This is a genomic window from Photobacterium carnosum (genome assembly GCF_002849605.1).
GTDB lineage: Bacteria > Pseudomonadota > Gammaproteobacteria > Enterobacterales > Vibrionaceae > Photobacterium > Photobacterium carnosum.
The window spans coordinates 1-57,671 of the sequence record NZ_NPIB01000021.1 but is presented as its reverse complement, the minus strand read 5'-3'; the positions used below and the strand labels follow the sequence as shown (position 1 = coordinate 57,671).

General features: G+C 36.6%; 52 protein-coding genes (1 of these 52 running past the window's edge). 39 read left to right on the top strand and 13 right to left on the bottom strand.

Annotation, left to right across the window (positions count from 1 at the left end; genetic code table 11):
* Positions 1 to 136: the 3' end of a hypothetical protein gene (locus CIK00_RS15480; RefSeq protein ID WP_156731364.1), read on the top strand. 332 nt of this gene lie to the left of the window's left edge; the window shows 136 of its 468 coding nt (coding positions 333-468); the start codon falls outside the window, past its left edge; it ends in the stop codon at positions 134 to 136.
* Positions 137 to 217: 81 nt separating this feature from the next.
* On the opposite strand, the gene CIK00_RS15475 is transcribed toward CIK00_RS15480, so the two are convergent.
* Complete coding sequence (locus tag CIK00_RS15475) at positions 218 to 1,735, bottom strand: YdgA family protein (RefSeq protein WP_065207990.1); 1,518 nt, start codon at positions 1,733 to 1,735, stop codon at positions 218 to 220.
* Positions 1,736 to 1,750: 15 nt separating this feature from the next.
* On the opposite strand from CIK00_RS15475, the gene CIK00_RS15470 reads away from it, so the two are divergent.
* From CIK00_RS15470 to CIK00_RS15450, 5 genes are all read left to right on the top strand, one after another.
* The gene (locus CIK00_RS15470; RefSeq protein WP_065207991.1) at positions 1,751 to 2,470 is read left to right on the top strand and encodes a hypothetical protein; all 720 of its coding nucleotides are present in this window, start codon (positions 1,751 to 1,753) and stop codon (positions 2,468 to 2,470) included.
* Between the two features lie 311 nt (positions 2,471 to 2,781).
* Positions 2,782 to 3,528, top strand: a complete 747-nt coding sequence (locus CIK00_RS15465) for a hypothetical protein (protein WP_144043176.1) — start codon at positions 2,782 to 2,784, stop codon at positions 3,526 to 3,528.
* 287 nt (positions 3,529 to 3,815) lie between these two features.
* A complete protein-coding gene (locus CIK00_RS15460) occupies positions 3,816 to 4,790 on the top strand; it encodes a hypothetical protein (RefSeq protein WP_065207993.1) in 975 nt (324 codons plus the stop codon).
* Positions 4,791 to 4,901: 111 nt separating this feature from the next.
* Entirely contained in the window at positions 4,902 to 5,432 is a 531-nt protein-coding gene (locus CIK00_RS15455; RefSeq protein ID WP_065207994.1) for a hypothetical protein, read from the top strand.
* Positions 5,433 to 5,509: 77 nt separating this feature from the next.
* On the top strand, positions 5,510 to 5,890 hold the full coding sequence (locus CIK00_RS15450; protein WP_065207995.1) for a hypothetical protein: 381 nt from the start codon (positions 5,510 to 5,512) through the stop codon (positions 5,888 to 5,890).
* 406 nt (positions 5,891 to 6,296) lie between these two features.
* Here CIK00_RS15450 and CIK00_RS15445 read toward each other — a convergent pair whose 3' ends face one another.
* The gene (locus CIK00_RS15445; RefSeq protein WP_065207996.1) at positions 6,297 to 8,081 is read right to left on the bottom strand and encodes a DUF4209 domain-containing protein; all 1,785 of its coding nucleotides are present in this window, start codon (positions 8,079 to 8,081) and stop codon (positions 6,297 to 6,299) included.
* A 282-nt stretch (positions 8,082 to 8,363) separates the two neighbouring features.
* Between CIK00_RS15445 and CIK00_RS15440 the strand changes: the two genes are divergently transcribed.
* On the top strand, positions 8,364 to 8,960 hold the full coding sequence (locus CIK00_RS15440) for a tyrosine-type recombinase/integrase (RefSeq protein WP_065207997.1): 597 nt from the start codon (positions 8,364 to 8,366) through the stop codon (positions 8,958 to 8,960).
* 369 nt (positions 8,961 to 9,329) lie between these two features.
* On the opposite strand, the gene CIK00_RS15435 is transcribed toward CIK00_RS15440, so the two are convergent.
* Both CIK00_RS15435 and CIK00_RS15430 read right to left on the bottom strand, forming a co-directional pair.
* Positions 9,330 to 12,644 (bottom strand): VPA1262 family protein, encoded by a 3,315-nt coding sequence (locus tag CIK00_RS15435; RefSeq protein WP_065207998.1) that lies wholly within the window; start codon positions 12,642 to 12,644, stop codon positions 9,330 to 9,332.
* Positions 12,645 to 13,372: 728 nt separating this feature from the next.
* The gene (locus CIK00_RS15430) at positions 13,373 to 14,380 is read right to left on the bottom strand and encodes a hypothetical protein (RefSeq protein ID WP_101769597.1); all 1,008 of its coding nucleotides are present in this window, start codon (positions 14,378 to 14,380) and stop codon (positions 13,373 to 13,375) included.
* A gap of 777 nt (positions 14,381 to 15,157) precedes the next feature.
* Between CIK00_RS15430 and CIK00_RS15425 the strand changes: the two genes are divergently transcribed.
* The 16 genes from CIK00_RS15425 (at position 15,158) to CIK00_RS15350 (ending at position 31,903) form a co-directional block, all read left to right on the top strand.
* The gene (locus CIK00_RS15425; protein WP_065208000.1) at positions 15,158 to 15,505 is read left to right on the top strand and encodes a hypothetical protein; all 348 of its coding nucleotides are present in this window, start codon (positions 15,158 to 15,160) and stop codon (positions 15,503 to 15,505) included.
* A gap of 133 nt (positions 15,506 to 15,638) precedes the next feature.
* Positions 15,639 to 15,938 carry a type II toxin-antitoxin system HigB family toxin gene (locus CIK00_RS15420; RefSeq protein WP_065190187.1) on the top strand — a complete coding sequence of 100 codons (300 nt, stop codon included), beginning with the start codon at positions 15,639 to 15,641 and terminating at the stop codon, positions 15,936 to 15,938.
* 11 nt (positions 15,939 to 15,949) lie between these two features.
* Entirely contained in the window at positions 15,950 to 16,318 is a 369-nt protein-coding gene (locus tag CIK00_RS15415) for a helix-turn-helix domain-containing protein (protein ID WP_065190186.1), read from the top strand.
* A gap of 113 nt (positions 16,319 to 16,431) precedes the next feature.
* Positions 16,432 to 17,124, top strand: a complete 693-nt coding sequence (locus CIK00_RS15410) for a hypothetical protein (protein ID WP_065208001.1) — start codon at positions 16,432 to 16,434, stop codon at positions 17,122 to 17,124.
* Positions 17,125 to 17,216: 92 nt separating this feature from the next.
* A complete protein-coding gene (locus tag CIK00_RS15405; RefSeq protein WP_065208002.1) occupies positions 17,217 to 18,557 on the top strand; it encodes a hypothetical protein in 1,341 nt (446 codons plus the stop codon).
* 330 nt (positions 18,558 to 18,887) lie between these two features.
* Positions 18,888 to 19,217, top strand: coding sequence for a hypothetical protein (locus CIK00_RS15400; RefSeq protein ID WP_144043175.1), 330 nt, complete (start codon positions 18,888 to 18,890; stop codon positions 19,215 to 19,217).
* 13 nt (positions 19,218 to 19,230) lie between these two features.
* Complete coding sequence (locus CIK00_RS15395) at positions 19,231 to 20,145, top strand: hypothetical protein (protein WP_065208004.1); 915 nt, start codon at positions 19,231 to 19,233, stop codon at positions 20,143 to 20,145.
* Positions 20,145 to 21,110, top strand: coding sequence for a hypothetical protein (locus CIK00_RS15390; RefSeq protein ID WP_065208005.1), 966 nt, complete (start codon positions 20,145 to 20,147; stop codon positions 21,108 to 21,110). Before CIK00_RS15395 ends, CIK00_RS15390 begins: the two co-directional genes overlap by 1 nt.
* A 4-nt stretch (positions 21,111 to 21,114) precedes the next feature.
* Positions 21,115 to 22,080: a hypothetical protein gene (locus CIK00_RS15385; protein WP_065208006.1), complete on the top strand. Its 966-nt coding sequence runs from the start codon at positions 21,115 to 21,117 to the stop codon at positions 22,078 to 22,080.
* A gap of 189 nt (positions 22,081 to 22,269) precedes the next feature.
* Positions 22,270 to 23,334 (top strand): YqaJ viral recombinase family nuclease, encoded by a 1,065-nt coding sequence (locus tag CIK00_RS15380; protein ID WP_065208007.1) that lies wholly within the window; start codon positions 22,270 to 22,272, stop codon positions 23,332 to 23,334.
* Positions 23,335 to 23,369: 35 nt separating this feature from the next.
* The gene (locus tag CIK00_RS15375) at positions 23,370 to 24,506 is read left to right on the top strand and encodes an AAA family ATPase (protein WP_065208008.1); all 1,137 of its coding nucleotides are present in this window, start codon (positions 23,370 to 23,372) and stop codon (positions 24,504 to 24,506) included.
* Between the two features lie 135 nt (positions 24,507 to 24,641).
* Positions 24,642 to 25,673 (top strand): DUF3150 domain-containing protein, encoded by a 1,032-nt coding sequence (locus CIK00_RS15370; RefSeq protein WP_065208009.1) that lies wholly within the window; start codon positions 24,642 to 24,644, stop codon positions 25,671 to 25,673.
* Positions 25,674 to 25,745: 72 nt separating this feature from the next.
* A complete protein-coding gene (locus CIK00_RS15365) occupies positions 25,746 to 27,713 on the top strand; it encodes a vWA domain-containing protein (protein ID WP_101769596.1) in 1,968 nt (655 codons plus the stop codon).
* Between the two features lie 242 nt (positions 27,714 to 27,955).
* The gene (locus CIK00_RS15360) at positions 27,956 to 29,272 is read left to right on the top strand and encodes a DUF7146 domain-containing protein (RefSeq protein ID WP_065208012.1); all 1,317 of its coding nucleotides are present in this window, start codon (positions 27,956 to 27,958) and stop codon (positions 29,270 to 29,272) included.
* 176 nt (positions 29,273 to 29,448) lie between these two features.
* The gene (locus CIK00_RS15355; protein ID WP_065208013.1) at positions 29,449 to 31,128 is read left to right on the top strand and encodes a hypothetical protein; all 1,680 of its coding nucleotides are present in this window, start codon (positions 29,449 to 29,451) and stop codon (positions 31,126 to 31,128) included.
* Positions 31,129 to 31,210: 82 nt separating this feature from the next.
* Entirely contained in the window at positions 31,211 to 31,903 is a 693-nt protein-coding gene (locus CIK00_RS15350) for a DNA sulfur modification protein DndB (protein WP_065208014.1), read from the top strand.
* A 345-nt stretch (positions 31,904 to 32,248) separates the two neighbouring features.
* On the opposite strand, the gene CIK00_RS15345 is transcribed toward CIK00_RS15350, so the two are convergent.
* Together CIK00_RS15345 and CIK00_RS15340 are read right to left on the bottom strand one after the other, a co-directional pair.
* Positions 32,249 to 32,644 carry a hypothetical protein gene (locus CIK00_RS15345; RefSeq protein WP_065208015.1) on the bottom strand — a complete coding sequence of 132 codons (396 nt, stop codon included), beginning with the start codon at positions 32,642 to 32,644 and terminating at the stop codon, positions 32,249 to 32,251.
* Positions 32,645 to 32,952: 308 nt separating this feature from the next.
* A complete protein-coding gene (locus CIK00_RS15340; protein WP_101769595.1) occupies positions 32,953 to 33,381 on the bottom strand; it encodes a hypothetical protein in 429 nt (142 codons plus the stop codon).
* A gap of 1,283 nt (positions 33,382 to 34,664) precedes the next feature.
* Here CIK00_RS15340 and CIK00_RS15335 point away from each other — a divergent pair.
* Both CIK00_RS15335 and CIK00_RS15330 read left to right on the top strand, forming a co-directional pair.
* Positions 34,665 to 35,393: a hypothetical protein gene (locus tag CIK00_RS15335; protein WP_065208017.1), complete on the top strand. Its 729-nt coding sequence runs from the start codon at positions 34,665 to 34,667 to the stop codon at positions 35,391 to 35,393.
* A gap of 177 nt (positions 35,394 to 35,570) precedes the next feature.
* On the top strand, positions 35,571 to 36,656 hold the full coding sequence (locus CIK00_RS15330; protein WP_167388569.1) for a tyrosine-type recombinase/integrase: 1,086 nt from the start codon (positions 35,571 to 35,573) through the stop codon (positions 36,654 to 36,656).
* A gap of 48 nt (positions 36,657 to 36,704) precedes the next feature.
* Here the strand turns inward: CIK00_RS15330 and CIK00_RS15325 are convergent, their stop codons facing one another.
* Genes CIK00_RS15325 through CIK00_RS15315 form a run of 3 tightly spaced genes read right to left on the bottom strand, consistent with a single transcriptional unit; the run spans position 36,705 to position 38,427 of the window.
* Positions 36,705 to 37,082, bottom strand: coding sequence for an H-NS family histone-like protein (locus CIK00_RS15325; RefSeq protein WP_065208019.1), 378 nt, complete (start codon positions 37,080 to 37,082; stop codon positions 36,705 to 36,707).
* Positions 37,079 to 37,651 carry a hypothetical protein gene (locus tag CIK00_RS15320; RefSeq protein WP_065208020.1) on the bottom strand — a complete coding sequence of 191 codons (573 nt, stop codon included), beginning with the start codon at positions 37,649 to 37,651 and terminating at the stop codon, positions 37,079 to 37,081. Before CIK00_RS15320 ends, CIK00_RS15325 begins: the two co-directional genes overlap by 4 nt.
* Before the next feature lie 56 nt (positions 37,652 to 37,707).
* Complete coding sequence (locus CIK00_RS15315) at positions 37,708 to 38,427, bottom strand: ParA family protein (protein ID WP_065208021.1); 720 nt, start codon at positions 38,425 to 38,427, stop codon at positions 37,708 to 37,710.
* A 322-nt stretch (positions 38,428 to 38,749) separates the two neighbouring features.
* On the opposite strand from CIK00_RS15315, the gene mobH reads away from it, so the two are divergent.
* The 7 genes from mobH to CIK00_RS15280 all read left to right on the top strand — a co-directional run bounded on the left by mobH (position 38,750) and on the right by CIK00_RS15280 (position 46,123).
* Positions 38,750 to 41,020 carry a MobH family relaxase gene (gene mobH / locus CIK00_RS15310; RefSeq protein WP_065208022.1) on the top strand — a complete coding sequence of 757 codons (2,271 nt, stop codon included), beginning with the start codon at positions 38,750 to 38,752 and terminating at the stop codon, positions 41,018 to 41,020.
* Positions 41,021 to 41,305: 285 nt separating this feature from the next.
* Positions 41,306 to 42,379: a hypothetical protein gene (locus CIK00_RS15305; RefSeq protein WP_065208023.1), complete on the top strand. Its 1,074-nt coding sequence runs from the start codon at positions 41,306 to 41,308 to the stop codon at positions 42,377 to 42,379.
* Between the two features lie 48 nt (positions 42,380 to 42,427).
* Positions 42,428 to 42,886 (top strand): hypothetical protein, encoded by a 459-nt coding sequence (locus tag CIK00_RS15300; RefSeq protein WP_065208024.1) that lies wholly within the window; start codon positions 42,428 to 42,430, stop codon positions 42,884 to 42,886.
* Positions 42,887 to 43,164: 278 nt separating this feature from the next.
* Positions 43,165 to 44,112 carry a hypothetical protein gene (locus tag CIK00_RS15295; RefSeq protein ID WP_065190159.1) on the top strand — a complete coding sequence of 316 codons (948 nt, stop codon included), beginning with the start codon at positions 43,165 to 43,167 and terminating at the stop codon, positions 44,110 to 44,112.
* 18 nt (positions 44,113 to 44,130) lie between these two features.
* Complete coding sequence (locus CIK00_RS15290; protein ID WP_065190158.1) at positions 44,131 to 44,406, top strand: hypothetical protein; 276 nt, start codon at positions 44,131 to 44,133, stop codon at positions 44,404 to 44,406.
* Between the two features lie 23 nt (positions 44,407 to 44,429).
* On the top strand, positions 44,430 to 45,203 hold the full coding sequence (locus CIK00_RS15285) for a hypothetical protein (protein WP_065208025.1): 774 nt from the start codon (positions 44,430 to 44,432) through the stop codon (positions 45,201 to 45,203).
* Between the two features lie 86 nt (positions 45,204 to 45,289).
* On the top strand, positions 45,290 to 46,123 hold the full coding sequence (locus CIK00_RS15280; protein WP_065208026.1) for an AcaB family transcriptional regulator: 834 nt from the start codon (positions 45,290 to 45,292) through the stop codon (positions 46,121 to 46,123).
* A 511-nt stretch (positions 46,124 to 46,634) separates the two neighbouring features.
* On the opposite strand, the gene CIK00_RS15275 is transcribed toward CIK00_RS15280, so the two are convergent.
* The 3 genes from CIK00_RS15275 to CIK00_RS15265 all read right to left on the bottom strand — a co-directional run bounded on the left by CIK00_RS15275 (position 46,635) and on the right by CIK00_RS15265 (position 49,001).
* Positions 46,635 to 47,039, bottom strand: coding sequence for a hypothetical protein (locus CIK00_RS15275; protein WP_065208027.1), 405 nt, complete (start codon positions 47,037 to 47,039; stop codon positions 46,635 to 46,637).
* Positions 47,040 to 47,090: 51 nt separating this feature from the next.
* Complete coding sequence (locus tag CIK00_RS15270) at positions 47,091 to 47,963, bottom strand: NYN domain-containing protein (protein ID WP_065208028.1); 873 nt, start codon at positions 47,961 to 47,963, stop codon at positions 47,091 to 47,093.
* Between the two features lie 168 nt (positions 47,964 to 48,131).
* Complete coding sequence (locus CIK00_RS15265) at positions 48,132 to 49,001, bottom strand: helix-turn-helix domain-containing protein (RefSeq protein ID WP_065208029.1); 870 nt, start codon at positions 48,999 to 49,001, stop codon at positions 48,132 to 48,134.
* Positions 49,002 to 50,197: 1,196 nt separating this feature from the next.
* Between CIK00_RS15265 and CIK00_RS15260 the strand changes: the two genes are divergently transcribed.
* Positions 50,198 to 50,641 (top strand): hypothetical protein, encoded by a 444-nt coding sequence (locus CIK00_RS15260; RefSeq protein WP_065208030.1) that lies wholly within the window; start codon positions 50,198 to 50,200, stop codon positions 50,639 to 50,641.
* Between the two features lie 59 nt (positions 50,642 to 50,700).
* Here CIK00_RS15260 and CIK00_RS15255 read toward each other — a convergent pair whose 3' ends face one another.
* Positions 50,701 to 51,492: an HNH endonuclease gene (locus CIK00_RS15255; protein ID WP_065208031.1), complete on the bottom strand. Its 792-nt coding sequence runs from the start codon at positions 51,490 to 51,492 to the stop codon at positions 50,701 to 50,703.
* A 196-nt stretch (positions 51,493 to 51,688) separates the two neighbouring features.
* Here CIK00_RS15255 and CIK00_RS15250 point away from each other — a divergent pair, with 196 nt between their 5' ends.
* From CIK00_RS15250 to CIK00_RS15225, 6 genes are all read left to right on the top strand, one after another.
* Positions 51,689 to 52,510 carry a PDDEXK family nuclease gene (locus CIK00_RS15250; RefSeq protein ID WP_065208032.1) on the top strand — a complete coding sequence of 274 codons (822 nt, stop codon included), beginning with the start codon at positions 51,689 to 51,691 and terminating at the stop codon, positions 52,508 to 52,510.
* Positions 52,511 to 53,023: 513 nt separating this feature from the next.
* Positions 53,024 to 53,386: a hypothetical protein gene (locus CIK00_RS15245; RefSeq protein WP_144043174.1), complete on the top strand. Its 363-nt coding sequence runs from the start codon at positions 53,024 to 53,026 to the stop codon at positions 53,384 to 53,386.
* A gap of 1,992 nt (positions 53,387 to 55,378) precedes the next feature.
* Complete coding sequence (locus tag CIK00_RS15240; RefSeq protein WP_065208034.1) at positions 55,379 to 56,050, top strand: hypothetical protein; 672 nt, start codon at positions 55,379 to 55,381, stop codon at positions 56,048 to 56,050.
* Between the two features lie 12 nt (positions 56,051 to 56,062).
* The gene (locus tag CIK00_RS15235; protein WP_065208035.1) at positions 56,063 to 56,812 is read left to right on the top strand and encodes a hypothetical protein; all 750 of its coding nucleotides are present in this window, start codon (positions 56,063 to 56,065) and stop codon (positions 56,810 to 56,812) included.
* Positions 56,813 to 56,977: 165 nt separating this feature from the next.
* A complete protein-coding gene (locus CIK00_RS15230) occupies positions 56,978 to 57,169 on the top strand; it encodes a hypothetical protein (protein ID WP_065189939.1) in 192 nt (63 codons plus the stop codon).
* Positions 57,162 to 57,539: a hypothetical protein gene (locus CIK00_RS15225; protein WP_065208036.1), complete on the top strand. Its 378-nt coding sequence runs from the start codon at positions 57,162 to 57,164 to the stop codon at positions 57,537 to 57,539. The genes CIK00_RS15230 and CIK00_RS15225 overlap by 8 nt, the downstream gene beginning before the upstream one ends.
* Positions 57,540 to 57,671 lie beyond the last annotated feature (132 nt).

The window sequence follows — 57,671 nt, the reverse complement described above, 5'->3', positions numbered from 1 at the left end:
CTCTGAATTGTCCGAATTTGATCGCTCAAATGAAGATAATCACATAGTAAAGAATAAAGAAAATGTGTCAGAAACACACAAAGAATTATTAACTACACTTTTAACTATTCCAGCAGTGGTTGGTTTGTTTTGTTAAAAGCTATCTAACTTTTCTATCATGTAGGGGCATTACTGCCCCTATATGAACTCAGTTATTAGCTTTTAATAAAGCGAATCGTTACTCGATATTTCTAATCGTGGTTTTACCATCTTTATATTGAATAGTGGTATCTACGTAACCATCTTTAATTATAATTTCTTTGTTTTTTACTTGTTGTTTACGTTTGTTTGCACCAACATATTTACTGTACAACTCTAAAGGTGCATTAATTGTCATTGTTGAACTTAATGCTTTCTGTAATGTTAAAAAGTCTTTCATTGCAATATTTTCATAGTTTTTATCTACGTCAGCATTCCAATGCAGATTTGCATTTTTACCGTATATATTTGCTTGTATTACGGCATCAAACTTCAAACCATTGAGGATAGGTTCATTCGATTCATTGAATGGTGAAACCTTAGAGAAATTATCAAAAGGGTTTGTCGAGCCATAGTTTCTTCTATTACCCTTTGATAAGTATTCCCACATTTGAGAAAAGGTCTTCTTGTCCAAGTGATCAAAAGAAATAGTCATAGATAATTTATCAACACTATCAATACCAAATGGTGCAGCAGGAACATAGGCGTTATCTATATCCATCGTTGTACTTGCGAACATAGTTGGCTCATTATTATCTAATAACGTATCAGTATTCAGCATTAAACCATTTATATCAGCACGGAACATATGTTGACCTAGTACGGATAAATCTATGGATAACTTTGATCCATTTATGCATGTGGATTTTGCTACCTCGTTACCTTTATTGCTATGTTCTTGCTTGAACGTTAAGTTTTCAATTTCAGCAATCTTTGATCCGTTCGCGGTGGCAATTAATGAGGGTAAAGTAAACTTGTAAACTGCTGATTTATCATCTTTCATTTCGATTAACAAGTTAGATTCAGATGAACGTAGATGCGCATTAATAGATCCATTTCCTACAATTTCAATAGCAGCCAACTCAGTATCAATTAAGTTGGTAAAAGAAAATAGATTTGAAGTGGCATTGGTATCAATCGTTATTGGTAATTGGATTGTGTCATATCCCTGGACTGTGTTTAGCACTTGCCCATTTTTCTTAAATACTATTTTCCCTGATCTTATGTTTTGAATGATACTTTTTAGCTGTGCGCCTTTAAGTGTTAATGTTGTATTGGACTTAATATGTAAAAATGATGATTTAACGGTCGTGTTAAGCGTCAATAAAAGACGAGACTGTGGTGCAGATGGATTGCCACCAGCTCCAATACTTGGGTCAATTTCAAACTCAGACACCATATCTGATTTAGTCAATCCATAGTTGGTATTGGTCGAGATTAGATGAAAACCAAGGACGTTATTTAGCTCCGAAGTGTAATTAGAATAAGCAATAGATACTGCTATTTTCTGTGCATTATAAACACCGTAAAAACTACCGCCAGCGACCAAAATTGCAATAATCGCTATGGCTGCTTTCTTTTTTTTACCAAGTATTTTTATTTCTTTTTTTTTGTTAGCCACGTTTTTATTTTCCATTTTTATAAGCTGCCCGTTACAGTTATTAGCGGATAATCTATCACCCAACAATAATCCAACCTTTTTTAGTACGTCCAACATAAAACGAATCTAATAATGACTAATCCAATAGAAGAGCAGAATAAATATCGACACGTAACTCTCGCTGTAAAGATGCAGAAACGGTATTCAAATCGTCCTGCCAATTACATCGTTTTTTGTATGATTGATAACGGAGGTAGACTTTTAAATAGTCAATCAACTAGAGGTTATATTTCCAATTTTTTAATCCCTGATATAAAGCCAAAAAGCAAACGTAGGCGCATTGGTATTGAAATAGCTAGTGACTTTGTTTCTGACCTAAATCATTTGGGATTAAAGCATGGAAAGAAACTTTGGTTAACTCAAATAACGTCAGTTAGAGCAAGTGCCGGAACTCAATATATATTTCAACCAAGCTCTAATGAAATGACAGCTATATATCCTTACTTTGGCAAAGATGATGCAGACGATTACAAAATGATTAATGCATTATCAACCACAATTACAGACCATAAACCATACCGTTATAACAACTTTGGTGATGAACATGGAGCGAATGCGCCATTTGAAATTAATGTGAATATAGGTGAATTACAAAATAAGAATCTTATATCAAATGCAGTCTATGATGCTGTTAAACATAGTCAGTTAGGTGAGCTCAATTCACTACAGATCGCGATCTGGGTGAATGGTGAACTTGTCCAAAGCGAAATAAACGACTTTAAGGTATTTAATGCCGATGAATTAGCTTCGCTACTTAATTTCAATGCCGTTACTGGTTTTACCTTTCATTAGTTTTTGTAAACAACATAATCAAACCACCAATCATGGAATTATCTAACAATGAGAACCTCTTTATCTACTTTTGGGCTTAGTCCATATCATTCCTGTAATAAATTATCGTTCCATGAACGTAAACGTGAGCGAACCGAATATTTCTTTAAGCATGTTTTTCGTAACAAGCTAATCGAATGTGGCGCATGTAGTGGCTACTGTTATTACTGCGGAAACAAGTGTAGTTTTTGTCATGGTAATGGTGTCCAAAGAGAGAGGTATCATTACTGGTAATCAACCTAAATCTACCAACCTAATTTTGAGATCAAATCATGGAATTATCTAATATGTACCGTTCTACTACTGGCATTGTTATTGAGAAAATATATAACCTTGAGGGTGATGTTGGTTTTTACATTACTCCGTTATTCACGGTAAATGGCAAGCTAACCACCAATGCTGAAACTCGTAAATATTTTTCATCTATTCGAGTTGAAAGTAAGGCATCAAATACAGACGCACACCACACAAAGCAAGCGGATCGCGTAAAGACCATAGTGAAAGAGCTTGGCTATCTTCAATCTCACGTTGAAGATGATTTTAGAGGTATAACTGAGGTTATCTATCGAGCAAATGAACATGATCAGGGGATGCTATCTAATAGTAGCGATCAAAGTCCTATACCGATCATTCCTCACTTTGATGAAGATGTTATTAGTAACAGCTACTTTTATAATTATTACGTATTAGATCCAAGAGATATGCCCAATACAATTTCCAATGCGTATCTACCTAATTCACAAAGTAGAGTAGGTTTATACGACCATGTTGATACTGACATTTCTCATAACGTTCAAAGCGATCTTGAGGATGCTGCTTTTGATGTTTTGGATGAATTTACTAAGAGTTATTGTGACCATGCTAAAGAGAAAGTCGCTAATCATCTTTATGAATCTGCAATGTTGATTAACGGTAAGCTATTTTATAATGAGATACGTGGTTTTAGTTTGGATGATTTAGTAACACCAATATCAGACTTACTCAACATTCAGCCAGTTTCTGGTTCAATTTGGCAATAAACTTATCTAATTTACCCAACGCTAGTAATAGCTAATAACGAGGACTACCAAATCGGTAGTCCTTTTTTTTACTTTTTTTTCTGAAAATAAGAGTGTTATTTCTCACAAGCTATAAAAAAGATTTTGAAAATTGTAATTAGCAACATTAATAAATCGCTAAGTTGTTGTAATTACTTAATAATATAAGTAATTTTGCAAGCTGCAAAAATGAGAAAAACCTTTTTATTTCATTGGCTTATGATAAACTTTTTTGCAGTCGAATTGAGGTTTAACGGAATTATCTAAAGATGAACAACACTAAAAATATTGGCGTTAATGAACTTACCGCAGCGCGTTACGCCCAAATAAATTTTATTGCTAATCACCTGGCACAAAAACAACCTTTACTGCACAAAACTGGCCGTTTTTCTGGCTTATCTAAAGCCATTGTACGTAGTGAAATTGCTCATTATGTTGTTAGTGCCTTATTTAACGTTCGTAATCAATCAGAAATAAAGCAATCTATTGCCAATACTGACTTCATTCAATCAACTAATAATACAGCGATTCTTTTAGATACAAGTGAAGCGCACGTTACCAAGCTAAAATCATTGTTAGTTGAGTCTCTATTTTCCCCAACAAAAACAAATAAGCGTTCAAGAGTTGTTTCGGTTGATGGTAAGGCGATTAGTGCAGTTGAAGCGTCTAGCATTGATGCGTTTTCGTTTATTGATGAACTAATTACTTTATCTGTGATCACTGGTTATGCTGAGGCTGGTTATTCAACATTCCGTAGGCATTCTTCTATTGAGCCGTTGTGGAAGTTAATGCCAAGTGCCGGTGATTTACGCATTGCTGACGATTTAACAAAAGAAGAATCGGCTATGACAGATTTCATTATCAAAAATGGTTCTGACTACCATTTCTGTATTAATTTCTTCTACCCAAATGATGATGCTCGTCATAACACTAAACAAGAAGTGCTAATCGTCACAAATGAAGAATTGAACACACCACTAGCTGATTTAAGTAAGCGTATTGAGAATGTACGTAAGTATGAACGCTTTAAAAATTGCCGCGTGTTTGTAGTCAACCTTAATAATGTTCAGCGTCCAGTATGCAATGCACCTTTATCTGCTTTTGAGTTAACAGGCACATTAGAAGAAAGATCGTTAGATGATGTTGAGATCTGTTCTGTAATTGATTTTGTCGAAATTAGAGATCTGGTCGGATATAAGTTTGGCCTAGATACGTCTGATAAGGGCGCAATTAACAAGAAGTAACACCAACTACCATATAATGAGAGAGGGGTGATTTATTCTTATCGCCCCGTTAACTGGCTCACCAAGTAAAAAATTTTCATCATATTACAGCAAATGTTGTAAGGGTTAATTATGCCTATAAGTCGCTACGAATTAATCACAAGCCTTAATGATAAAGAAATTGGCTTTGAAATTTTGAATATGGATTCTTGTTTTAAAGTTATTTTAAACAAAAGCCATAAATCCAGAATTACGAACAAGCCATTTCAATTAGCTGGTGGCGATATTCTTGAGGTGGGCGATAAGTTTACAGCAATTAATACAAAGGGTAGTGCTGGTTGCCCACCTATAGTTTTATCAAAACCGTGGTATCAGCAATATGAGGGGCGGATAAGAATACCTAACTATACATCGTATGGTCGGCATTTATTGTGTAATGGCCAACAGCATTCAGAATTAGCATTGTTCTCTGCACATAACCCAATAACAAATGAAAAAATGTTTAGTCCAACCAAGAAAAATATTCAGCAAAGCTATAAAGATACAGATGATGGTTATTACATCGGCTATCTAATTTTTGGCAAAGAAGAAGATCAACTTTTTTATTGTTGTAAGTCAGGTTCAAGTCGCGTGATCTCATGTAAGACGCTAAAGCGATATTAGCCTAACGTACTATTAAAATCGTTAACAGCATTTAGCTGTAAAGTATCACTCGTAACTGATTGAATGGAATTATTGAAATGCCCTGTAATAAATTTAACAACCTTGAGCGATTAACTGTTTCAATGACGAACTTCACCTTAGTTATTAAGGAAACGTCACTAGCACTGTTATTTAAAGTTATTAACAATGATGATTGCAACTATAAGTCTATCGACTTCGATTCATTTATTAGCGACCTTTTATCTGAACGCTCAGTAGGTGGTGTAAAAGCTTTTTCTGTAACAAATCCGATTAATGGCCACATTGTTGCTTTCTATACCGATTGCAATGTGGTGATGCCAATCAACCTAGAGGCTTATGATTCATTTATTTGCAGCATTGCTGGCTTCAATACATTGGGTGAATTACGAGTTTTAGAGTTAATGACTAATGAAAATAGCTTAATGACCCTCAATTAAACAACTAAAGAATCAGTAACAATCTTTTATAACATTGGCAGGAGTATCATGCTTTACCATAGTATTCTCTAATCTAAAATTGCCACTTCTAAAGTAATCAGTATAACTAATTTATGCCCCTTTTCAATTTAGAGTAAAAAGTCATTCACGCCTTGTTATTGCGAATTTTCACTACGAAAACTTATCCGAAGAGGTATGGTTCGCATAGTGAAAAATTACGTCTCATTTAACCGTTTAACCCTTCAATACATTGGGTTCTGCCACTATAAACAAGAACTTGAGCTTCAACATCATTAACAATAAAGATACGATGAACTTTGAGAATATTATTAATGCGAAGTGATGCTGGAAGAGTATCTCACCGCTTAGACTAAAAACGGGAGCTATTTGCCTCCCGCTGAATCGTTTATTCCTGCATTTTTTTCTTGTAGTGCTCTTTCCATTGTTTAGCATATGGAATCATCACTATGTGTAACACCAACCACCACAGAAACTTAGGAGCTGTTCCCCAATAAGTTGATGCTGGTACATGCCCGTGAGATAACTGATTTCTCAAGTCACCATAAACTTTATCAAGTAGGACTACCTGTAAGTTGGTGGTTAAATCAGACCCCAAAGTATCAATGATCGCTTGGTGCCCAAGCAGAGCTTTAATACCATTACGTTCTTGTGACCCGTCACCATGTAACGAAGAAGGCTCCTCTCCTTTCTGACGTGCAAGATAGCGTAGAGAGTTCTCAATTTGCGGCACTAGCAAATGACAAGCAGTCATGAAGTCTCGATTGAAACCCGCCAATAGACCTTTCACAAAATATTCTTCATGACCGTTTGGTATGAATGGATGATTTGAACAGATTTGCTTAATTGCTTCTTCTGTAACAACGTATTTGGTGGTGACTTCATTCAGAGCTGGCATAATCTGGCCTTGCACACCTAACTGGTGCTCAATACCAATGTTGCGCATCATAATGCTCCAGCACCGTAGGCCATTATCGTCACCTTCAATACCAAGGCCAGCAGGAATTACTGCTGTTGTCATACCTTCATGATCTAGATGAGTCGTGCCGAACATCCATGAGATACTATTTTGCATCTGCTCAACTGCATGCTCTCTTAACTGCTCTATGTTCGATGGTCTTGTGATAGTACCCAAGCGGAAAATAGCATCGAAAAAGTCAACACTCTGCACGTTGGCAATAGCAGTATTAACAAGCTGACTAATATCTTGTCCGTCAGTAACGATAAGACCAAGGTCGTGCAACGATTCAATTTGCTGATCTCTCATTTCTTCATATAGAGCCAGTCTTTGTTCTTTAGTCCCAGGTACTTTAGCCAAAGCATCAATTGCTTTGAGCAAGCGTCCAGCGGCAATCATACCTTGCTGATAATGTTCAGCCGCTTTGACATGACATTCAGAAATAGACTGCCAAGTAGCAATCTGTTTTTCTTTGTCTCGCATAGATATTGCTGCATCTAAAGCTATTTCGTTTGCATTAATGGATGAGTCGTAATCGCCTCTTTCAAACTTCAATATCGCTAGCTCTAGAGCTTGTTCGTAAATCCAATCGGCCTCTTTGATATCAAACTCAAGGCAAAGAGTTAACAAGCGTATTGCGAAAAAGCACTTCTCAGATTCTTTATGTACTTCGAATAGTTCAAGAAGGAACTGAGATACGTTTTCGAACAAATCAGGACGTTGATTATCCCGTCTGAACATGTAACTCAGGCGTAGGGCACGCTCAATTCGTTCACATGGCAGAACCCACGAATCAGATTTATCAGCAAGTTGCTTAGCTGACTCTAAATACGCTTCTATCGCCATATAAGCATGCTCGATAGTCCCAGACTTCGTAATCCATGCAATATCGGCTAATCGAGCTCGTAGTTCATGGTTTTCAACTTCTGGGCAGAAGTTTTTCAGTGCCGAAAGTGACTCTTCGCTGAAGTCACTAGCTATCAAGCCTCTACGATCTTCCAATACAAATTTGGGCTTGAAAGGAGCCTTGGGGTCTCGTGGGGTAAAGTGCATTGAACATGCAGCGGCTAACAATCGGGCAGGGACGCTTTCTTGTTGCGCTGCGAAAGCAGATTCGATGTAGTGGTATGAGTGTTCTTCTACTTCAGACAAGATATTTGCTAGATTTAGTCCCTGTAACTCCTCTAGAGTTACAACTGTTTCATGTAGTGACATAGACACCTCATTAATCGCCACCACAAAGCTTTATTTCCTAAAACTCTCGATGTGCTCTTGGTTGCATTAAAATCATGACATTACAACTTACGTCCAAACCTAACAACTTCTTTTTGTCATACTTGAATTTATTTATAGGTTACAGATAGTTAATTTTCGATAACACGTTTCTGTCCATGGGCGTTATTGCACGTCCTGAACGACAGTAATCGAAACTGCTACAACTGTTGTAGTCAATAACCAGACTTTATGTTGACCAATAACACCTAAGAGGAGGTCAACATGAGAAAGTTATCATCAGGAAAATGCAGCGGGATAAAAAGACCATTCAAGTTGGAAGAGATTTGGCGAATCAGAACTAGGCTAGAGCTTGAAAACGACCTAATGCAACTTGCACTATTGAACCTAGCCATTGATAGCAAGTTGAGGGCGAGTGATCTACTAAAGCTGCACGTATATGATGTTTCTTCGCAAGGAGTGATCTATGAGAGGGTTCAATGCACCCAGCAAAAAACAGGTACAGATGTACACTATGAGATTACTCCGAGAACACAACAGAGTATTAGTCGGTGGGTTTACTCTGCTTCCCTAGATACAAGTAGCTTTTTATTTCCAAGTTGTCGCCGCAAAGGGCAACCTATCAGCTACTCATTCTATCGCTCAATTATCAGAAACTGGGCTGAAAAACTGGGATTGAATGCTGACTATTACGGCACTTATTCCATGCGTCGTACTAAAGCCACTTTAATCTATGCTAGAACGAAAAACATCAGGGCTGTACAGATCTTACTTGGACATTCGAAGCTAGATAACACAATTCGATACCTTGGCGTTGAGCTAGAAGACGCTCTGAGGTTATCTGAGAAAACAGACTGCTGACAGGCGGGATCTGCTACAGGCTTTTCCTCTGAAAAGCCTGTGCCCCATTCCTTGTTAACGCTATTACTCAGTAGCGAATCGTGCCATGGGAATAGCAGTACTTGTACTCATGGTTGGTAGTGCAGGAGGATGAAAGGAATCTCCCAAAAAAGTTCAAAAACGGTGTTCTCAACGAGTCATTTTCGTGTGCATAGTTATGCGAAACCACAGAAAAGCATACCTAAAAACTAGATAATTTTACGTTAGAAGCAAAACAACAGACCTTCTACACGGATAAGAAAAATGTGGGAAGCCTTTATATCGCGATCATTTTAGGGTGGCCACTACAATCAACTCAAGTGGCCCAATTTACTACTTAACAAACAGGAGTTAGTGCGTGGTGAGTGTGTTCTTAATAATTTGGTGAAGGTTATGTGACCTAATATGTTTGGGATCATCCATTGCGTAAATAGAGAGTTTGTTGATTGAAAAACTGTCCCAAGTAGATGGGGAAATTCGTTCTATAATTTCTTTGCTTTCCAACAAAAGCTCATTCAAAGGTGATGGCTTATCAGGTAGCAACTCTGCCATCCTATTAGCGAATGCATAGAGCCATAGGTTAACTTGATGCGCATTACTGTATGAGTTCCAGCTTATTTGAGCGCTCATCGGTCTCCTGATAGTTCGAGCCAGCGTATTAAAAACCTTCTGGAGTTTGCTGAAAATTTTCTCTCGAACGTCAGGGCTTATGTATTTGGTCAACACAGCCAGCTCATCTGTGAACGCACCGTCTGTTTCAAGCATGAAATCGAGGCGGTTATTCTTGAGCGCCGTTTGCCATTGGTTAATCAGCTCTGTCAACCACTGATGAGCAACTTGAGTAATGTCTATTATTCTTTGTTCCAGCATAGGAACAAGCATGGATTCAAGAATCCATGGTTTGAAATGGTGCAGTCTGCCATTGTGATTACGAACGGGCAGAAGAATATCCTTGAGCTCATTGTCTTTGAGAGGTGCCTCCAACGATTGAGTTAACGAAGCGATGAGTTGTGGTTTAATATCCGAATTGAAGTAGTTAGCTTCGTTGATCAGCCAACACTGGATGGTACGTCGAACAGCGGAAGGTGTGATATGCTCAATTTTCGAGAGTGCTTCAATCCCCCAATCGCCTCCATTAATGTTTTTTGCAAGTGCATGAAGTCCTATCCAGGTTATGACACTCACATTACTCTGCAACAGTGCATCAATTTGCTCTTGATGCTTGTCGAAGCTAACAACCAAACAAATATGCTTAAGGGCTTCAACCACAAGCGCATGGGAGCGAGGTTGCTTGATTGGTTTAGAGAGTATTGTATTTAACCAAGATACAAACTGCTTTGGAGCTTCCGACCATAGGAGCTGTATAGAGAAGTAGTCGCTATATGAGGTATCTACGGGTGAGTATGTGAATGTACTAAACTGGTCACATTTTGAAAGCAACAGTTCTATAAGTCCCTGAGAACGGTAGTGTTCAATATCAAGTTGTTTATTTGTGAGGCGTGGTTGCAGCGCGTTTGCTCTGGAGGGGGAGATGTGCTCCAACAGTGCAAGCTTCACTTGTTCGGATAATACCGACTGCTCCTTATTGTAGAGGCTACCGGAATAGCGACTAGCTGGGGAGTTTGCTATCACACAACCAAGGGCATCCCAGGCTGAGTGGAAATCTGCCATTGGTAGCCCTTCCTTCCAGAATTTGGCCGGAAGAGCGTCAAAGTGCTCAGGATCTAGTTGTCCATCCTTAACGTATCCTTTAGCACTCATCTTCTCCATGAGTTCGGAACCGGAAAAATCTGAGAGCTGTTCGTCGTCGAGCCACCAAGCTATAACACTACCGGCGCATTGTGGTTCAGCGAATGAAGAATTGTGGCTCAACCCTTTGGGCTTTTCTTCATCACGTGGCTTAATATCGGTAGAATTGAAAATTATCCTTGCTGGAGGCGGCGTCTTATCGTCTCTATGGAGTGTGTTTTGGATAATCTGATCAACATACTCAAATACATGTGGAACCACGTCCAGAGGAATTGGGGTCACTAGCAGAGGGTGGTTTTCGCTGGCCCTCTGAACTGAATTTGAAAGATGATACCCTGATAAAGGCTGACCATTGGCGGAGCGAATAAGGATCATGCGATCATGGAGTTTACTCTCTGGCACTGCGAGTACCTTGAGATGAACGCTTCCAAAATAGCCATTGTTCCAGCCCGAACATCTTGCCAGAAGATTGTCAACTCGGGTGGGCTGGCCGGATTCTTTTGTACTATCATCATTAGACGTTTTCTCCGTCGTAATGATCAAGTAATCAGCGCTAGCTGTACCCAACCTGTTGAGAAGCTCAATACCGACGTCCTCCATATACGGATCGATCCAAGCGATTTTCGCGTCGTGATATTGTTCGAAGATGCTCTTGAGCCAGTCCTTTAACTCAAGACGGCTCATACCGTTGCTATTGTTGAGAGTGGGAAAGAACCGACCGTCGGATTTATTGGGGCATAGCTGCCTGACTCTATCTTGGATGAGCCGATTAAGTGGAACCCATGGATCAGCTGTATAATCGCTCATCTGTGATCGAGAGGGGCGAATAGCACGCCCAACCTGCTTGGCTGCTTCCAATTTGACCTTTTCTCTTTTCGGTACTTCCTTGTCCAACCATGAGAATTGCTCGTATGCCCTGATGGGTTCAACTAGCTGTAAATTGCAATTCATTTGGCGCATGAAATGGTTGCCCGTTTGAAGCAGGAGGGATGAATGTTCTCCGTTAGGTCCAAGTGCATAGATTTCCATTGTATAAGCTGTGCTAGATTGGTTTTGAAACACTTTAAGTTCAAACTGGTGATGGAGTGGGTAAGAAGAGCTCTTGCTGAGGTTGGTAATGTAAGAGGACTGAATGCTACCCTCACTGTAAGCTTTGATAATAACTAATAAATCCGAGGGTTCTCGAGTTAATGATTCGAATAGTGTCAGAGACGACTGCTTGCCTTTCAAGGATATATCATACTTACACCGCTCTGCGGCATTTAGTCCTGGAGCGCAAATGAACTCGAAGTCACTAATTCTCCAGGAATCCGTTTTGGAGAAATCTAAGCCAGTATCAGCATCTAATGCTTGGCACGCAGCTTCGGCAATCATCATGTCACATCCCTCAGGGACACTGAATATCTTTGGTTTGTCCTCTGGAGAAATTGCGCCGCTGTCAACACTACAATAACTAGTTGGGCTTAACCGACTGGTCTGGAATTGATAATAATCGCGTGTCGGCAGATGCATTACAGAGCGAATGAGGGGACTCTCACCAAATGTATTCACACCTACTGTATTGGCTAATTTGTCGCTGATATTGACTTCGGCGAGTTGGCTGGCTTTCTGGAGCGGTGCTCCGTTGATGAAGTGTTCAAGGAAAGCTTTTAATTTCTTGGTAGAGGTATGAAGTGTCAAGGTATGAGTCTTGACTGAGCAATTATCATAGAGTTGTGTTTTGGTACTAACGCTACCTTGCCAAGTGTCCGATTGATAGGTACTTGGTAGTGTTCGAGCATATAGGAAGCGCAGCTCGCTCGAACTTTCCCTTTCGATCTCCAACACCCATAGTTGGGTTACGGTGAAATTGTCATCATCCCCAAAAAGGCTATACAACCTGAAATCTGCAAACAACGTATTGAGATAGTTAATCATAGAATTTCCTTTTGTCTCAAGGTGATATGGTTATAGTTTGATAATATCATGGTATCATACATTTTAAATTCATTTAAAATACAGCGCCTTATGAGTTCCGACTAATTCTCTTGAGCAACCAAAGGACATCTCAATACGAGTTACCACGTTACCGCATTAAAACCCATTTGGGTGGTCTACTAGCTTTATGGCCCGAAATCGACTCAATCCACTATTTGCTTAAGTGACGACTCAAAACTCTTCAATATTTGGTTTAGATTATGTTGGTTGAAGATCTTGTTACTAACCGAAGGAGTTTCCCACTTTAAGCAATTTGGGGGCAAATGTGTTCCAGGGATAAACCATGCTTTGCATGTTCTTCGTAAAAATCTGCATAAAGTGAATCTGACATCGTAATTCGGGGGATGCAGCTTATGTCCAATTCCTTGCAAATTGACCACCTCCATTAACGGTGGTCTCTTTGTCATTTTGGGATTCGAGAAGTTATCTGAAAGCGGGACTATAGGGTATCTACTCTAAGTCGTTATTGTCCAACAACGAGCTAGCTATCGTGGCTAGCAAAGTGTGATCACCAAGCGATTCTATCGTATCGTAATTACAAAGCAGCTCTGATTTATAAATTGCCAAGAATAAGGTCTTTATTCGATTTATTAGTTCTGAATGGTTAAATTCAGAACTAATATTTAGGTATATGTGTTTTTTAAAATTATCTTAAATGATGTTATATATTATTTATCTCTAAGGTTTTTTCTTTTGCATCGGATAATAGGGGCAGTTATAAAAAAAAATATTGCAGAAATAAATGACAGCAAAGAAATACAAAACTTTTCAAAAAATTCACTATTTATATTTAGTAGTAAACAAAAAGATATTATAAATAATATGACAAGGAATATGTATAATTTAACAAAAGATAATAATCTGTAATTGGTATCCAATTCGATATAATTACAATTAATATAAGCCTCACTTCTCTCATAAGTATCTTTTTTTTGTTTTTTCTTCTTTTGTATATCATTCAAGTCAATGGAGTGTGAGTTAGAAATTTTACTCTGAATCGTATTTGTTGAATATGCAATCAACTCGATAATATCGGGAAAATGCTCTGGCCATCTATCTGTAATTTTAACTCCATAAGCTCTAAGTAATGGTAAAGCATAAGAGAAATAGTTGATTTTTTGAGCGTATTGTTCATCAATAACAGCCCAAACATCTTGTTGTCCTGCAAATTCTAACGTATGAACTGTAATCCTTTCTGGAGCTGGATAATGCTCTAAAGCAACCCTCGCTGGAATATATTCAATGTTGTGAAATCGAAAAAAATTAACTCTATTTTTTCCCTCATGAGCAATAAATAAATTTAATTCAGGGATGTGAGTGTAATGTGTTTGTTTAATTTCAACGTCAGAACAGAGTCTTTCTAGAATATTTGTTTTATCTTCTTCAGAAATATTAGGGTCAGGCCAAATCCTCCAACTAGATCCCATTGTTTGTAAAGTAGGAACATTCATAACATTAATTGATTTTTTAGATGATTCTAAATATTCATAAAAAGGGATAATGTTATGCAAAAAACCATCTCCAAATAATGGTCCATACTCTCCTCCAGAACAAGGACCATGCAAATCACTTGGTATATCAGAAGGCGAGGTTCGTCCTTTTTCATCTATTTGTAACTTTAAACTTACAAGATCTTTTGCAGCTTGAAGCGTATTTCTATTGGTTCCACTAAACATGTTAACCCTATAGCTATTAATTTAAATCGAAACAAAAGCAACATCGTCAATGGGATAATGCTACGTTTTTTATATTTGAACAATGAAGTTGGCCTATAAGTTTGAAACCATGACAAAAAAGACTACAGCGATGACATTAAAAATTGAAACTTATCTATGGTTGTATGTTCCCTTTGACATGTAAGAAAAACCACGCTCCATCTAAAGTAAATTATGCAAACTTGGATACAAGTTGTAGTGAGTAAAATCCAGTGTTTTTGGCTGGCGCTAGTAGTTTTGGTCACTTAGAGTCTATTGACTGTACTGTATTGTCGCTACTTTTCACTACAATAGCGTGTTTGACTCCGTATCCAAGTGTCGACACTATTGTTTTCAACCATTTTATTTCTAACTTCGCTACACAAGCATGTATGGTTAAAGGTGTCGATAAGCAGATGGGTTGGTTAATCGTAGAATCAGTCCATTAAGTAATTAGTCCCGTTAGATCGCAATTAGCGATCTGGCGAGGCTTTTTATGTTTCTGAAATTACTGTGGTCTGACAAATGATTTGATATATATAAACCAAATGATTATTCTAGCTATTCTACAAAAGCCGACACGCTGTGAAAGGTTCAGCAATCAATCTTAGCATCAAGCTAACTCACGCAATCAAATCCATTTTTTTATCAATTTTTTGTACACCTAGCTGTGCAAATCCCACTATTTATCAAAGAAAAAGTAATCCTGTAGTTCTCAAAATTACTGGATCGCTTCGTCATATCTAAGGAATTATCTATATGTTAAATATCATTGAAGTATCTACCGTTAACGAAACCGAAGCATACGAAGCTATTAATGCTGCATTATTAGCTGCCGAGTTTGAGTTTAAGAATGAAGTGCGAACAGAACATAAGGAATCATTACTTAATGATGATTATGAGTATGAAGACCACCAAAAAGCTAAAAACTTGATTGAAGAAAACCTGATTTTATTGATGGGTGAGGTTGCTGCAAAGCATGGCTTCTTTAACTTTTCCATCTTTGATGGTTGTGAGCAATCATGGTCTATCGTATGTGATCATGCTGAGTTCGGTAAAACATTCATTATTATCAATGACCAGATTGAATATGACTTTAGTTTTTAAAGTCCACCAGCCTATCTAACTTTAGCCCGTATGTTTACGGGTTTTATTCAATTCACAACACAAGTTTTCCCAAAATGGGAAAACTTGGTTGACTAACATCTAATCATTTCTAATAATGGAATAAGGGAATAGTATGCGAATATTATCACGTTCAACTTTGCGTGAGTTTTGGGAACAGCCTAATCATACCGGTGCAGAACAACCGCTTCTTGCATGGTATGCAGAAGTTAAGAAAGCAAACTGGCAAACGCCAAATGACATTAAAACAAAGTATCGAAATGCGTCTTTTGTTGGTAATAATCGTGTTGTGTTCAATATACATGGCAATAAATACCGATTAATTACCGCGATTAATTACAATGTTTCAAATGTTTACGTTCGCTTTATAGGTACTCATGCCGATTATGACAAAGTAGACGCTGCGACCATTTAAAAGAGGCATATATGAACATTAAACCAATCAAAACAGCAGAAGATAATCGTGCGGCTTTAGCTCGTATCGAGCAGCTTTGGGATGCTGAACCAAATACAGCAGAGTTTGATGAATTAGAAGTGCTCTCGACTCTTGTAGAAGCGTTTGAGGAAGCTAATTATCCGTTCTCTCCGCCTGATCCAATTGAGGCTATCCGCTTTCGCATGGAGCAGTTAGGGTTAGAAGATAAAGACTTAGTGCCATACTTAGGGACACGTAGCCGCGTGTCTGAGGTATTGAAACGTAAGCGTGGTTTAACACTCACCATGATTCGTAATTTGAATAAAGGGCTTAAAATTTCACTTGATAGCCTTGTAAAAGAATATCAACTAGTGAATTAGAGTTAACTTATCAATTGTGCAAACTCGCTAACTTAGCTTTAGTTTGTACTCCTGCCTATCTAATCTTAGCCCGTGAATACGGGCTTTTTTACATCTAATCCCCAGGAAGACGAATGCTTTCTAACTTCTTACCCGACCTGAAAAAACAGACTTTAAGTTTTATTGCTGAACTCATTACTGACGATGGAAAACATAGAGAGTTATTGTTTTTCCCTACTATCAACCTAAACGGTAATCACTGCTTTGATCGCTGGACAGTTGGTAACTTTTTCGGAATTGTAGATCTAATTGAATCTGGCTTTACGACTAGAAGCGCACTAAAGCTTGCGCGTAGCATGGCGTATGTAACTAATCATTTCTCAATGATTGCTGAGTATGAGTCCGATGTTAATCGTGCTTATAACCGAGTAATGAGGATAGGTAATACTGCTTTGTTTCCTATTTGTGGAAATGATTTTGAGCAAGAACTATCGTCTGAGACAATGTACAAACTTGGAGTTGAATCGTTCTCACTGAAAAGTAGTGACGCTAAATCATGGTATGAGCCTGACGGTTTTGCATTTAAGTACCCAAGGATTAACAATCCAGAAAGTGAAAATGCAATTAGCGATTTAGAAACATACATTAAATCGTACTTATCAGAGCAATACTGCCCATATACGAAAGCAGAAGAATGGAATATTTCAATTGTTGTAGGCGGTAAATTAGCTCATAACGATATTGATGAAATCGACCATTTTTTGAGTGAAGAAAATCAACGAAACTCATTACTCAATATCTGCGGTATAACGGGCATCTGTTTCTAATTTACTGATTAAAGAGACAATCAAACCAATAAAATAGATAACTAGTCGCTGTCTGTTTTTCTATATCCAACCTCCCAATAAGGAATAATCTAATGCGCCTATCGAAACTTAATGTTGTGTACCGCAAAAACAACGCTGATTACCTAATTACATTATTAGATAACGATGATGTTGCTTTCTTTAATGACAAAACACGCGAAGTATTTGAACCGTTCGATGTGACTGGTTTTGATCTTGTTGAATTAAAGATGGTAATGGCCGATCTGAATTACATTGCTAATAAGATAAACATATATAAAACAGCCTCTTGTTCGACCTATATGTTTGCTATTGCGAAAGATAACAATGGACGTAACATCTTTCCATTATTAGAAGATTCAATCGAGTTAGATAAAACACAATACAATGAAAGTGCAAACTTTCCTGTTAGCGCAATAACAATAATTGATTGTGAATATCTAAACGATGCTTGGCATAAGCAGATGTATAATGCCAACAATCGACCTGTAATATCTGCTAAGACATTATCTTATGAATGGATAGATACTCGAAGCAAGAAAACTCATGCGAATGCTGAGATTTTATTAGAATCAGTGAAACTTAGTGATCCTGAATACCTGAGAGAAATAATCGAAGATGTTGAGTCCGGTATTGATTCTGGCAATGATGGTTTTGCTGTTTTTATTGATGGGATATGTAAACACTCAACGCTGGATGAATACAAAGTTGAGTTTGGCCGTACTGCACAACTGAGCGTGGTAATACGTGATGATGTAGAGCATGATCTTATTTACACATTACCAATCTTAAATGGTTGCTATCGTTACGATGGTGCTGTGATTAATACCTTTCGCCCAATAAGATTTAAACCGGCACATGTAAATACAGAAACTAATTTCGACCAACAAGCAGTAGAGTCGATGATTAATTCATTAAATGAGTTATCTCGTAACTTTTATCGCCATGACTATAAAATAAATAGAACCGTTACCACATTTGCCGTAGATGATGATTACGAGTCCATATTTCCATTCGACAATGAAAACGACATTAATCATCAAGATATGATTCATTCTTTTGCAGATAATCATTGTGACCTTTATGAAGTATGGCTTTCTTTATCACCACAAAAACAAATACAGTCACGCAAGCTCAGAACTAACTTTGTTAATGCACCTGTAATCAAACGCGAGCAAGGAAACAAGTTTAATTCAACTTATCCATTGGTTAGTAAAGACAATCCCACAGGGAGCGTTATTGAAGCCATTATGATGGATTTCAAGGTAAAGCTATCACCAAAAGTAGCAATATTTCTTGATGGTCAATGTGTTGCTAGTAATCATAGTAGTTACGTTGTATCTAAACGTGGTGTTGATGTGGCTGTATTTGAAAATCTTCTAAATCTTCCACAATTGACAGGGATTGGTTTTTAACTTGATTTTGTTGTTTGCAAAAACATAACGAGATATTTATCTAATTTAAACTAAAGCTGATTTATCAGTAACAATAAGAACGATCATTCTCCCTGGAGAGTGGTCGTTTTTTTGTTTTATTTTAAAGGTGGCCTTACTTGCCTTTTAAAACCTATCGAATGTTTCTTATGGCCATAAGAAACAAAAATAAAACGTAATAAATTCAATCCTAATTATAAGCTCAATAGCAAAATAGAGGTATTTATGGCTGGTGGTATAGAGGGAATAGCTCAAACACTTCGGGAGCAATTACGGTGTAGTGACATAAGTACCGAGCATATGAGCGAGTATATGACAAACATCGTTTATGTACTGAAACGCTTTGATCTGCAGGTTGATATTGAATCTGTCGATGACGGCTTGTTTGACTCTATACTTGAGATCAACGAACCAGCACGTACAAAGTGTTTGTGGTTGTTCAGTTTGTTAGATGATAATGAGAAAGGGCACAAATCTGAGAAAATAGCGTTGCCCTTGATGTGCTGCAGTAACATGATGGAACTAAGGAAATCGAAACCCAATGCGCACCCGTTTTATCATTGTGCGCATTGTAAATCAGGCATTCGAGGCCGTATTAGTGATTACTGGGTACATAAAGATAATTACCCTAGATCTAAATAATTCTGAGGCGTGTATGGCAATATCAAATACTTTATGTGGTGCAAGATCCATAATCAATGTCACTGAGTTTGTTACACGCGAGGGCTTGCTATATATAGTGACTCCATACTTTAGAAATAGAGGATATTGGGTAATTAACCGTGAGTTGGCACAACCTACAGCAATACTCGTAGAGAAAAAAGTCAGTAATAAGTTTGATGAATTACAAGCCGTCATTAATGCTGTAGCGTACAGCCAATGTTGGATGCTTGATGATTATCGCAATGTGAACAGTTTAGCTATGGGCAAAATATGTGGACGCTGGTTTTCACAACTTCCAATCATGAATACCTCTTTGCCTATTGAATACATCATTGATGATAAAAAACTTCCTGCTTTGGAAGATGAATATGCAGATCTGAAAGGGGTAATTACTGATATAGCTCCTGATACAGAAAATCTTGGCTTATCGCCCAAAATAACCTTAAATATTTCGCAGATAAAAGGTAGAGATCAACAAATTGCACCGACAACAAAGAGTGACACTGTAACTCACGGCGATTACCGTAAGTTAGTTGAGTTGTTTAGGAAGCAGTCAAAATCAATTGCCATTGAGTTGGCTGATACTAAGTTAATAAATAACAAAGACCGTGCCATGAACGGTGAAGTAATATTTATTGCTAGCGGCTTTAAGGTGCAAGAGTGTGAGTTCATAGCAGATGATTTTAATGAATATTCTGACTATTTTTTTGTTGATGGGCAGTTAGTTGACATTCATAAGGGCATGGATAACAGTGAGTTTTTAGAGGTTTATCCTTTAGGCTATAGATTTATCAGCAAACAGGATATTGAAGACTTCCAAAAAGCGTTTTATGTATCTATTCAAGAATCAGATCTGTCACTATTTCTTATTAATTCATTGCAGGTCACTGGAATATCATTCAAATAATGATCAATAACATAATAAATTCACGCTCTATCATTGCCGTTAGTGTTTATCCTTACTGTCCTAATGGGGTTTTAAGCATCAATAAACGCGCTTATATCATAACGCCCATACAGCCTCACAATGGACGTTTAATTCATTCGGAAACCAAAGGGTTGTTTGCATCCATTATCACTGTCTGTGATGCGGCTACAGGTGAATTACCAGATAAAATCAAACGGTTGATTAGTGAACTTACTGTCTTGCAAGCGCAAGTAGCACCGGATTTGTCTAACATATCTGGCGTATATGGTTTACTGACTGAAACTCATATGGATTCAATATTTACTTGTGTTGCACCAACTGTACCGTTCGACACTATTTTGGATTTACGTGATGTAAGCAATAACAAAAGATTAGAGTTGTTTGATCGTGATTGCCGCAATGAAACTACTGAAATAGATAGACTTAAACTTAAACATTATAATGCTACTTTCCGAAATGAGTGGAATGTACCAGTAGATATGATCGTTTACGGTAGCGATGGTAACGCATTAGAATTTGCGTATGAATTAGATTTTTTTGATATTCAGCTACCAGAAAAATGTAGTTATGAACGGGGCTTAGTCTCACTGACTGAACAGGTAAGTGGCTATCATAAATCACTTATTCTCAATGCTTCTTTTGATGCGTTTGGCTGTGGCAATGATATTACTAGTGTTAACTATTTATATAATGATCACGATGTTGTACTTGATTCTTATAATGTTGCGGCCTCTAGTGGCAAAGAAGTAATTATTATTGATGGTGTTGTGCAATGTAGCTCTGTTAGCTACTGCAAAGTAGGTGACGTATTAATATCAGAGAATGGACAATGGTTTATTGATTTTGCAAACAACACGATTAATATCGGTGCTGGTGGCTTTGAATTGCCAATAGTTAACAAGCTGGATTTGTTTGCCGTTACTGGCTATCAATTAACTAGGTAAACACATGCGACATTTTGATTTAAAAGATTTTTATTCTAATATCGCGGTTTGTAAAATCAGTTTATCCCAAGACCCAAAGAACTACGCCAAAGCATTTCTTGTGCTTCCTCTGACTAGTTCTAGCAATGGCGATCTGTTATTTAACACGCGATCACCATTAATACCGACCGTATTCTATTCTCGGACTCGCGCTTTAGGCGTACCCAAGCAAGTTAAATCAATGATACGACTTCTAGCAATGCAGCAGCGCATGTTAGCTACTGGCCACTCATACAAATCACCATATTCTGTTCAAACAAGAACACAGGTTTTAAATAATGGGGAGTATGGAGCTATTGCTTATGTTCATGATATTGAAAACACTAATCCTGATATTGTTGAACAGGCAACATACGTCCACCAAGCCTCTATTAGTATTATGGGGGAATTGACTGATGCTTTTTTGAATAGTGCATATAAGCGCAGCGTAGAAGAACATTTAGATCAGTTAATCTCGTCCGATTATGAGCGCATCAAAGTAGCACCCAAATATATCAAGCCTCAGAATGTATCTGTCATAAAAAATAGCCAATCAATGTTTCAAGAGTCTACATTAACGGCTATTCGTAACATGGTTGAAAATCGACTGTCTAATTTTGGTTTATCTCTTTCACCATCAAGATTTCAAGATTTAAAGCTGACAAATTACTTCCACATACTTTCCATAAACGAATTATCACCAAATAATTTATATACAAATACTATACGGAATGAGTTTTTAGTTGAGGGGGTTGTTCTGCTTAGTGATGGTCAGGTTAATGGGACTGTTATGAGTCCAAGAAAAAAACCGTTTCTTGGTGCGAATTATGACGCGCTTGCTGAAAGAGATAGGGCTGCTATGGACTTTATAGATCTGAATAACATCGAGCTTGTGGCAGAGGACACTTTTCAAATATTAAACATACCTAGTGTTATAGGATTTAGGTTCTGAAACTTGAGCAGATAGAATTGCAAATTACAAAATTAACAGCTCTTTATGTTGACGATTATTCTCTCTGCCATTATCCTTATTACTCTTATTAAAGCCGACACGCTGTGAAAGGTTCAGCAATCAAATTTATCCCTATTTAATTATTTGCTCTCTGCAAATCCCGAATTATCTAAATCCCCTGGTGTAACCATGAAAATCATTGATCTAATTCAAGACACTGATCCGTGGTTGAAATGGCGTGAATCTGGTATTGGTGCTAGTGATGTATTAACTATCATTGGCTGCAATCCCGATAAAACGAAATTTCAATTATGGTGTGAACTTGTAGGACTTATTGAACGTCCCGACCTATCTAAAAACCCACACGTACAACGTGGCAAGCGTTATGAACCTGTCGCTAGACGAGTTTTTGAAACTGCCTCGAAAGACCATTTTGAACCGTTATGTATTGAGCATCCTCTTTATGAGCCGCTTCATTCATCGTTAGATGGTTACTCTCAACAATCCAATACAATTCTTGAAATCAAATGCCCTTGTGAATCTAAGTTCCAAGAGGTGTTAGATAAAAAGCGATTCTCGTCTTCTTACCGCATGTATTACACGCAAGTACAGTATCAAATGCTCTGTACTGACGAGTTGTGTTCTGATTCGGTCTTATTCTTTTACTGCACTGAACGTGCCAGCAATAACACTATGGCTTTTCGTATACCGGCTAACCCTGATTATCAGGAATGGTTACGCAAAGAAGTATTGTCGTTCTGGAACTGTGTTGTATCTGGTAAGCCACCAGCACTTGATCCACAACGTGATGCGTTATTACCTGAGTTTGTTAATGATGCCCGTTTTGATAAATGGGAAGAATTGACTTATGAGTTGGTCGTAACACTACGTGAACGTAAGAAATATGAGGCTTTAGCAAAGAAATATGCTAAAGAGCAATCCGCTATTCAAGAACAAATTATCGGCTGTTTTGGTGACTTTAAAAGTGGCATTTTAGCTGGTGTTAAAGTTTCTGTTTCAACTCGTAAAGGTAATGTAGATTACAAGACCTTACTTGAAGATTTAGAATTACTTCACGGCATTACTGTTGACGTTGATGAATATAGAGCTAATTCTAGTTCATCAATTAAAGTAAGTGTCGATAAGAAGCGCGGCGAAGATTTAACTGAAAGTTATTTAACCGAAAAACTTAACGCTATTGTACGTTCAAAACCTGATAACATTGTGTGTAGCACAATTAATTTTAACGCTTAAAAAACAATCCAATATCCCCATAAGGAAACATCTAAATGTCTAACACTTTCACTCTTGAGCAAATGACTTCTTTCGCTGAAACTTTCGCTAAAAACTTTGCTACTAACTTAGTATCTGAGCAAGCGAAACAAGCACTAAAGGAACGCAATGATTCAGTGGCTTACAAGCCTACTTCTATTAAGCCGACCAAAGTGCAAGTTAAAGCAATTGAGTTATTCAAAAACATCGACAAAAAGCCAAACGAGCAACTTGTTCTTACTGTTAACGATTGGAAAATTAAACCTGTTGGTATTCCTACCGTTATTGAAGATTACTACTTCCGTGCTGAACTTCTCCAAGATATTACTAATTTCATCCTAACAGATGTTGATTACGGTTTTTGGATGATTGGTGGCCACGGTACTGGTAAAACTTCTGTAGCTGAACAAATTGCTGCACGTTTAGGAATGCAATGTTATTCAGAAACCTGTTCTGAGCGCACTGAATTTTTAGACCTATTCGGCTATAACATTCCTTGTGCTGGTGGCAAGATGAAGTTTGTTCACGGTGGCTTATACCTTGCTATGCAAAATGGCGGTATCTGTATACTGAATGAAGTTGATGCTATGTCTCCATCAGAATTAATCAAGTTGAATGAGTTGCTAGGCGGTAAGCCTGTTTATGTACCTCAAACAGAGTCTTGGTTAAATCCTCATAAAAACTTTCGTCTTATCGTAACTTCTAATACGAACGGTACAGGTGAAGATCCTCGTTACATCGGTACTGGCCAATTAAACGCTGCTTTCAAAGACCGTTTTATGAAAACGTATGTAGATTACTTACCGCAAGAAATTGAAGTTGAGTACCTTAACGGCATTCTTGGTAAATATTTTGACAAAAGTAATCCACATTACAGTTCAGTACGTGAGAAACAATATAAGGCTTTAATCGTTATGATCGTGAAAGTCGCTAATGCTTTACGCAAAGCGGCAGTATCAATGTCAGGCGGCATGACTCCACCAAGTATTCGTGCAACTAAGCGTTGGCTTGAGCTAACACTAAAAGGTACATCTACTAATGGTATGAGTGGTACACGTTCAGCGTTCTTAAAAGCTTACGCTTATGATTTATCAGAGCACGAGCAAAATGCAGCTATTGAAGTTTGCATTGAGCATTTCGGTTCTGACTTCTAAGTTAATAATAAAACCATCAAATACGCATCTTCACGGTGCGTTTTTTTTATCTAAATCCCAACCATCACTTAATAGTTTTTGCAAACTACAAAATCAATGTAAAATACTATTAAGCACCAATCTGGAAATTATCTAATGTCTTCAATAATTACTTTACCTAAAGACGTAACCCCTGTTTATCTTGAGATCTCTCAATGGCATGGCAAGCGCGTCCTAAAAAGTGAATATCTTGAGTTGGATTATGAATTAGACAAAGAGTTAGCCCACTTGGGTAACGTGTCTATGATTAAACCTGAATTGCTCAAGAAATTTCGCAACCTATCTAATACTGCAGTAGCGGCACTATCTAAGTACGGTGTGCGTTTTGGTGATGGTTTTATTATCCCTAACGTAAAACATGCTGAGGTAATGAGCCAACTTAAAAAGGTTCAAGAAGAATGGTATGAAACAAAAGCTGAGATCATCAGCCGTTACCAAATTCACCTTTTACGTTGGGCTAGTGAAGCAGAAGCAAAGCGTAAGGGCTTCGGTCAAATCATCAAGGACAATGCGTTCTCGGTTGATTATATCGACAGCCAGATACAGTTTGAAATTAGAACAGCACAAGACATGGTAAGTGGGCTAGAAAAGACACTTATTGATGAAGTCGCGGAACGTTTCACTGATAAACAAGAACAGCTTATTAAACGTAAACATGAGAAAGGGCACTTTGCGATAAATCGTAGAGACTTGATCGTTTTACGTGATGTTCAAGATAAGTTACTGGTTAATGCCATGCTTTCAGATAAGGCATTACCGCTTGTTGATTTTATTGAAGCGATACTTGAAAAAGTACCGGACGATTTAAAAGAGAGCTTATCTAATGAATTTTGTGATGATTACGTACAGGCAATTTCAATGCTGGCTAAACCGCAATTAATCTTCGGTATGAGTAACGTTAAACCTAAAGATGATTCGCAAGGAAGTTTGCTACCAAATGCGCCATTGAATGTAATCCAACAACCATCCCTATCTGCTGAAACTGAAACAACATCTAATACTTACATACCACAAATTGAAGAAATATCCGTTGAAGAAACACCATCAAAGGAAATTCAAGAAGTGGAAGAAACCGATACTAATAACGATGATAGCCATGATGCATTTTCGATTTTAGACGATTTCTAATATTGAGGGTTAAGTTTTTACTTAGCCCTTTTTCTTTACCAACTATCCAACACCCCAATAAGGAACAACCTAATGTCTCAATCTATTCTAAACAGCTTACCGTTATACATTGGTGCAATCTCTAATGACCTGAACGTTGATGTTACATTTAGCGGCTCTGGTGCGTACTGCGCTCCTGTAGGTAGTAAGTGGCAAATCAATATCCCATTATTCGATGTAGACAATGCAGAAGCCCGTGCAGCCGCATATGCTTACGCATTGCATGAATGTGGCCATATTAATTACACTAACTTTGCTGTACTTAAAGATCTAATCAACACTCAAAAGAGTAAGTCTGAAATTTCACTTAAAAAACGTATTAGTAATATTTTTGAAGATACATACATCGAGCGTGAATTATCGAAAGAATATGCTGGTGCATACAAACGTTTAAGTGAAATGCGTACTTGGTTACAAGACGAAGACGAAAAGAAGAATCCAGATGCGTCAAATTTGCCTTTGAGTTCTCCAATTCTTAACTTCATTTACACCTACAGCTTCTTTGCTGCCAATAACTACACTTGCTACAAAGCCTTACTTGATGAAAATGAAGTATTGCTGGTGGAGCAGTTAGGTAATGACGCAGTTTTAGAGCTTAAAAGTGTTTTAAATGGTGTTAAACAGCTTGCTAGTAGTCAAGATTGCATGGACTTAACTGATCGCGTTTACGACATTTTAGAAAAACTAAAAGACGTAATCCAAGATCAGCAGCAACAACAACAGCAAGACCAACAGGGCGGTGACGATAGCGAAGATGATACAGCGCAAGGTGATTCTGACTCTGGCGATAGCCAAGATGATGATAGCAATAGCGATGATAGTCAAAGCGATGATTCACAATCTGGCGGTGACAATTCTCAGAACAATGATCAAGGTGATGATTCACAATCTGGTGATAGCCAGGGCGATGATAATAGCCAAGACGATCAAGGTGATGATAATAGCCAAGATAAAAATGCAGATAACAATAATTCTTCTGATTCAACCAATATGGGTGATCAGGGTTATAAGTCTGACGATTCAACAGCCAATCAGAAATCTCTTACACAAGAGCAGGTTGATGATGCTATTGATGCACTAAACGATATTATTAGCGGTAATGCTGAACTACCTAATTCTGACGCTGGCGATGCGCTTGCTGAAAAGTTAGGAAAGCAAAGTGAAGATGATCAAGCTAGTGGTAAAGTTAAAGCAAGTGATTATACAACGGACTCTAAAGTTAATAGTGCAATCACGTATCGTTCCCTTAAAGGCAATTCATTAGGTGCAAAAACACTTCATCGAATTGCAGACACGCAATCTGTATTTGTTCGTCAACGTTTACAGGGCTTAATTGCTGCAAAACAACGAAAAGTAGTATCACGTAAATCAGCAGGTAAACGTATGATCGGTAATGCTGGTACACGTATGGCACAAGGTGATTACAAAGTATTCCGCCAAGAGCTAACACGTAAACTAACAAATACTGCGATTACTATATTGCTAGATGATAGTGGTTCAATGAAAAACGAGAAAGGCCAAGTGGCGGCTAGTGCAACTCTTGCATTAATCAAAGCACTTGAACCTATTAATTTCGTATCTACTAGTGTTGAAACGTTTGGTACTGAATCAAGTAGTAACATCGTTTACAAGGTGAAAGACTTTAATGAATCAGCAAATCAATGTGCTGATCGTTTAAGTGAGCATCTTGCTTATGGCGGTGGTTACACTCCGTTGTTAACGGGCTTGTGGTCGGGTTTACGCTCAATCAGTCAACGTAAAGAAGCACGAAAAATCATTATCGTTATTACTGACGGTGAGCCTGACGAACGTCCACGCTGTACTGAGCTAATTAACCGTATTCGCACCAGTCAAGGTGTTGAAGTTTTCGGTATTGGTATTGGTGATGCAAATACGTTAGTTAAGCCACTATTCGGTGAGCAATATGCGGTAAGCATAAAGAAAATAGATCAACTTGCATCAGAGATTTTTAAACTTTCTGAGCAAATTCTTTTTTCTTAACAAAATAATGATGATTGCGCCCAACAGGGCGTAATCACTCATTACCATCCACCTGCAACACCTTTCCAACTAATCCAACCTAATTCTGCAAGTTCTTATACCTTTGTTGATATTGCTGTTTACAAAATCAAGCACATCAAACGTATGAGTATTTTCCATAAGCTGCTCGGACTGAAATCAGCTTGTAATGTCCGTTCTACCAACAACCCAATCCAACCTCCCAACTATCTAAGGTAACAACTATGTCCAACTCTAATAAATACTCTAACTCTTATAAAGAATCTGGTCTTGATCGTGTAAAACGTGAAACCGAGGAAATCCGTATCATGCTAGCTAACCAAGGCAATTTTGCTGAGGTGCTTGGCCAAATGTATAGCATTGAAAGTGCTGTTAATACCTGTGGTGTTGGCAAAGCTAGCTCTAAAAAATCAGCTTGTCCTATTCATGGCGGTAAATCTGGTGAAAACTTTCGTTTCTTGAAAAATGGTGCGGAATTTGGCACTTGTGTTTGTCACTCATGCGGCACAATTTCTAATGGCTTTTCGTTAGTAATGGAAGCTGACAAATGTTCATACCGTGATGCTGTAAAGAAAATCGGTTACTTCGCTGGTTATTACTGCGATTTAGACGGTAATGTTTATGGCAATGGTAATGGTAATGATGATGCTGCAAAAGCTGAGGCTGCAAAACGTCAAGCTGAGTATGAAGCAAAACGTGAAGCTCGAAAGGCTGAACAAGCTAAGAAAGACAAGATTGACAATGAACGTGGTATCAAACGTTTGGTTCAAATGTGGAATAGCTCTGTATCGTTAGATCATCCATACGCTGAACCTGCTCGTAAGTATTTCGTAAAGCGCGGTCTTGGTAATATCGGTACTCTTAATGATGAAGTGCGTTTACACCCTGCACTTGAGTTTTTTGTACTTTGGACTAATCCAACCAATCCGAAAGAAACAAAATTTGTATTAGCTGGTAAATACCCTGCGTTACTTGCTCAAATTCGCACTCCAAATGGTCGTCCTACACGTATTCACCGTACCTACTTAGATTGGGATGGTAATAAGTTAGACCTTTCTAAAGTGCCGAATGAGATTACTAAACAAGGTTATGCGCTAGAAGATATTACTCAAGTAGATCCAAAGAAAATGACTCCACATATTCCGCTAACTGACATTAGTGGCGGTTCTATTCAACTTGCTGACGCTGGAACAAAAGTTCTTGGTTTAGGTGAGGGTTTAGAAACAACACTTGCTGCATCAGTGGCTACCGGTATGCCTGTTAACTGTTGTATTAATGCAACGATGTTAGCCAACTGGTTGCCAGCACAAGGAACTGAGTATGTGTTTATTTTCCAAGATAAGGACGTTTCAAAAACTGGTGAGATCTGTGCAGATACATTGCGCGAACGCTTAAAGCCTTATGGTGTTAAGGTGTTTGCGTTTGAACCTGATATGGAAATCCCTAATGGCGAATCTGGCGTTGATTGGGCAGACCAATTCAATACCAAAGGTGTTCTTGGTTTTCCTATGGAAGCACGTAACTGGCGTTCACTACTTTAATTTTGTTTATTACAGCCATGAATCCCCGTACTTTATAGTGCGATGATTCATGCTGCTGTTTTCTTTTTAATCAAATCATATCAAATAGTGCCAGGGCAAAAGGAGAATAGATAACTTAGCAAGATCTGATACTTGATAATGCTATAATCATTTTTAAAACCTATTAGGAATTAATAATGATCACTATCTCTATATCCGCAAATCCCCAAACACATACATATAACTCTTGTGAGGTTCACTGGAACGTTCGTCTACCTGATGATATTGCCAGAAAACAACTTAGACCGGCTAATATGGCTGGTATAGTTAAAATCACAAACATATCATTCAAAAACCCAAATGAAGTCTTATCATATGCTGAGTTAAAAGCCCTAAATGCAATCCTTTGTTCAGATAAAGGTTTACGTTTGCTCATAACTAAAGAGGTCAACAACAATAAAGTACATATCATGGCATCTTGCGATGATACGGTTACTTCATTACGTGGTTTGAGCTCTGATCGTGACTCTACTGATTTTTCTAAAGTGCTGCTCAGTGTGGCAACGCCAGTAACAACTATGTTCTTTGGTGCGCGTTTTAATCACGTATCACCATTTGTTTTAGAATATAACGATGTTGAGCGATATGACGAATTTGTATCAGATGAAATTTCAGATATTCTCTGCATTAATACCGATATTGGTTATCTTTCAATTGGTCGCAGAACATTAGAAAGTTTCACTCGTAAAACCAAACGTGATAACGCATTCTATGAATTAGCTGCGGTTTTGCAAACATCAAAATTAACTATCAAGTTCCAATCTCCAAGTGAGCGACAGGAGCGTATTGATAAATTCAAGCATGACTGTGAGATTGTTACAGTCGAATCAAATGAACCGGCATACGCTGGACTCAATTTTCTAATTCCAACGAAACCTATTGAGCGCGATGGTGTTCAATGTTTTTCACTCATTACTTTATTCAATGATATTAAACATCATAGAACAGAGGATATGAGCCCCAATCTTCGGAAAGATCCAACTATGACCAATCAATCAACAAATACTACTACTGACTCACGCTATGAAAACGATATTCTTTATATCGAAACGAATGAATCAGAGCGTATGGTTAATGCACAATTCGGTAGTTTTGTATTAAGCATCAACATGAGCGAAAGCCGTGGCCGTGAGCTTAACTACGTGGATGCAGGTTTTATGGCGTTAAATCTTGTTCAGATGCAATGCCAACCTAATAAACGTGTCCGTGTTTATACTGAAAACAAGTTGTTAGTCGATGCATTCCACAATCTTGACTCTCTAAAAGAGTTTGCTAAAGAGGGGGATCATGTTGCGGCAAAGCTGCTTGAACGTATTACTATGAGCATGTACAAAGTACGTATGTGCGGCATCATTAAATTGTCTGACTTTGAACTACGAGCATTGCCTATTGCTCCTGAACCAATGGAATACGGGCAAATCAACTTTGACATTTTCGGTAAAATCCGCAAAGGCGCACAATCTTTGATCTTAAAGCCCCATGCTTTTTATCAGTTCTTACAGCGTATGTCACAAGATGAATTAAATGATGGTGGCCGAAACCCACTGGCATTTATGACCAAGTTGATTAAGCAATCGAAATGGACGGTTAAAGTACCAGCAACTAAAGATACTAACGAGCAATGGCATAACCATGACAACAATGCCATGTTAGTGATCGGACGTAGCGATACTGATAACACATTGCAAATTGTGACGTTCTTTAGGGCGCACCGCTATGAGAATTATGAATATAAGCTGGCACACCCTGAAAAGTTTGAGGAAGTCCGTACCGATTTAGGTACTGTGCCCATTCAACATATTAAGGTGATCGACTAAGTATCAAAGTAACGCTAAAACTTACTATCCAACTAAGCCTCGTCAGAAATGACGGGGCTTTTTCTTATCTAGGAATTATCTAATGCAAAGTTTAACTGCTTCTTTATTAAGTAAAAATGTAATCAACAATAACAACCCAACTAAGCGCGTTAGTAATATTACTTATCGCTTAATCAATGAATGTAAGGAACTGCGTCTTTTAATCAGCACCTTGCGTTCAACAATAAGCAAAAATGATAGTAATCTGTTTACGATCAGAGATTTTATTACTGCTAACACAACGCTGCTTGAGCATGACATTGAGACGAAAGATGATAAACAACTGTTTATTCTTGCCCGTACTTACTGGCTCTCATTTATTCGTGCAAATGACTGGTGTAATCCACTAGTTACTTCAACGAATAAACGAGCGGAATATGTTAGTTGTATGCATTACATGATTAAAGCCATTGGAATGGTAGGACTAGAAGTTAGAAAGCAGGGGATCTCACTAAGAACACTTGCTGAAAAGTACCTGACAATTAATTGGACTAAAGCTACTAAACGTTGGTGTGCCATATTTACGCTGTTAGGTGATTCACCAGAACAGTTTGTACGTTACATCTATGGCGTTATCTGTGAAAAGGTTAACCTTGTATTGCCACAAGCTGATAGGCTTGCATACATAATGATACATAGCTATGTGGACACGTTTTGGATCGTAGCTAATCGCTATATTGATAATCCATCTTCATGCTTAACTAAATTTACGACAAAACCTATTATTGATGCTTAAACATCACCATTTATTGTTCACTACGTATCTAATTAAATTATAATAACTTATTTCTTATAACAGATAAGTAATCCATATCCTCTCTGGGGGATATGGTTTTTTTAACTGCGATCTGCATAAGGCTGACTTGATCTTATTTTTTAAACCAAAATATAAGTTAGTTAATAGTGTTGATTACAGAATCACATGACATATAATGAACGTAGTTATAGGGTTTTAAACATTTCCCTGTAACTAGAACAGAGCATATTGATTATTATTAGTACATAATCAAGGAAAAGACCGCTAGGCTGTAATGGCTTTGGCGGTTTTTTTTCGCCTGACGTTTTTAATACAATTAGATGGTTAACTGTTGTTTATATCCAGCTCAGACAACAAATATTCAATGGACTCAGATAGTGTTCCACCGATCTCTTTAGAAAAAGTAGATAGTTTTTCCCATACTTCATACTCAATATCAATCGACTTCTTCTTGGTATGTTTCTGCTCTGAATCGAAATAGCGTTTTCGTTTTGCACGAATACTTTGCTTTAACTTGTTATTAGCATTGTCTGAAATATGCTTTTCAATCCAGTTGATGATCTTTGTTGGCTCTGCACTAATGGCAGTTAACTCGTCTTTAGCTTGTTGAATCTCACTGGTATCAATCCAGCGTGAAGCATTTTCGCCAACAAGGAATTTTTTGTTTAGATATTGCCATTTCCAGCCGCATTCAAGATTTTCTAACTGTTGATATTTCATTAGTGTGTAACTCTAACCTTGTATTAAATAAGATGTGTAATCATACCTAACAGATAATAACTACTAATGTGCTTTTTGTGACAGTGTGCCGCAATATTATCATTTATTTATTAGCCGACAGGAAGTGGGCTTTTACATTAGATATAAAAAGGATTGTGATTCATATGTTAAATATAATGATTGTTTTGAATATATAAACACATTATTTTTGAGTCGCCATTTAATGGACTAATAAACTATATACGCCACTTATAATTAAAATATGGTTATAAGTGGCTATAAATATCAGTTGTATTAGACGGTAATTATTAATCAACTGATTTATGTATTTCTTGCATACCAAGTTTAACTATTATTTTATCTATTGAATCGCCTTTAAATTGAGGCATTTCTGATAATTGTTTAATAATATCATGTGTATTTTTTGAAAAATAATGTAAATATTTTTTATCGCCAAAATTACGCGCCTTATATGACGACCAGCACTTATTCCACGATTTATATTCAGTATTTGATAGCAACTCATACGATATTGAATTGAAATTGCAGTTTGCAAAATCTATTGTAGCTTCATTGAATTTAGCTAGACGATCACTAGTTAGGCGGCTTGAAAAGTAATTCACAAAGTGCTTTTTCAGTTCTGGATCATCAAATTTACGCTTTCGTCCGGTTACTTTACGTAAAACCAAGTGATCTTCTGACTCAATAGTAGGGTTTTGGTCGTTATTTTGGGGCATTTTAATTCCTTGTTTAAGGTAATCAGCAATAAAGTTAACCTAAAATAAAACTGTTACGGTGTCACGCATTGTAATTGACCACCGCTTATTGCTACTGCCAATTACCCATAGTTGGATTGGGAAAATAGCTCAACTAATTATAACAGCTTGAGTCACTGGTGTTAATCTACAATAGATAATTATAAAAGAACAATGCTCCAACATAGATACACAATGGGTTTAAAATAATCGTTAATGGCTATTTATAGAAGAACGCACGAATAATCATTTTAGATCAAGTAAGCATCGAGGTTGGTTTTAGTAGCAAGCCACAATATGGTTAATAATCTATAGTTCAACAATAGCCCTTTAGTGGTATCTGGCTGATACCACCTTTAAAACAACATAAGTGAAATTATGTTGTGTTAAGAAATCGGGCGAAATGGCCGATTTGTATAGTTCGTGAATGGTCTTTTTAGTTACAAGTGGATTTTAGCGTTGTTTTTGGCTTTCTGTGTTGGCGTTAACCATAAGTACAACAATGGCTTTATATAGTACACAAATAGGATATTAAAGACCGACAATAGGCGTAAAATAGCCACGAGTGCTCCAATATAATTCGCCAATGGCTCTTTGTTGTATCGGTATTGAGGTGAGGAAATTAATCATGGTTGGCGTATATAGATTTTGTTTATATCAAAATCAATTCAGTTGGTAGTACATATAGATTTTATCCGTTCCCATATCTTATTCCTTGTTATAGTTCAAAGATAAACATTAAGGCACACTTACCTTTTGCATGTCTTTCTTTTTGTCCGCGTTACAGTGTAACCCATGATTCACTTAAAATTTAAACTTATATATTATATTATAAAAACTTATTGAATATGGTTTTGTTTATTTTATTACCTCGTAAATTTAATGTTTTAATAATCTTCATATAGTAATCATTAATTATTTCATCGTAGTAAAAATTTATCATTCTCTTTTTTTAGAAAAAAATAACATTATGTATTGTGAAAAGTAATTATATGATCATAACTTTAATTTATATATTCAACACCACTTACTTTTTATTTAAATAAATTTAAAAATAAAATCTCAATGCCTCAAAGTTTATGAATATTGTTTTATTTATAACTTGAATTGTCAAATATAACTGTATGCATTAAAATGCATTGTAGTATACATATACTGAATGTTAGTGATGAAATATATAAATCATAATAAATAACTGATTTCAAAAGAAAATCAGCACGCAACATAATTTCACTTATGTTGCTTTAACGTAACGGAGAACGTCATTGAGTGATAACGGTGCTCAACCAGTTAGCTCGATAATCCCTCTCAAATATTTTTTAACTTTAGATTTTGGGTATAAACTCCCTGATATGATTTTAAAAAACATGGAGTTGGAACTAAAACCTTTAGGGTTATATCTAAAAAAAGAACAGGTGTTGAAAAAATCATTTCTTATAGTTGAAATTGATAACTTGGATATTTTTTTTGAATTTAACCTTAATGCTTTTATAAATATTTGGGATGCGGCGTTAATAACTTATTTCGCTTCCGAGGATTCAGCATATACTTCTTGTATAGAGAAAGGAGCTTGTGATCTACGTAACATGATTGTCCAATTTATTAATGATTTTGTAATGGCAAATCAAAAGCTAAATAATGTTGTTAAAAACAATCTGCGACTTATAGATGCCAAGTTAGGTAACATTTATGATTATGATGTGATTGTAAATATCAATGGTGAGCTAAAAATAAGTAATCCAATAGCAATCTTATCTAGAGGTACATCTGTTTATGATGCTCTCAGTAAAGAAGAACTTTCTCAATATAGCTACAAGCGCAATATTCGAGAAACATCATTAGATTTACCAAGACGAACCAAAAGCTTATTACTTGGTATAAAACCCAAGCGTAAAACATCAGCAAAGATCGAGCTATTTCTTTACTCAATAGACAGTCTAATTTATATCACACCAAAGAACACTGATATTAGATTGACTATTGTCGGTTCTTAACAAAAAGCTTGGTTCTTTATGCTTATAAGAATCAAGCTTTTTTCTATTCAATACCGATTCATCCTTGTATATTGAATATAGCTACAAACCAATCAACCTAATGAGTATCACATGGAAAAACCTAATAACTCTCCTATTATATACACTAACAGCCAGGGGTTAAGCGACAATCTAACCGTGACAGAAATACGTAATCAGCGTGAATTAGCTTCAACATATGATAAGTTTAGAGATCCTAGTACGCCTTTTTCAACGCTTGTCGTTGAAGTTGACCGTATGAGTTCTGAGTTCCGCAATACCGATATTGTCGCTACTTCTACAATCGGTAATGATGTTTCTCTCCATGATGTGAAGCTTGCATTAGTGCGCTGGCTTGAGATCATCAATAACAAATATGCTGAGAATACAATCAAATCACTCAACTATGATTTGACCATTTACATCGACCTTTGCCATAAACACCAGCTCAATCCTTTTAATATTTCTTGCCGTGAGTTCATTAGCCTATCAGAACAACGTAGAGCCGAATGTAAACCAGCAACAATGGCAAGATGGTGCAACTCGGTATCAAAGTTTTATCAGGCATTAAACATCATTAACCCAATGCAAGATGAACTGGTTAAGTCCGTATTCATAAAACATAGAAAAGATAAAGGTGGTGGTCAGGGACAGGCAAGAGGCATGACATTTGAACAACTAGATACTATATACGATATGCTTAGTGAATCTGATTCACTTGCTGATATTCGTGATCTTGTTGCCTTATCTTTAATGCTGGAATGCCTAATGCGTAGAGCTGAGTTGGTATCAATAGAAATTCAACATATAAACCTAGAAAGTGAAACGCCCCTGCTCTATATATCTCGAAGCAAAACTGACCAAGACGGTTCAGATGCTACATACGTGCCTTTTTCAGAGCGCACAAGACGCATCATTGAACGCTGGCTTAATTTATCTGGTATTACTACTGGTTATTTGCTGCGTGGTCTTACGAAGTATGGGAAAGTCAGATCCACAAAACCTGCCCCTGACCTTATCAATAAGATCACTAAACGGGCATCAGAACTCTTAGGGTTAGATGTTTATTTGACTGGCCACTCAGGTCGTGTAGGCGGTATTCAAGAGTTGGTCGCAGATGGGCATAGTAATATTGCGATACAACTAAACGCAAGATTGAAAACACCAGCTATGGTTGCTAGATATGCGCGTGAAATAAATGCTGCTACATTGCCAATGAGTGAGTTCTTAAAACGTAACAAGTGATAAAATAAAAGCCCACAATGATGGGCTTCATTTTTGTATTAAACAAAATTACTTTGATAGTAAATCCTTGATGAGATCCAGGTTAATTCCTTTCTCCCGTAGTTCTTTAATCGTATCTTCTGCAGCTTTACGTTCAGCTACTTGCTGATCTTCTACTGCTTGTAATTCTGTAATTCGTTCATTAACTACTCCGGTAAAAATAGCTAAGTAATCTTGTAATTCAGACTTTTGGCTATCCCGTAATAATGCTTTCAATGTGCGTGATTTACGAATCTTCTTTAAAAAATCCTCACGTTCAAGTTCTTTTGCTACAGCGCGTGAAACCACTGGTTCTGGCGTAGTAGTGTTTTGTTGTGGAGCTTGTGTTGCTTCTGAATTTAACTGTGAACTAGTTTGATGTTGGTGGTTGGTTTTATTCTTATTCATTTCTTATCCTTTTCATCATCATTGCGTTTAACGCGAGCGTCATTTTCATTTAATTGACCAGCATTGGATAGCAACACTTCTTGGATAGCCATTTGTGCCCTAGTCATTTGATTTTGAATATCGTTAGTCGCACTTAGGATGCGCTCTACTTCCGTGCGCGTGAAACGCTCAAGAGCTCGTTCTGCTCCAAAATGTTCAACAAGAAATGTAAATCCAAGGATAGACATATACTGATCAAATTCACGACTCGTTTGCTGAGAAAAAGTTGCAGTCACATCACTTAGTTTTGCGCGTGACATAGCCGTTACTTTTGCAAAAGGGCTCATGATTAGGTTTGTGACCTTGCCATTCTTTTGCATGTAATCCATTCCTGTATATGACAACGCTTCGTGCCCTACAAGTGATAATGGATCTCTGATTTCATCGTCAGAATATGTTGTACGTTTACGTAAGCCACCAGTTTCTTGTACTTGCTTTACATTATTCTCAACAGCTTTCTTAGCTGCTCTTTTAAGTAATTCATCTGTTTGGTCGTTCGCATCGGCATCGAACATTGAATTTTTAGCCATAACCTTATTACTCTAAGTCAGGTTTGAATTTGTAAACAACAAAATCAATATAAATATTAGTCTTCATTATCCAGTTGTGCTTTGATTTCAAGGATCTCATTTACGAATACCTGAAATTGAGCTTTTGCTTTTTCTTTTGTCTCAACAACTGCAATACCTGTACGGTACATTTTCTGATATGCACCATAGGCTGTGATGTAGCTTTTCATTAACTTGATACACGAAAACTCGTCTGTACTGAACAGGGCTTCCATTTCTTTACGTTCAGGCATGTACACTGTGCTAAAAGAACGGGTATCAACCTTGTTAACAAATATGTGGCAAGGCACATCATCAACGCCTTGCACCTCTCTCATTGTGTTTATTTGCCTCAATAGACCTAAGAGCTTTTCTATTTCACCACTATCAGCTAAACACGCAGTGGTTGGGGATAAGATAATGTCAGAAAACGCACCTGCAATAACAAATTCTTCTGACTGCTTACCGCTTGTGTCAATGATAATCCAGTCATAACGAGTAATTACCTGACGTAAAAATTTAGGTATATTTGAACGCTGAATTACATATTCAAAATCAGCTTCATCACTTAAACCTAACTCATTTTGAGAGTTGGTGCGGTGAGTCAGGAATCTATCAATAGTTGCTTGTTCATCAGCGTCAAGTAACAGCACTTTGTTACCGCGCTGCGTTAGCTCTACAGCCAAATTGATTGCTGTTGTACTTTTACCAACACCACCCTTAGTGGCTGCAATTGTAACAATCGTAGCTCTGCTCATTAATCATGGCCTCGCGATAAATTAATTTGAATTTAATATTACTTAATATGTGATAAATATTGTGCGCAATAGAAAAACAATAACTTACACACTTAATTTATCGTAATTCCTATGATTATAATATTAATAATCAGTACAGTAATAGTTTTTTATTATTGCTAACGGCAAATTTTAACAATTTCTACACTGAATTGTATTTGTGTGATTCACAAAACTGAAAGGCGACTCAATCATTCTTTGGTGAAAACAGTCTAATCCAGCATTGCTTAATACTCTCTGTGATAATCACCTCAGATTATGTGGCATCAAAGGTTTATTTATTATGGGATTATTTAAAAAGAAAAATTCAAATAACGTAGCACGAGTAGATGTAAGTAAAAGTAAGATAAGTAAGGTTATAAATCCCAAAAGTGCCGATGACAAAGGGTTCTTTACCGCTTGTAGTCCAGAACAGTTACTTAATATCCATCAGCATGTAATTAGTGTTATTGACTCCAATACACGTTTGTCCCAAATGCATTTTGATATGTATTACCGTAAAACTATTGCTAACTATGCTGCTCTAGTCCAAGCATTCCCTGCGTCTGAATATCATCACCACAGTTACCCTACAGGTCTAATTGAACACTCACTAGACGTAGCTCGCGCTGCAGTGGTTTATGCGCGAAAGTTTCTTTTTACCGAAACAGGTGTTGAATCGGAAATGGAGGAGTTTTTAGATGTGTTTATGTTTGCATGTTTTACTGCTGCTCTTTTACATGATGCCGGTAAGGTGGTTACAGATCTTGATGTTGTATATTTCAATGATAAAAACCAAATTTGTGCTTGGCTACCTTTCGGTGAATCTCAATTAAAAGAAGGAACTCGATATAAGTGGCGATACAACAGCGTCCGTAATAAGTTAGCGCATGAAAGTGCTGCACCAACCTTAGTACAAACTATTGTGCCATTTGAGGGGATCTACTGGATTCGATCTCGTACACCTCGTTTATGGCAAGAATGGTTGCACACTATTGCTGGCCGTAATCAATTCGGTGGTGATATTGGTAAAGTTATTGAATACTGCGACTCTTACTCAGTCCAAAAATCAATGTCAGGTAAATCATCAAAAGACGGACAGAACACTAATACTCGCCATACCTTATCTGAACGATTCGTTATTGCGTTCCGACAACTAATTGAATCTGGTGCGCTACCACTTAATCGTAAAGGTGCTGGCGCGTGGCTGAAAGATGATTTTATCTATTTTGTATCTCAACGCGCAGTAGAGGCTGCAATACCATTAGTTAAAAATGCTGGCGGCACTGGCATACCTAATAAAGATGTAACAATCTTCTCTCTGCTCTGTGATGGTGGTGTTGCTCTACGCCATGAAGAAACCAATGATGTTGTTCATTCAATGAATATTACATTAAATGATGAAAGCTGGTCTGGTGATTTGACGTTTCTAAAAGTCGCCGTTGATACTATTGATCCAAACGGCTCTCTTGGTCTTGTCGAGGGAAATATCACTCTTGTTGATAACACCTCTAAAGCCGGTTTTAACGCAAAACGTGATGCGAAAAATGAGACTAAAAATACTGACTCTGAAAATAATGGTAGTGATAACCGTGATAGCTGTAACTCTTTAACCTCAGACCTAATGAGCAACGCCTTTTCATCCCTCGGAAGTAGTAAGGAAAAGCAACCTGCAGTTGATGGATTAAATACAACTGACTCGGCTATGGCTTCATCCCTTGATTCAATGTTTGGTGATATGGGCAAGAGAAAGCCGCAAAATGCAAACGGCAAGAACAAATCAAAGATTGTTAATCCTGCCTCTGCTGAACCTAAACCAGCAACTAATGACAATGCCTTAGATTTTGCCTCAATACTTGGTGATGATAAAAAGGTTGATACCGCTGCTGCCACTGACGAATTAATTAATATTGATAACGTCAAATTTCAAAAGCCTCGAATGAAAAAAATACCAGGGAATATTATTTCTAATAAAGAATTAAAAGATAAAGACTTAGATGAAGACACTTCTGAACTATCAATGGCAGTGCATAATAGTGCCGATGCTATTGATGCAATATTTGCTGATACAGCTAGAAGTGATGCCAACATCGTAACCAACTCCAAACAAGAAATAGATATTGATAAATTGTTTTTAGCAGATGCCAACTCGCGCAACCGAAAGACTATAGAACGCACCGATTATATTAAACAACGTGAGCAACTAATTGACTGGCTAGATAATGGTATTGCTGGTGGCAGCATTCGTTATAACAAACTTACTTCGCAATCTAACTATTGCTACAACACAAAGAATGGTTGGTTTGTTTGTCTATGGAGTGCTATCTCAGCATATAACGAAAGTAATAGTGATCAAATCAAGCTTGAACGAGTAGAGAGAGTTATTACGGAATTAAAGAACGCTCGTTTACTTCACCTTGATAACAAATCAAATGCTTGCCGTGAGGCGGTGGTAAGTAAGCATGGTGGTGAAAACATTACTTTACGAGGCGTTTATTTCAAGAAAAATTCCTTAGTAAAAGCGGCTGACAACTCAAATTATGTCAAACCATCCCTTTTTACTATTATCCCTTAATATTGCACCTGCAATATTATTTAAAAATTATAGTAATGTTACTACCAAAATCGCCTATAGCAAGGCGATTTTTTTGTTATGACTAAATCTTTTAATATCATTACATTAAGGTAAACAAGCTCAACAAACAAGCAATCATGATTTACGATTATTCTTTTTAATTGACCTTGTTAAATATTACTATAATATTACTAACACTAAGTAGCAGCAATTTTGCTGTTGCGTTTTTAACTGATTGGTTAATGCTCTACCAAGCAGTTGAATTTAAAAAATGGAATTACAAAAATGCAAAACTTTTCTACTACATCAGGTATGACTCAATCACTAGTAAAAGCGAACCTACTTGGGGCTCGTAAGATGCTAGACGAAAATTCTGTAATGATCGTTGAGGGTGAAAACAATTCTCGTCGTGGATTTATCGTTGGTGAGGCTGCATTATCAGCAGGTGAAGCATCACGAGAGTTTGGTACTCGTTTTACTAATGAGAATTGGGTTCGCACCATTGCTGCTCGCCTTGTGCTTGAACTTGGTGCTGGTAGTCACAAGATCAACTTGGCCTTAGTTGTGAATAGCGACACTATTGCAGAATTTACAGGTGATGAATTTGAAAATAATGCGACACCTGAAACGCTAGAACGTGCCCGTGCTTTATTCTCCAACATTTTCTTCCGTACTCATGACACTCGAATGTTAGATATTAAACAGTGTCATGTTGAGATAGAGAAGCTAGTCTTTGTAACTGAAATTGATGCGGTAACTAAAAGTATACCTAACGAAGTTTTAAAAGCTGTGCTGTTACAAAGTGGTTTTGGCGATACCCAATTAACTTGTATTACCAAAGGTGACAACCAAGGCTTATCTTTCCGTAAAGCTGGTATGGACGCAGCAATCCGTACTGTTGCTAACTCATTAAAGCATGAGAATATCACTAAAAGTGCTGTATTAAATGGTTGGAAAGAAGCTGTAGCTGTCGATAGTGGTCTATCTAGCGCACCATATGATTTTAGTGACGAAAAACGAAGCGTTATTAAAGATCACTTTGATGCAATTTTGCCAGAGCTAACACAAGAATACGGTGATGATTTCCGTCATTTTTCTGGTGTTGTTATTAGTGGTGGTGGTGCGAACGATAAAGATGTAGTTGATGCTGTTTGTAATTACTTTTCTAATCAACAAAAAGAGATCGTAAGTATCGCTGAACTATGTGAAGTATTTCCATGTGTAGAAAACGATGGTCTTCAAAACTCAACGGCTGCAGTTTATGGCGCATTAAAGTTTATTCAAGATTCAAACCAAACTCTTGTTGCTATTGATGCCGGTAATGGCTGGTCAAAGTCAGCTATGCGTAAATATAAATAATAATTATAATGATGCGCCCATTTTTATGGGCGCAATATGGTGCATTTCATGTCCAACAAACAAAAACCAATCCAAATACATAACCTTAATGAATCACTCCATAATTTTATTGTAACTGGTAGCGTTGATAATATTCAGTTATCACCAGAAGTAATTTTACATATTGCAAAAGTGACTAAAAATGCAGGATGGCTTGGGTGGGCAATACCTACTACAAGCCGTTCCGTTCGTTCAGCTTTATTGCTTGAATTAGCCTTGTTTACTATTCAAAATGTTAATCTTAATCAAGATAAAAATTCGATTAATAAAGCAACAAATGTCAATGAGAATAACAAAAAAGAAGAACAAACTAATACGTATATTAAAGATGAAACACCTATCCATAAGCCTACTCAGACTCAAATTGAAAACAAACCGCCCCAAGAAAATGACATTAATTTGACACCCTCACCGAAAATTGATGCTGATCGTGTAAATCGCATAAAACGAAGTTTTGGGTCTTATTAGCTCAATAAAGCAGCATTAAATGAGACTATCGGTGACATTTGTCACTGATATTTTTTATTAATAATCTGTAGCTATACCTTTTCCGCTATAACTCAGCCTTAGCAACATATTAAAACTGTCAAAAAACACTCATCTGATTAAAAAAACACCTATTAATAAGCCTCTTTTCGTGAATTATGAAGTTTTATTCAGATTTGCATAAACCCAATATTGAATTTTGATCCTACTCACGTATTGTTCGTTATGTCAGTTTAACCGTAAATTAAAACAAGGTTATGATGAACGATACAAAAACGGAGTTGGCGCGATTATGCGAGGATATAAAAATACTAACCTCAACAAGCGAATCGCAATCTAAGATAGGGTTAGCTGGTGCTATTTATGCATTAGTTAAGCTGTTTGAAAATAATAATAATTCATTTGGTTATACTGGTTTTATCGAATTAATGCGTAGGTCTGGGTTGCCAGAATTTACCATGAAATATCAGTCGTACCGCTATAACTATAATCTTGGGTTTCTATATCAATTTTCAGATCAGAAACTTTACTGTAACTGTTTAAGGAGAGGGTCTGAGGCTAAGATAAAGCTACAAAAATTAGATTTACAAGCTCAGACGAAAGTTAAAGACCTAATATCCAAACAGACATTTGTAACCATTGCTGATTTAGAGGGTTACATTCGGATTGCTAGTGGTGAATGCTCATTATCAAAAAATGAGAAAAAAAATAAGGTTGAAAAGTTACAACAAGTAATAACAGGGCTATTCCCTGCTTTAGAAAACATGGTTGTATATTCAGATGATATGCCTCGCCATTTTTATGTGAATTTCACAACGAGCATGGCCGAAACGCTTTGGGAGCAATCAATAAAAGAACAGTCTGTAGATATACAACAGTTGCTATTGGTAAATTTGCAAACGCTGTATTTTTCACTGATTGATATTAGTGCGGTTTTGCTTGATAACCGTGAACTAATTTATATAAAGAAGTTAGCAATTAGCTCCCCTCTTTATAAGAACATACCGCTTGATACAAACATACCAGATGTATTGATTGCACTGAAACGTGAGTTTCTTGGAATGTTCAAGCAAGAGCAGTTAAAAGCACTGACAGATACGTTAATGAAAGACGTAACAGATCGTAAAGCACTTTTTGAGTACATGACAGCAAGAAACGTAATGAGAACAAAAGACGAATTAGCATTAGCATTTCGTGAATTTTATTAATATTTATAGGTATGAAAAATGGCATCTATTCAATTTGCACAAAACATATTTAACTCACTACGTTTTGTTGTTGCTAATCGTTCAAACGCTGCTGGACTCGCAAAGGAATTTAGTGAAATGTTTAATCTTGAGATTAATTTAGTACGTACAATGCAAAGCCTTGATTTAACTTATGCTCAATTAAAAGAGGCTTCGATTGATCTTCCTAATCCAGACGCAGATCCACTATTAGATGAAGAAAATCGCACTAAATTTGTAACAAATATCATTAACTTATCTGATTTAACTGACTAATTTAGAGGTTAAATGCAATTTCAATGTCTAAAAAATCATGTTATGCGCAATCATCAGGCCAACAAAGTCTTTTAAGCACCAGTGTCATGAATGAATACTTGGTTAGCTTACAAGATAAACGTAGAAAAGAGAAAACAAACGAGTTCGGCATAAATAGTGATTCAGCAGATCAAATTTTAGATTCATCGAATCAACGCGCTTTTTTTATTGCTATAGATCGCTTTAGTCAGATAAAACCAAGCCGTGGTGCATGGTTCTTGTCAGAAAATACTGAGCTTTTTCTTCAAATACTTTCAGAAGCTATAACTGATTGGGAATTGATAGATGAAAGCCTTGACCTTGGTATGGCACAAACCACTATTGAGGAATTGTTTTCTATTCGTGCAAGAAACTTGAGCTTACTTACTGGTAAGGCGATTAGTAAAACATCTAACCGTACTCGTATGTCAGATAATACCGAGGTGTTAATAACAACAGAATTATTGAATCAAATAAAAGCTAACAATTCCGTATTCAGTACACGGAAATTTGTTCGTTTAATGATTCGTATATCACTAATGATAACTGGCACAGGGGCTATAGATGAAGCACGTATAGCTCCAATCATTGTGTTTATATATAACGAGCAGTTTCCATTTAAGATTGTTAGCCAAAAACGCTACTGGTTAAATGACGAACCTACTTATATAGATCTCTCACCAAAACGTGAACAACGTAAAAAACAGACTAAATCATGCGATAAACAAAAGTTGGGTGATAATAATTTTGAAGAAAAAACATATTTAGAAGATTTCTAAAGTTACAGATTAGAAAGTAATTTTGTAACTATCAAAATTAAAACCAGTGAGGCTATATGCCTCACTACCCAACTAAGGATTGTTAAATGAACGATAATTTAGACCAACCTACCGATGCCCTATCTAACCAAACAGCTAGCCTTATTTTTGGTGATATGTCGTTGTTTGAAGAAAAAGCAGTTGCAAGCGGCAGTAATGCGCGTGTAAAGAATAAAACAGGTGAACTTACTATCCAGTTTTACTCCAACAATGCTATTGGTCTATATAAAGGTGTCGCGCCAACTAAAGATGAAAAAGGTAAAATCCTCAAGCGCGGTCAAATTGGTCTAACTAAAATGGATGATGTGTTAGCTAACGTGGTAATGGCTGCGCGTAACGATGATCCGTATGCGTACCAATTACTATATAACTTGCACTTAGCCTCTAATCGTTTTGAAGCGTTAATGAAGAAATGTCGTGAAGTCTTAGAAACTGCCGTTAATGAGAAATTTACTGGCGGTGTTGGTGCTAAGTTAACTAAAGATGAAAACGCACCTGTTTTTAATGTTTTCTTGAAGACTGATTTTGGACGACATATTTTCTGGAAAGTGAAAGAGGTAGATCAGTTTGTATTAGAAAATCTATTCTGCCGTCAACACGCAATTATTCCACGCGATGCGTCAATTAAACTAAACGGTGGTCTTGCCCATGAACTGCGTAATATGTATCACTCAGCGTTTCTATGGAAGCATACTGGTGTCACTCGCAAAGATGTACTGGAAAACAATCAAGTGGCTCAACGAGCAGCAGAATTGCAACCTCACCTTGTTTTAAATCAAGGCATCATTGATGGTACTTTAACAACAATGTTCGCACCTCGTATTGTAGATCGTCCAGAAGATGTAGAACCGGTACAATCAAATAATGAAGATACGAAGTAAGTAAAATATAGCCGTTAATTTACTCATAGAAACCGAACTTAGTTCGGTTTTTTATTTTAAATATAGTTGTTAATATCAATAGTCAACTGTATCATTATAAATTCGCCAATGGCGATAAAACTATTAAAGATGGGTCGAATACCCTGTTTGCCAAGACAAAAAATATATTCGGATTGTGCGATCTAATCGCTCTATAGCTACAACCGCATCCCAATTGAAAAAGCGGTATAGAAAATTGTTGGCTTAATTTATGACTATCTAATTCTATCTGATCAAATTATACATGCCCGTCCAAAAGACGGGCTTTTTTACGCCTGTAAATCCATATTTAGCGAAATTATGGCGCATCTAGAAGCACTATTCTCAGTTTTTACCTTAAAAGTTTTATTTGTTTTTTTATATGAAGTATTCGATAGGTTTTAACTGGTAACTACAAAATTACGTCAGCTAATAATATAGTTAGTGACATTTTTATTATCCAAAGACCACAAGCAAGCCAGGCTAATTTCAGTTAACTGATAAAGTTCGGCTTGTCATTCCTTAAATATTTTTGATCTTTATTTATAAGAACTTGTGCAACCATATACAAATTCATTGCTCCATAATCTATTGCGGCTTTAGCTAATGCCTTGTCATTTGTGTGAATGAAAATATCACTATCATATTTTTTTGCTATAACACCACCAATTAACGCCATTAAATAAAAATCCGTACCATTTTTGATTAAGGGAGCTTCAAACAATACAACCCCTGTGGCTTTACACATAGTACAAAATGCCACGCTACGCCTACCAATTGTGCCATTATGCACAATTGTAATAGCAACATTATCCTTTACGCCTATTTGAGATAAAATGCGTTGAAGTATCTCTTGTGATAACTGATCACCATCAATGTAATGCCTTTCATGTTTCATTCTTTATAAATACCATTTTACATGTAATTACAGATAACTATCTGTTTTACATTATTTTGTTTTAGTTATGCGATATTTATCGTTGCCCAAAGGTGTAACTTTTAGAGTCCGTGAATGCTGATTTATGTAAATGGCAACACAAAGATGATAATTGGGATTTTTAGACAATTGCATGTACTGTTCTGTTGTAAGTCTTCGATGAACAATACGTGCAAGAGCGCAATCTAATGGTGTACTTATTTCTATCTCCAAGGTTGAATTTAAAAGGCTTATAAGAGGTAAGCTATTAACCTGCTCAAGCCAAATATCTATAGTTGAAATACTGTTAACCTCACCCTTAGTAACTAGGTGCGTTTGAAGCCCTTTAGGTGCTTTGGGTTGCTTAGGCTTGACTGATTGCTTAGGCTTAACTGGTTGCTTTGGCTTGACTGGTTGCTTTGGCTTGACTGGTTGCTTTGGCTTAACTGGTTGCTTTGGCTTAATCGCTTCTAGCTTAGTTACATCTACGAAGCTATCAGAACTACTAACAAATGTCCGACAACTAATCTTGGGGTCGCCAGCAATGATTACAGTCAAACCACTTTGAATTAGCTTATTTCTTATTGCAGCAAAATCGCTATCAGACGACATAATACAAACGTTAGTAACATTGTTATTTCTAGGATCGTTAATGAAGTCCATAACAACAACGTTTAATACATGATCGCTTGCATCTTTACCTTTCACCATACTAAAAACACAACGACAATCCAGAGAATTATTGATTGCGGTTTCTTTCCATCTTTTATCTATGAACTTTTCTGGCGCACCTATAGCTATCCGTGCGCTAACGCACCCATTTTTACATAAATGAGCAATCAGCAATCTTACATGTTGATGCTTAACATTCTCAACATCTATAAATAATGCAGTATTCATGGCCATAATTAAAATCCAGATTTAAAAACGATATGAATACTTTAAGTTAGATAATAAATTGTTCCAGCGTTAGTTATTACGTTCTGTGTTTAAATATAAAATTAAGTAATTCCGTACCACGCAATTACATTAAATAAATTTAAAACAGAGAAATAGATTTTGTTTATTGCAAAACTATTTAGCTAAGAAAAGGGTTTTAACTTCATCGATCATTGATTGAGCTAATGGGCTGATTTCATCTACTGCTTTATCGGTGACATTACCAAAATATAGTAATGTCATTTCTAGTAGCGAGTAATATCCATCGCTGCCTTTGATGAAGCCAGCAATATTACGCTCGTTCTTATTTAGAACGTTATAAACAATGCCATTATTTTTATCTATGAAATGAGATTTAGGGAGTGTTAAAAAGGCATGATCACGACTTTCGTATATTGCATACTTAGCAAAATCGTTATGAATTGAAATGATAGCATCATCCAAGCTTAATTCGGCCTCTGCTGGTACTGGTGCATTATCTTGCTTATCAATTTCTGGTGACAACGTAACAGAATAATCATCAAATACGCTAGTGGTGCTAACAGTGACATTCTCTTTTCGTTTAGCAATCACAGCTAACGCCTTATCGCGAATATCCTTTATTCGTTTTAGCGTTTTATCTTTAGCTATCTTCACACGCGCCTTGTAATCCCCTATAAGAGAATCAATTACATCAGGCATGACAAGATATGAATTAGGTAGTCGCTCTGGTAAGCCAGCGTTATTGCGAGAGCTATTTGTTATAACAACAATAATACCTTTCTCTGCTAGAGTCTTTGTGTGTCTCAAAATTGTACGCACACTGACACCACGCTTTTTCGCTAACGTATCAACCTTAACTGTGCAGCTAAGGAATGATTCATCGTCCTTGTGCATATTAATAAATGAACTAATGGCCGTAAAAGTTTTTTGAACATTGCCATGAACATTTAAAAACTTAGCTGTAGTAGCCAGTTGTTTACTGGTATTTACTTGATAGTTTGAAAGGCAACTAGAAGTGATCATGTAAATTACCACCATCAATAGCCAAATTATCGCTTGGGTAAGCGTTAATGTAGATGACTAAATGATCTATGGGGTAATTTAGGTAGAGCTTATGTGGGATATACATTTCTTAGAGTTCCTTGACATTGATATTAACAATGCATGGATTAAGAACAGTTGGTAGCTGGTAATATCATGCATTGGTGTACATCATAATCAAAAGTAATTTGATTTGTAAAGAATAAAAGATCAAATACCGATCATTAAGCAGAATCTTTAACTCTTTCTTTGAATTTCAGGCACAAAAAAACCGCCTGTCAAGGTAAGCGGTTTTTATGTCCAAGTTTCGCCTTGGAAGCGGTTTTTACGTGCTGCCGACACCACTCGATGCCTACACGCCCTTTCGGGATTAAGAAGATCATAGAAAAAAAATTGTGAGATAGCAACAATTTTCAGAGCTTTTTGATTATTTCTAAACTTTTAATTTAAAAATTAACCATCTGGACAAAGAATCACACAGATTTTAGTCAAAACATTACAGCGACGTTCGCTTTAAGAAAAACAAACAAGACGTTGTTATCCCCTTTGTATTTCTCTCTTACTCGATCAAATCTCATAAGACCAACAGCTAACAACAACTAATTGTTTTTAACTGTTCAATAGCTGTTCCTGATTGTTTATAGCTGTTTATTAACTGTTAAGAATAAGGAAAGTGTCACACATATACATCTTGAACAGGACAACCTAAGACAATATTGAAAATGCCATTTATGCTCAACCTTGATTATGACATAAGTAAGCATACTTGATAGTGTCATATTACTACACTCTTGAATGTGACAGAATTATTGTAAGTCATTGATAAATTAAATCAAAAAACACGGGTACTTAGCAAATGTAAAAAGATGCTAGATTGCGAATCTGTTTTAACGTATTGATGAAAAAACAAGCAGTCAGTTAACTAATTCCAAATAAATAAATAAATTTTTTTCCCCTAAAATTCACTACACCACAGGTATTTATGAAAAAAAGCATCGTTAAAAAGTTATCGGGACGATAAATAGAGACTCAAAGTTAAATAAAAACTCAAAAACATGTTTTCTGGGTTAATTTCCCATTTTTAAACCATTTTCCACCTCTCTTGCTCAGTGATATTTATTGCGATATATCTAGTTAAAACCACCAATCACCCAACTCTATAAATAGGAATTAACTAAATGCGCAAACTAGATGAATACAGTCAAATTGATGAAAACAACAATGAACTAAATAAAATCGGTGAAAGTATTCATGAGCTTGTAGAGCTACTAGATGAAAAGCTGAAAACCTTACTGCAGGAAACCACAAACGAGAATGGAGATAACCTGGCTGAATTATTAAGCCAGTTTGAAGATAAGAAAGAGTCCATTAAAGAAGTTGTCTGTGATGCTGTCGGTGAAATGGAGGCGTACTACGATGATCGTACTGAAAAGTGGCAATCTAGCTTCCGTGGTGAATGTTTCAACGAATGGCGTAGTGCATGGGGTGATGCTTTAAGTACGTTTGAAGAAATGGAGGTAGAAGTCTTTTGGAATACTGAGTTTCAAGATAAAGGCATGGTTACAATCGACTCTGGTATACCAGAAAAATTTGAATTGCCAAGTGAGAGCCCTGAATACTAATCGTTTTTGTTGTTTGCAAAAACAATGCAATAAATAGCCGGTGCTTAACCGGCTACAGCCTAGATAGCTTGCAGATTCTCAAATTGCTGGCGGTGATCTACAAGGTATTTTGCATGTTCTTGTTTGGTTTTGATTTTTATATCAGAAGTAATACCGACTAAGGCGTAATCTTTAAAAGCCTTAGATATAAGTATCGTTCCATCATCATTAAAACTAATAAGATAGCGATCAAAAGCCTTATCTAACGTTGCTACCAATAGTAAACCGTTATTAGGGTCTAAACGTTCTTCGTTAGTTGAACGTGACCACGGCTTTATATGACTAGCAACAAGTAAAGCCTCGTCTGTACAGCCTGTAACAGCACAGCCTTGCCATTCCATTAGTAAGTCAGAACGATATTTACCTTGCCCTATACGTGCTGATATTAAACGCTTCTTTTCTGTTTCTCTTATGGTTTCATCAGCATTAATTACGGCAATATCATTTGCCGCGCTTTGTTCCTGATCCGATAACAAAGCTATTGGCTGTAACTCATTGCGCTTGATCAATAGCTTCATCTGGTGAGCTATACTTATATCTAAAGTATTCTTATTTAAGCTCTTTGTTTTTACATAAAATCTGGCACTGTAACTAGCTCTGTAATCATCACGAGATAGTAATCTTATTATGATAACGTCATTGTTATTGTTGTTTTTAAGGGTACTTCCCCAAGCAAAGAAGCGGTTGTATTCAAGGTTGGTTTCAACAAAGAATAATTTCACATCAATACCCTGCTGAGAAACGTGGTATTTGTATTCTTCCTTACCATCCGAATAGCTAAAGAATGGTAGAGGTATTGTAAGTAGGGACATTAATTAAACCATATAAGGAAGTAATTTTGTAGGAATCAATATTACCATAACAATAGCTTACTTCTTCTTTTGTATCAGCAAACTACGTAAATATAATGGCCACTTTATTTTGTTACAACATAGGCGCGACTTGAATCATTTTTTTATTATTTAACAATACAAGGCTACAACAAAAATCATACATGGAATTATATATATGGCTGGTTTATGCCTAACAAATGATGAAGTAAATAAGTTGCTAGAAAAGCAACAGAACATGAAAAAGCGTGGGATAAAAAGTGGTAGTGGTCGTGAGTTTGATTTGTCTTCACTCCAAGGTCGTGACAGCACAACTTCTGTAGCAAGGATTAGAAAAGCCAAAGAAAAAGCTGGTATGGGGGCTGGTGGACATACTGGAAATGATAGAACGGATAAACCATCAGAAAAATATCTAGCTGTATTAAAGCAAGGGATTAATACCTTATATCTACCCGACTGGTTAGTTACCTATATCAAAGATGATGATGAACTGGCTACTACAATTTGCGTTAAAGGCTATGAGGCAAAATCACCACATGTTATAGCACTAGCTCAATTAGCCAAAGATCCAATCTTAATGACTGGACGGAAAAAGACAGTAGAAAAAAAAGGTAAAAAAGCCAACTATGAACACTATATACAAGTTCGTGTTTTTTATGAGTTAGAACGTTTCTACCCTGATATTTATAAGCTAACAAAAGCCGTACCTAATGGTGGTCTAAGGCATGATTCAGTTGGTTGGGAAATGTTGGCTGAGGGGCAAAAAACAGGCTCACCGGATATAGATATTGAAGTAGCAAAAGGTAAATACTTTGGAATGAAGCTAGAAGTAAAAACAGAGAGTAACAAGGCCACCGCGATGCAGTTAGATAAAATTGAACTGTATAATGATGCTGGATTTTACGCTGTAGTACGTAATGGATTTGATAATTGTTGGTCTGCAATTATTGAATACATTAGCTTGCCTGATTTCGATTTTAAAACGGACTTAAACGCATAATCACTATGAAGCCCTTTCATTTAAAGATAGGGCTTTTTTGTTACAGTTAAACCTAACTTAACCATTAGTTCTAATTACTAACTAATCAAATGAAACAATATAGGATTGTAATGCTCTTTGATCGCCATGCTCAATTTGAGAATGGCTGGTGGATTATATCTTGACTAAGAGTTAGCACCAGGGCGAACGTTAAAGATAAACTCACAGCCAGATCACTATCCCCTACTTTTAGTATCTTTCATCATTTCCAATACCATTTATCTCTTATATTTTCGTCTTTTTACACAAACAATAGCTATTGCTAGTGCACATAATTTTATTTCTATTACAAACAAGCACATCAGGACATTGTTCATTTTTTGTTTTTCTTCTTATGTTTTAAACAATTATTTCAGCTTTGTTTTTCTGATTAGCAAGAGTGAAAGTTGAGAGGTTTTGTGAAAAATGAGTAAATGGAACTATAAAAAGTAACCGTACAAACTATTAAAAATCCATAATAATAAGTGAGTTAATTTGAATATTTACGAAAAAGCAATTTCATGCTGCAAGGATAAAGCAAAATTCAAAACCTTATCAATGCTAGAAAGTGATGCGATCAATTATCTTGTAAATGACCTTGTAACTGGTGTTTGTGAGTTTAAGCGAGATTCATTAAATCGAGGGGTTAATGATGAACATATTAATATTCGTATTGATCATATACCTACGCGAAAAAACCTTAATGACACAAATTATTTTCTTTTAAATGCACTAAAAAACAGTAAAAAAGCCGTCCTAATAACAATGCACAATGCTAACTTTAGCAAAGAAATACATTTTATTGCTGAATCTAAATCAGCAATAAAAGCGACAATCGCACTACGTGGTTTTCAATAAACCCTGATCATACTTATACCATTTAACACAAGTTGTGCACTGTAATCACCTTTCATAACCGTCTTGTTTTAGTTTGTAGTTCGCAAGTATCACCAACCGAATATCTTTGATGGTTGCGAATATCCCTGCTCAATTATTTCAAAGATAAGCATAAACCTTAGAACCAATATGTGCCGATTATCGTTTTTATAGGCGAAATAAGTTATGAACAAGTAATGCTTCTTTTGTCTTTTAATGAGGAAATATTGAAGATCGCTTAAAATAGACAAACTCAATATTACGAAAAATATTTATCCAATAGGTAATCAGCAACATCAAAGCAATCTTAAACACCTCGAAATTTCATGCCTCTTTATGATTTTTTGGTGTCAAATTACGACAAATATATGTCGTTTTACGATCAAACCATGCCTAAATGTGAAACCAGTCATGCCACTTTACGAAATTACCATGCCGCTTTTGCCGCGTTTTCAATGCAAAAATATGCTTCAAATTGCCCTATTTAAAATTTATTTATTTAAGATAAATAATAAACGACCGACCAAACTGGTTTGTTGAGGGAGTTTTGGCGAAAGCCGTATTTAACCATTTATATACCTATTTAAAATTTAGCCCATTTAGATTGAGGGCTCTTTTTTGATCGTAAGTGTTTTCATTGGTGACGAACGTAAGTGAGGTACTTTTAATAATTGGCCTGTATTGACAGTGATAACGACTGAACAATTTTATTAAAAGCGACTGATCGTAAAACTCGAATGTAAAGTTATCTGGGTGATCTAAAAATTGGCAGCCAAGGATCAAAGTTGGGTTGTTAATCCTGTTTGAGTATCAATGAATTATTTTGGTTATTTTAAAAGTTATAATTCCACGCTGTTCTTGCTTAACTTGTTTTAGTTGTTGCTGAACAAAAATAATCTGAGAGTTAAAAAATAATTAGTAACCGGTATGAGAAAAAATTGAATTTAAAAGTAAGTATTCTTGCTCTTGTGAAATTTAACCAACTGGTATGTTTTTGTGAGTTGTAATTTACAAAGGTTGGTGAACGAAACATAATTGATCTTGCAACTTGCACGATCACATTGATTAAGCTGTTCTGTGTTGGAATGCTAACCTGTGATACCCAAACCCTACAAAAACGAACAGATACACTTACATAAAACTCACTCAGGGCGACCCTAAGCCACTTTAAGTGCTATATAGCTACCATCGGGAAACCAAACACCCAAAAACCGCTTATTGGTGTCTTACAGGCGTAATTTACGACTAAAAATAGTGTCATTTTTAATAAAGGATCATGTTTAGGATCTATATTTGGGTAGATTTTAGATATTTGGGTCTAAATCCATCAAAAGTGAGTAAAAATAGGGTTTGCACAATTACTGATAAATGATCTGAATAATTAATTTTGTTTTATACAAGATTAACTATCTTGTTTTATTAGATGATGAAGATCTAAATTTCGATTGAAGTTTCTTTGTTCCAACTCCCACATGCACAAACCAGCGTTTTAATTCTTTAAGGTATATAAGATTAAATATTGAGTGCTACCCTATCTCTGGTGTCGAATAGATTGTGATCAGTGCTTTCTCTAGTTACTGATGTTAGCAGTACAATTACTTTATTAGTGTCGAATTAATAATGATGTTGTTTGCATTATTGGACTTTGTCCTTACCTACATTCCACCAGCACAAAATAGATAGGTAAAAGGATCACAAGACACTTGGTTTACTTGGTGGTAATTGGCCATTGTTGTTTACAGTTTTAATTATTTAAAATTTACCGTATTCATTTTTACTATTCTGTTCTTGATCTTGTTTGTTTTCATCGTGCCCACAACGCTGTTCTGCTATTGAATGTTCTTGTTCTGTTATGGTGTTATCAATCTAGTAATTTATTTCTTTGTTTTATTTATGAGTTACCAGAGGTGACGCTTGATGAAGTTCGTCGTGCAGTTAGTCTTGGGGGATGAAAGGCAACGAAGTATTTAAGAAATGAGTAACAGTGAAATCATAGGATCACATTTTGAACTGGCATTACTTTGGGGAAAAGAAATATCAATTCAGTTAATTTCGTCACGAACTGGTTTCAGTAAGCGCACAGTACAAAGTGTCATAAAGGGTTATTTAATTAATAGTGATGAAACTGTGAGTTATAGCCGTACTAAACAAAGTTATGTGGCCACAGATTTGTTTAAGCCAAAGTACGTTAAGTCAGGTAGTTTTAGTTACTTAAAGTTTTTGCGAACATCAAATCTAAATGACGTATTACTTAGCCCTATATTAAGTGGTTCATTACGAGTAGATGATTTTGTATCTAACAATTTTAACTCACAATCATGTGAAGAAACGACACGAACAATCATAAGGAACATGGTCACAAGAAATGAGTTGTCGTTTATTGGTGGTGTTAATACTACTGGTGAGTTGGGTTCAATGGTTGTGTATGACATTGCATTAACCGTGCTTGGTTATGTGTTGAGAGGTTATGACATTGCATCAAAGAGTTATGGTTGTTTATTGTTAAACGAAATCGAGAAAGCAAAAGAGACAGGTATAAGTTGTTCATTAAGTCACAGCGAGTTAGATAAAGATTGGAACGAGCTAGTAGCTATTGGTGTCCCTTACCCTATCCGCAAGCCCCTTATTGAATTATTAGAAATATAGAATGGTGAGAGTATGACCGTAGTAAATATGTTTTCTGAGACACAAAGTAAAGATGCATTAATCATTAACAAGTACGCACGAAAGGTTGAGCGATTGGTTAGTGCGATTAACTTCACCTTACCAAGTGATCAGTTTCTTGTTTGGTATGAGCAATTATCAAATCAGTTATTGGATGGATTGGGTTTAACTGGTGAGGATGGTTCATACAACTATGCATTAATTCATTTGAGTTTACGTTTTTTAAATAGTGAGGTTGTACGTTGCCAGATTGATGCTGAGGTACATACGCATGACTGGCTAGAAAGCGATGTAAGTGTGGTGTGTGATCGTGTTACGGAGGCTTTGCATTGTTCTAAATCAAATGGCATTGGTTTGGGTGATTTGAAATGCGTTGGTGAGTTTATCAAGGTTCAAGATCAAGAAACGTTTGATGCAAATCAGAAGATGGTTAACTCGGACGTTTCACTTGGCCAATATTTATTAGGTGCAGCAATCTTAACGAACAACAAGGCGGCACATAGATTAAGTCTAATGTCTGACTATGATGATTCAACGTTCATCAAGATGATGCTAAAGCTGTATTCACAATATGCGCTATCGTTGTTTCCACTTGAGTACATGACGGAAGTTCAATACATGGAGTTATGGTCTATCTGTGAGGTTGTGAGCGGTTCAGGTAAAGAGATTATGTATAATTACAGTCCATCTACATTAGTTAAGTTTATTGAGTATCTATCAACTGATTTAGATATTTCGATTTAGGCCACCAGCATAAATTAAAAGATGATGCCCACGCTTGTAGTTTGTGGGTTTCGTTTTTGTTGTTTTCAAAAACTATAAACAATATCTCATTAACTAACTAAAACCATTTTACCTATCAACTGGAATTACCATTACATCATCTAATAAGAACAAAGGAGAAACGTAATGAGCCCTACAGCTAGAATTAAATTTTCTCAACTAATCAAAATTCGTAGTCGTTCGATATTAAAGAAAGCAAAGGTAAAAGAAGCCTTAAAAATGCAAAAGCAGTCACGTAGTTTGAATCGCCAATTAAAGAAAGTAAGTGCCAAGACATTTGACTGGTCAGCGTCAGTTAAGCGAGTGACTAATGATTAATTCTGCTAACCCACGAATTGTAAAAAAGCTATCGGTAAAAGCTAAAGATTATTTTAAGGGGCTACCGATTGAATATAGTCATGCGTCAAGTGTTTGCACTGTGTATGGAAAGCTCGTTGTTGGAACGCCTATTGTTCGTTTTGCTGTGCATGATTGTGGTGAGCCTGAGATAGTTTGCTTGTGGTCATTATTAAAAAGTTTCTTCGTTAACACACAAGCAAGGTTTGTTTACTCTGGTGAGCAATGGTTATGGGGGAAGAAGCCTACACCTGAGAACGTAATGACCTGGGCGTATTGGGAACAAGGTTCGATTGATAAGTTAATCCCTACCTTGCCAATCTTATACGTAAAGGCTGATTTGTATGAATGATCTTATGTTAGTGCAAGTTAGTAATGTCACATAACTCTCCCAGATAGAAATGTCACACTGTGTCAGATTCTTTCATCAAGGCTATATTCATGGCTCGTTGTTGTGCAGCTCGGCTAATGTTCCTTTTACTTC

What these genes read in the sequence shown, in the direction of transcription:
- CIK00_RS15475 (WP_065207990.1), bottom strand. Translation starts at nt 1,735, where the DNA reads ATGTTGGACGTACTAAAAAAGGTTGGATTATTGTTGGGTGATAGATTA.
- CIK00_RS15470 (WP_065207991.1), top strand. Translation starts at nt 1,751, where the DNA reads ATGACTAATCCAATAGAAGAGCAGAATAAATATCGACACGTAACTCTC.
- CIK00_RS15465 (WP_144043176.1), top strand. Translation starts at nt 2,782, where the DNA reads ATGGAATTATCTAATATGTACCGTTCTACTACTGGCATTGTTATTGAG.
- CIK00_RS15460 (WP_065207993.1), top strand. Translation starts at nt 3,816, where the DNA reads ATGAACAACACTAAAAATATTGGCGTTAATGAACTTACCGCAGCGCGT.
- CIK00_RS15455 (WP_065207994.1), top strand. Translation starts at nt 4,902, where the DNA reads ATGCCTATAAGTCGCTACGAATTAATCACAAGCCTTAATGATAAAGAA.
- CIK00_RS15450 (WP_065207995.1), top strand. Translation starts at nt 5,510, where the DNA reads ATGCCCTGTAATAAATTTAACAACCTTGAGCGATTAACTGTTTCAATG.
- CIK00_RS15445 (WP_065207996.1), bottom strand. Translation starts at nt 8,081, where the DNA reads ATGTCACTACATGAAACAGTTGTAACTCTAGAGGAGTTACAGGGACTA.
- CIK00_RS15440 (WP_065207997.1), top strand. Translation starts at nt 8,364, where the DNA reads ATGAGAAAGTTATCATCAGGAAAATGCAGCGGGATAAAAAGACCATTC.
- CIK00_RS15435 (WP_065207998.1), bottom strand. Translation starts at nt 12,644, where the DNA reads ATGATTAACTATCTCAATACGTTGTTTGCAGATTTCAGGTTGTATAGC.
- CIK00_RS15430 (WP_101769597.1), bottom strand. Translation starts at nt 14,380, where the DNA reads ATGTTTAGTGGAACCAATAGAAATACGCTTCAAGCTGCAAAAGATCTT.
- CIK00_RS15425 (WP_065208000.1), top strand. Translation starts at nt 15,158, where the DNA reads ATGTTAAATATCATTGAAGTATCTACCGTTAACGAAACCGAAGCATAC.
- CIK00_RS15420 (WP_065190187.1), top strand. Translation starts at nt 15,639, where the DNA reads ATGCGAATATTATCACGTTCAACTTTGCGTGAGTTTTGGGAACAGCCT.
- CIK00_RS15415 (WP_065190186.1), top strand. Translation starts at nt 15,950, where the DNA reads ATGAACATTAAACCAATCAAAACAGCAGAAGATAATCGTGCGGCTTTA.
- CIK00_RS15410 (WP_065208001.1), top strand. Translation starts at nt 16,432, where the DNA reads ATGCTTTCTAACTTCTTACCCGACCTGAAAAAACAGACTTTAAGTTTT.
- CIK00_RS15405 (WP_065208002.1), top strand. Translation starts at nt 17,217, where the DNA reads ATGCGCCTATCGAAACTTAATGTTGTGTACCGCAAAAACAACGCTGAT.
- CIK00_RS15400 (WP_144043175.1), top strand. Translation starts at nt 18,888, where the DNA reads ATGACAAACATCGTTTATGTACTGAAACGCTTTGATCTGCAGGTTGAT.
- CIK00_RS15395 (WP_065208004.1), top strand. Translation starts at nt 19,231, where the DNA reads ATGGCAATATCAAATACTTTATGTGGTGCAAGATCCATAATCAATGTC.
- CIK00_RS15390 (WP_065208005.1), top strand. Translation starts at nt 20,145, where the DNA reads ATGATCAATAACATAATAAATTCACGCTCTATCATTGCCGTTAGTGTT.
- CIK00_RS15385 (WP_065208006.1), top strand. Translation starts at nt 21,115, where the DNA reads ATGCGACATTTTGATTTAAAAGATTTTTATTCTAATATCGCGGTTTGT.
- CIK00_RS15380 (WP_065208007.1), top strand. Translation starts at nt 22,270, where the DNA reads ATGAAAATCATTGATCTAATTCAAGACACTGATCCGTGGTTGAAATGG.
- CIK00_RS15375 (WP_065208008.1), top strand. Translation starts at nt 23,370, where the DNA reads ATGTCTAACACTTTCACTCTTGAGCAAATGACTTCTTTCGCTGAAACT.
- CIK00_RS15370 (WP_065208009.1), top strand. Translation starts at nt 24,642, where the DNA reads ATGTCTTCAATAATTACTTTACCTAAAGACGTAACCCCTGTTTATCTT.
- CIK00_RS15365 (WP_101769596.1), top strand. Translation starts at nt 25,746, where the DNA reads ATGTCTCAATCTATTCTAAACAGCTTACCGTTATACATTGGTGCAATC.
- CIK00_RS15360 (WP_065208012.1), top strand. Translation starts at nt 27,956, where the DNA reads ATGTCCAACTCTAATAAATACTCTAACTCTTATAAAGAATCTGGTCTT.
- CIK00_RS15355 (WP_065208013.1), top strand. Translation starts at nt 29,449, where the DNA reads ATGATCACTATCTCTATATCCGCAAATCCCCAAACACATACATATAAC.
- CIK00_RS15350 (WP_065208014.1), top strand. Translation starts at nt 31,211, where the DNA reads ATGCAAAGTTTAACTGCTTCTTTATTAAGTAAAAATGTAATCAACAAT.
- CIK00_RS15345 (WP_065208015.1), bottom strand. Translation starts at nt 32,644, where the DNA reads ATGAAATATCAACAGTTAGAAAATCTTGAATGCGGCTGGAAATGGCAA.
- CIK00_RS15340 (WP_101769595.1), bottom strand. Translation starts at nt 33,381, where the DNA reads ATGCCCCAAAATAACGACCAAAACCCTACTATTGAGTCAGAAGATCAC.
- CIK00_RS15325 (WP_065208019.1), bottom strand. Translation starts at nt 37,082, where the DNA reads ATGAATAAGAATAAAACCAACCACCAACATCAAACTAGTTCACAGTTA.
- CIK00_RS15320 (WP_065208020.1), bottom strand. Translation starts at nt 37,651, where the DNA reads ATGGCTAAAAATTCAATGTTCGATGCCGATGCGAACGACCAAACAGAT.
- CIK00_RS15315 (WP_065208021.1), bottom strand. Translation starts at nt 38,427, where the DNA reads ATGAGCAGAGCTACGATTGTTACAATTGCAGCCACTAAGGGTGGTGTT.
- mobH (WP_065208022.1), top strand. Translation starts at nt 38,750, where the DNA reads ATGGGATTATTTAAAAAGAAAAATTCAAATAACGTAGCACGAGTAGAT.
- CIK00_RS15305 (WP_065208023.1), top strand. Translation starts at nt 41,306, where the DNA reads ATGCAAAACTTTTCTACTACATCAGGTATGACTCAATCACTAGTAAAA.
- CIK00_RS15300 (WP_065208024.1), top strand. Translation starts at nt 42,428, where the DNA reads ATGTCCAACAAACAAAAACCAATCCAAATACATAACCTTAATGAATCA.
- CIK00_RS15295 (WP_065190159.1), top strand. Translation starts at nt 43,165, where the DNA reads ATGAACGATACAAAAACGGAGTTGGCGCGATTATGCGAGGATATAAAA.
- CIK00_RS15290 (WP_065190158.1), top strand. Translation starts at nt 44,131, where the DNA reads ATGGCATCTATTCAATTTGCACAAAACATATTTAACTCACTACGTTTT.
- CIK00_RS15285 (WP_065208025.1), top strand. Translation starts at nt 44,430, where the DNA reads ATGTCTAAAAAATCATGTTATGCGCAATCATCAGGCCAACAAAGTCTT.
- CIK00_RS15280 (WP_065208026.1), top strand. Translation starts at nt 45,290, where the DNA reads ATGAACGATAATTTAGACCAACCTACCGATGCCCTATCTAACCAAACA.
- CIK00_RS15275 (WP_065208027.1), bottom strand. Translation starts at nt 47,039, where the DNA reads ATGAAACATGAAAGGCATTACATTGATGGTGATCAGTTATCACAAGAG.
- CIK00_RS15270 (WP_065208028.1), bottom strand. Translation starts at nt 47,963, where the DNA reads ATGGCCATGAATACTGCATTATTTATAGATGTTGAGAATGTTAAGCAT.
- CIK00_RS15265 (WP_065208029.1), bottom strand. Translation starts at nt 49,001, where the DNA reads ATGATCACTTCTAGTTGCCTTTCAAACTATCAAGTAAATACCAGTAAA.
- CIK00_RS15260 (WP_065208030.1), top strand. Translation starts at nt 50,198, where the DNA reads ATGCGCAAACTAGATGAATACAGTCAAATTGATGAAAACAACAATGAA.
- CIK00_RS15255 (WP_065208031.1), bottom strand. Translation starts at nt 51,492, where the DNA reads ATGTCCCTACTTACAATACCTCTACCATTCTTTAGCTATTCGGATGGT.
- CIK00_RS15250 (WP_065208032.1), top strand. Translation starts at nt 51,689, where the DNA reads ATGGCTGGTTTATGCCTAACAAATGATGAAGTAAATAAGTTGCTAGAA.
- CIK00_RS15240 (WP_065208034.1), top strand. Translation starts at nt 55,379, where the DNA reads ATGAGTAACAGTGAAATCATAGGATCACATTTTGAACTGGCATTACTT.
- CIK00_RS15235 (WP_065208035.1), top strand. Translation starts at nt 56,063, where the DNA reads ATGACCGTAGTAAATATGTTTTCTGAGACACAAAGTAAAGATGCATTA.
- CIK00_RS15230 (WP_065189939.1), top strand. Translation starts at nt 56,978, where the DNA reads ATGAGCCCTACAGCTAGAATTAAATTTTCTCAACTAATCAAAATTCGT.
- CIK00_RS15225 (WP_065208036.1), top strand. Translation starts at nt 57,162, where the DNA reads ATGATTAATTCTGCTAACCCACGAATTGTAAAAAAGCTATCGGTAAAA.